The following is a 56181-nucleotide window of genomic DNA, read 5'->3' on the forward strand; positions in this document are numbered from 1 at the left end:
AACAGATTGGAATGGGGTCTTATTTGTGTTGCCCATAATTTACGGAAATGGACAACAACAGCTCAATCAAAAGCGAAAAACCCCGATCATAAATAGAAAACCTATTGGTTTTCTACTTATGATCGGGATTTTTATCCATATAAAGGTAAAATATAAGAAGTTGTCTCCAAAAGTTCGTTTTTAACGACCTTTTGGGACAACCTCTTTTTTTTGAAAAAAAATTAGTGACATAAAACTAATACCATTAGTATAATAAAACTAATGGTATTAGTTTTCGTGAAAAGGGAGATGGGAATATGAGGATGATGCATGAAAAAACGGTATATCAATTGTCATTTTTGCCAAGAGTGTTTCCTGTAAATTGTTACTTTGTGGAGGAAGAAGATGGTTTAACTTTAATTGATGCTGCTTTGCCATATAGCGCAAAAGGTATTTTACAGGCGGCTGAGAAAATAGGAAAACCAATTACGAATATTGTATTAACACATGCGCATGATGATCACATCGGTGCATTAGACGCATTAAAGGAAGTACTTCCTCATGTTCCAGTCTATATTTCTAAGCGAGACGCAAAGCTATTAGAAGGCGATACGACGTTACAAAAGGATGAACCAAATATGCCAATAAAAGGCGGTGTACCTAAAAAGATAAAAACGGTACCTGATGTTTTATTAGAAGATGGCGACCGAGTTGGATCGCTTCTTGCGATTATGACACCGGGACATACGCCAGGCTCTATGTCGTTTCTTGATGTACGAAATAAAGCTCTTATTGTTGGGGATGCATTTCAAACAAGAGGAGGCATGGCTGTTTCGGGACAAATGAAATTTTGGTTTCCGTTTCCGGCGATGGCAACGTGGAGTAAAGAAGTGGCATTACAAAGTGCAGAGAAGCTAAGAGAATATGAGCCGTCCTTGCTTGCGGCAGGGCATGGGAAAATGATAAAGGATCCAGGGGCTGTTATAGAGCTTGCTATTAAGGAAGCTAAGCAAACTATAGAAAGTAGGAAAGAGGGGTAATTTATGTCACCGAGAATCGGACTTACATTACAGAAAATTGTAGAAACAGCAGCAGAAATTGCAGATGCAAATGGAATACAAGAAGTAACACTAGCTTCATTAGCGCAAAGGTTAGGGATACGTTCTCCCTCACTATATAATCATGTGAAAGGTTTACAAGATGTACGGAAAAATCTTGGTATTTATGGAATACAACAGTTGCATAACAAACTGGAAGAGGCGGCCTCGGGTAAAAATATGGATGAAGTAATTCATGCTTTAGGAGCAGCTTATGTAGCGTTTGTCCGCAAACATCCTGGACTGTATGAAGCAACCTTTTTACGAGATGAAGAAGTAAGAAAAGCAGGTGACGGAATTGTAAAGATTTGTCTTCAGGTTTTACAACAGTACGGCTTAGAAGGAGAGAATGCACTTCATGCGACACGCGGATTCAGAAGTATTTGTCATGGATTTGCATCGATTGAACAGCAGGGTGGATTTGGTTTGCCGTTAGATTTAGATACAAGTTTACATGTATTATTGGAAACGTTTATTAAAGGATTACATGTAATGGGAGAGTGAATAAGAAGAAAGAAAATATCTAATCATGCTTTTTGTATAGTAGGCTATGTTTTGCTGGAGGGACAATGACAAAAGGATGTGAAGTGAAATGTTTGCAGGACATTTTGGCTTAGCGGCAGTAGTAAAAGCCAAATCACCTAAACTACCACTTTGGGCTCTTATGGTAAGCACACAATTGTTGGATGTCATTTTTTTGCCGCTGTATATTTTAGGAGTAGAGACAATTGAACCTATTCATAGGAATAGTTATGGTGAAGCAATCATTCATGCGGATTACACACACTCTTTAATAGGAGCACTGTTTATTGCTTTTGTTGCAGGAATAGTAAGTATGAGATTTTGGGGCAAGCGGAGTGGCTTTGTTATTGGAGCTGTAGTTTTTAGTCATTGGATTTTAGATTTACTTGTGCACCGTGCTGATTTGCCGTTACTTCCGGGGAATTACGGAGGTTTACCTATGCTTGGTTTTGGATTGTGGCGATTTCCAGCTATTAGTATTACATTGGAATGTATTCTTATTGCGGTAGGTGGTATATTATATTTCCGATATATTGTTTCAAGTGCGGGCGCACAAAAGAAATTTATAGCACAAGTAACTGGCGGATTGGTAGTTGGATTATTAATTCTTTCGTTACTTATTAGTATAGTGTCTTGAATATGAATACCCGGGAACCTTAGAAGCGATTCTAAGGTTTTTTAGTGCATATAATTCTAAAAGAACGGAAGAAAGGTAGTAGATTTGATGCAAGGTGGGATTGAAAATGAGAAAAAAACCCTAATAATTTAGAGGTTTTTCTCCACAGCCTGTTTTTGTGTCTGAACCTCTTTTTATGTGTCAACACAACACTGATAAAAAAGAGGAAAAGGAGAGATTTCTTATGATGGGTGCTTTAAAAAATCATCGTGATGAGCGTGTATCTGTTTCTGTAGAAGAGTTAGTTCCACAAGATCATTTCCTTCGTGCGATTGAAGCGACAATTAGTTTTGATTTCATTGAGGAGAAGTTACGTCCTTATTACTGTGAAAACAATGGACGTCCGTCAATTCATCCTATCGTTTTATTTAAGATGATGTTTATTGAATATTTTTATGGTATTCGTTCTGAGCGTCAATTAGAAAAAGAGATTAAAACAAATATTGCCTACCGTTGTTTTTTAGGGTTTTCTCTATCGGATACGATTCCGGATCACTCTACAATCAGTTGGAATCGTCGTACCCGTTTGGTAGTATTTTTGAGTAAACACCACTCAAAAATTTTCATCTTGTCTGTTTTGTGCTCTCTTTGCAAAACTTTTTTCGGCTCGTATGCTTTTCTCGCCAAGCCGATAAACAAAAAGCAAAGCAATGTTTCTCGACTTGGACTAGCAAGTATACGAACCGCCTAGATCATTCGCCCTAAAATAGTTCTTACTCGAAAATTGATACGGAATACGTGGGGTTTCGCCCCCACACGACGAGCCAGCACTCTAGCCAAAAAACAAAGGGAAGACCAAAAGATAAGATCAAAACCAAACTAATAAAAAAATAGCTGCCCATATGGACAGCTCATTTACATAATTCTCGTTCTCGGAAGTAAATATATTTGGTTTATCCGTGATTCGTAGTAATTTCATCAAAAAAATATTTTAATTCAGAAAATTTTTCTGAATCTCCCATTGTTGAAAAAACTTCTTCCCCTTTTTCGTGACAAATAACAATTGAAGGAATCTTCTTAAATAAACCAACAGTTTGCTTCTGTTCTTTAAATTCTATGATTTCTTCATGTTTAATTTCAAAAAGAATTTTATTCATTTTCATTGTTTCTGTATAAAAAATTATTCTCTTATTTGTTGATAACAATAATCCAAATACATCAGGAGAATTAGAAATTATACCGCTTAACATTGAAAGAGAAGTCAAATTGCTATATTTATAATAAGCTTTAATTTGATTTCTCACTTTTTCATTCTCTTCTAATAAAATTTGTTTTAACATATTAAGTCTCTCCTTATAAAAAATAAAATATTGATGATATTTTATTTATATATATATGTATTGTAATAAATGAAAACGTAACAACTTATTGTTTTGCATAATTTTGATTAATAACAAGATTCTTAATGTGTTTTTTAAAGAAACAATGACTTTCATAGTAGTCTACACTTACTAATCATTCTCACCTGAATATACCTTTAAATCTTCCATTGCTATGGCTATAGCGTGTTTTTCTGTATCAATTAACGATATTCATTGTTTAATAGGAGCCCAATACTCATATTCATAATCCCAAAACCAAGCAAAAACTTCTGTAGTGAAAAAAATATTATTTCGTTTAATCACTTGAACCTTGTATCTTTTGTTTTTGGAAACAATCTCTTTAATAATTTCTTTCTCCTTAAATGATATTATTTTAAAGGCTTGAAAAATGTGTATACGGCTACGGAAAGGCAAACGAAAATAAATGCAATAGGATCTTGATAGGGACTAGGCTCAGAGCCCTTCTGGATTTCTGTAAGGAAGTCATGTGTTTTCATGTTCATTGCTCCTTTAATTAATAAGTTTTATATGATGCGAGGGTTATGGTGGATAGAAACTGTTTTTTGAAATTTTATATAATAATTATTGCATAGCAATCCCATTCTTAAAACTATAGAATACAAAGTTTTCATAATATGTAAAATTGCATATTATCCTTTTTGAAATTTTTGTTATATTATCTTTATATTTACATTAAAGGATTTTTCATTAGGGAAATGAAACAAATGGAGGAATAGTATGAGTAAAACAGTGTTAGAAGCGTATAGTGCGGAAAGAAATATAGAGAATATAACATATAAAAACCTATTTGTAATGATAGCGATCATTATAGGGACTTCACTCTTAGGGGGATTATTTCTTGCCTTAGCTGTTGGGATTTATGGGGAAGAGGTATTAACTAATAAATTGGAAGGATATTATTTACTCTTATTTGATGCATCTGTTGTTGCTATCGTTTTATTAGCTTATAAACCAGTTCTTTATTTTATTAAATCTATTTGGGATGTATCCGTTTTGAAGAATGGGAAGACATATTTATATCTATTAATTGGTTTTATTATCATTGCGTTATCACAATATTTAATGTTACATGTGTTTAGTTTTGAAAGTGCAGCAGAACAGAAGGAACAATTAGGGAGCTTCAGAATTCAAAATAGCATACAAAGTATTATATATGTGTTAAGTGTTGCTATCATTACACCGGTTAAAGAAGAAATTCTATTTCGAGGTATTTTATATCGATTTTTAGAAAAGAAATATAATTTTTTAGTTGGTATTATTATTTCTTCCTTCATTTTTGGAATTCTTCATGGGGGTCTTCTCATGACGGCAACGATTATGGGAATGGTATTAGCAATGTTATACAAAAAGACGCAATCTATTATACCTAGTATTATTTTACACATTGTATGGAACTTACTTGTGAGTATAAGTATGATTGTATCTCTATAAAAATGAATATATAACCAGTATAAAAGATGAATGGCTTAGCTATTCATCTTTTATTTTGTATGCACGTGAAAAAGTTAATTTATGTATACAATTAAAAAATAGCTAAATACTAACAGTGAACGAATAAAGAAAGGTAGGAGTATTCTATGCAAAATTTAACAGAGCTTGAAGTAGAAAACTTACGTCATTTAATTGGTGGACATGCAACAATTATTAACAAGCTGGAACAGTATGCACAGGCTTGTACAGATCCAGAATTGAAACAAATGCTGCAAAAGGATGCACAAGATGCACGAAATACGAAACAGCAATTAATGACTTTTTTAGGATAGGAGGAAGAGAGAGATGAATGAAAAAGATATGGTAAATGATTATTTAGCAGGATTAAATGCAAGTTTAACAAGTTATGCAAATTATATTTCTCAGTCTGATAATGAACAATTACATCAAACGTTAATCCAAATTCGTAATCAAGATGAGATGCGTCAACGCAATATGTATGAATACGCAAAGCAAAAGAGTTATTACAAACCGGCAGCACCTGCAAATCCAATGATTGTCCAGCAATTAAAAAGTCAATTAAGTGCAGAATAATAGGATGAAAAAACGAGTGAATATGGATTCGCTCGTTTTCTTTTTGTATATGTCAATAAATACATAATAAATATTTTTCCAGTTGTAACAAATATGACTAAAATGGAATATAACAATTCACAAAAAGGACAAAAACTTTGCTCAATATTTCACAAAGTATCCATGGTTTCTATCGTGGGAAACTCTATAATTAGGAGTGTAAAGAACAAAAGAAATAGATTATATGATCAATTAGGAGAGATTGCTATGAAACGAAATACAAGAAAAATTGCAATTATCGGTACTGGATTAGTTGGATCAAGTTGTGCATATTCCATTGTCAATCAAGGCATTTGCGAAGAGCTATTATTAATTGATATAAATCATGAACGTGCAGTTGGGGAAGCAATGGATTTATCACACTGCATTAACTTTACAAATACAAGAACAAAAGTATATGCAGGAAGCTATGAAGATTGCAAAGATATGGACATCGTTATTATTACAGCAGGACCAGCACCAAAACCAGGGCAAAGTCGCTTAGATACTTTAGGAGCAAGCGCAAAGATTATGGAGAGTGTTGTTGGCGGCGTAATGGAAAGTGGATTTGATGGTATTTTCTTACTTGCATCGAACCCAGTTGATATTATTACATATCAAGTGTGGAAATTATCTGGATTACCTAGAAATCGTGTAATCGGTACTGGTACATCACTAGATTCTTCTCGCTTAAGAACAATTTTATCTGAAATGTTACATGTAGATCCTCGCAGTATTCATGGGTATTCATTAGGAGAACATGGTGATTCTCAAATGGTTGCTTGGTCACACGTAGCTGTTGGTGGAAAGCCAATTTTACAAATTTTAGAGGAACAAAAAGAACGATTTGGTGAAATAGATTTAGATGAAATTGTTGAGAAGACTGCAAAAGCTGGATGGGAAATTTATAAGCGTAAAGGAACTACTTATTACGGAATTGGAAATTCTCTAGCATATATTGCGAGTTCAATCTTTAACGATGATCACCGTGTAATTGCTGTATCGGCAATTTTAGATGGTGAGTACGGTGAATATGATATTTGTACAGGAGTACCAGCTATTATTACTAGAGACGGTATAAGAGAAATTGTAGAGCTAAATTTAACAGAGGATGAAGAATCTCGATTTGCAAAATCAAACGATATTTTACGTGATTATATGAAAACAATTGGTTACTAACTTATAGGAGAAGGTGAAACAAATGAAGGAATATATAATGTCTCGTGTATTTAAAGCATCTGCTGGAATCGCACAAGGTATTTTCGTATCCCTCGGAATTGGTTTACTGATCGAAAATATAGGAAGAATTGTTGATATTCCGTTGCTTATTACAATCGGAGTTGTTGCAAAATCACTTATGGCACCAGCCATTGGTGCTGGAATTGCTTTTATGCTCGGTGCAAACGGTCTTGTAATCTTCTCGGCTATGGTAGCTGGAGCAATTGGTGCCGGATCCATTTCAATTACTGAAGCAGGTCTAATTATTAAAACAGGTGAGCCAATCGGTGCATTATTAACAGCGACTTTAGCTGTATATATTGGTAAACGTTTAAGTGGAAAAACTGCGTTAGATATGATGCTCGTTCCATTTGCGGCAATATTAGGTTCTGGTTTAGTCGGTATTTGGTTATCTCATAATATTACTCCCGTTTTAAATACAGTTGGAGCATTCATTAAAGATAGCTCAGCTGGTAGCCCGTTCATCGCTTCTATCGTCATTGCAGTCGTTTGGGGACTATTACTTATCTCTCCAGCTTCATCAGCTGCGTTAGCGATCGCACTTAGTTTAGACGGTGTTGCAGGTGGTGCTGCTCTTGCAGGCTGCGTTGCTCAGTTTATCGGATTCTCTGTCATCTCAGCGAAAGAAAACAATTTAGGTGGCATATTAGCTCAAGCGCTTTGTACTCCGAAAGTACAGTTGCCAAATATCACTAAAAATCCAATGATTCTCGTCCCAACAGTCGTCGCCAGTGCTATAGTTGGTCCTGTATCAGCATTAATTTTCCAACTGGAAGCAGGAAAAGAAATTGCAGGTCTTGGATTAAGTTCTCTTATCGCACCAATTAATTTAATTTCCAGCGAAGGATGGGAAGTTGTCCCAGCGATGGTAATCACTTATATCATCATTCCAGTAGCTGTTTCTTATATACTTTACATTGCTCTTAAAAAAGCAGGTCGTATTCACTCTGGTGATATGACTGTACCGCAATCTTAAATTGAAAATCTCCTTTTATATAGAGAAAAGCAGACTGGAAGCCACAGTCTGCTTTTTACATTTTTTGATTTTGTTTTACTGGAACACGTACGGTTTCTTTTGCTAATAAAAGCTGAACGCCGAAGTAAAGTATGCTTGCAAGCGTCATTCCAGAAATGGCGTCTACAAATGCGTGTTGCTTCGTAAATAGTGTTGATAAAATAATAAGCGTACCAAAGAAGGTAAGAATGTAATATTCGAAAGCATGTTGTTCTCTACGTTTAAAGGCAGCTAGCATAATGACAAAAGTAGTAAGAACGTGAATGCTAGGGAAACAGTTTACTGGTTGATCGATACTATAAATATAGCGGACTAGTTCGGAAAATACATCTGATCCAACGACTGTTGGACGTGGTACAGTTGTCTGCCAAAAATAATAAATAGAAAAACAAGCAAGTTTTCCAAGAATGATACTACTTAAAGTGACATAATATTGCTTTCGATCTGCAAAGCAGTAATAAATAAGTGCGCCGTATAAGTAAGGAAACCAAAGTAAATAAGGAATAATAAATGCTTTCACAAATGGAATCCAATCATCTACTACAGTTGTGACATCTACTGCGTGTACAGCCGATTTATTTAATACATCGTAAAGGGGACTTACGAGTACGAGTAGAAGTATATAACTTAACGGAAGAAAAGATGAAAGTTTAAATTTCTTCATGATAATCTCCTATGTTTAGTAATGTAAGTAAATTCAATTGATTATAATATAGAAACGTAATTTGGGCTATCGATTTTACTTACATTTTCTTGGATGAACCTTACGTTTTTGTCACTTGACTGAAAAGAAGGGGAGGGTGCTAAATGAAGCGTTTATCGTATTTCTTAGTTTTCATATTGATATGCCTAGTCGGTGCTGGGTGTGCAAAGGATAAAGAAGGAGAGAAATTAGAATATAACGGAAGAGCACTCGTAATTGGAGTTGTGGGAGAAAAACCGAAAGATACGTTTAGGAATATAAAGTTTGAAAATGTGAAGTTAGAAGAGATGAAGGAGAAAGCAGCAAAAGTTGATGGTTTTCTTGTCATGAAAGAATACTTTCAAGAAGCATCAAAGGAGCAGTATACGGACTTATTTTTATCATTAAAGAAGCCGGTGTTTTTTATCGGTCTAAAAGATCGGCCATACTTGATTTTTACTGAAAAAGATTTAGATTATGACAACGCCCCAAGGGACGAAGCTATGATGTATACACAAGGATTTGTAAATATGGGGAATCCTGAGGGACAATATTGGGGTATGGGATTATATAATGATACTGTTTCGGATCAAAATATTCATAATATGTATATCATAGTATTTCAAACAATTGCAGATTATTTAAGTCGATGATGAAGGAGCCTGTCAAAGGGTCCTTTTTTATTTTTAATCAAACGTTTGTTTAAGATGTATGTTCGATAGGAAGAAACTGATGCAGCTCAAGGGTTAACAAAGAAAGATGTGCGATTAATCAAACGTTTGTTTAAGAGGTATGTTCGGTAGGAAGAAACCGATGCAGCTCAAAGATTAACAAAGAAAAGTAGGAAATTAATCAAACGTTTGTTTAAGAGGTATGTTCGGTAAGAAAGGATCAATGCAGTTCAAAGGTTAACAAAGAAAAATAGGGAATTAATCAAACGTTTGTTTAAGATATATGTTCGATGCAGAATGAGAGAAGACTCTAAAAAAATTATATATTTATTTTTTCTTAACAAATGGCGGAAAAATAAGAAAAATTTGCAGGATTATTAAAAATTATCACGAAATAAGTAAAAGTTTAGCGAATAATCGTTTGAAATAATAAAACGTTTTCTATATGATAAAGGTAAAGGTTAGTAAAAAAGTAGGTGAATTTATGACAGTAACATTTTATTCATATCCAAAGTGTGGCACATGTCAAAAAGCAAAGAAATGGTTTGAGGCAAACGATGTAGCATATGAGATGATTCATATTGTTGAAAATCCACCATCAAAAGAAGATTTACGTAATTTACATGAAAAAAGTGAATTACCATTAAAAAAATTCTTTAATACAAGTGGAATGCGTTACCGTGAACTTGGTCTGAAAGATAAGTTAAAAGATGCAAGTGAAGACGAAATGTACGAACTTTTAGCATCTGATGGCATGTTGATTAAACGTCCAATTGTAACAGATGGAACGAAGGTAACACTTGGTTTTAACGAAGAGCAGTTTGAAAGTGTGTGGAAAAAGTACCAATAAGGTATTTTTACATAATTAATACATTCACTGGAGGTACAGTCATGAGCATTCCAAATAATTTACGTTACTCTGAAGAACACGAATGGGTAAAAACTGAAGGTAATGAAGTTGTTATCGGTATTACTCACTTTGCACAAGGTGAGCTAGGCGATATCGTATTCGTTGAACTTCCTGAAGTAGGTGCAACAATCGAAGCTGACGAGCCATTCGGAAGCGTAGAATCTGTTAAAACAGTTTCTGAGTTATACGCACCTGTAAGCGGTAAAGTTGTAGCAGTAAACGAAGAATTAAGTGACCAACCAGAACTTGTTAACGAATCTCCATACGAGGGTGCATGGATGGTTAAAGTTGAACTTTCTGATGCAAGCCAAGTTGAAAAGTTATTAACTGCTGAAAAATATGCAGAAATGACAAACCAAGACTAATTATAGTCGACTAAAGGACAGCCTTTGTGCTGTCCTTTTTTATTTTGGGTTAAATAATGAATGTAGAATCATATACTAATTATCGTGTGGGAGAACATTTTTTGAAAAAACTTTTTCGGTTAAGCTTTATGCAGTTTTAGCTGCTTACGCTTGTTGTTGTCTAGCCCTTCATGTCTAAGAACCTTCAGCACGAGAAGACAAAAAACGTCTTCTGTGCGAAAGAACCTTAGCCAACAGGGCTAAACAGTCGGTTCCGCTTTTTATTATGATCCAGCTCCAGCGGCTAGATTGTTCGGTGGCTTCGCTTCTTCCTACAAGGCAAAAAGCGCCTTTACGTCAGAAGCTCCATCCTCCTCACAATCTGAACGAGCCGCTTCTGCTTTTCTTTTGCAAAAATAAACAGGAAACAACATGAAAATAACGAATATACTATATACTAAGTTAAAGGTTGTATAGTATATGGTGATCGGGTGATGACATATGATTTATGTAGAAAAAGTCATTATTGTAGAAGGTACATCAGATAGAAGAAAGATTGAATCTATTATTCGTGAACCGGTGGAAATTGTTTGTACAAATGGTACAATTGGTTTGTCGAAAATGGATGAGCTCATTGATCAGTTTTTTGATAAGGATGTGTATGTACTAGTGGATGCTGATGATGCTGGAGAAAAGTTAAGGAAACAATTCCGAAAAGAATTTCCGCAAGCAGAGCACATTTATATTGATCGCTCGTACAGAGAAGTGGCAACTGCGCCATCTTCACACTTAGCAAATGTATTATGGGGAGCTGACATTGATGTTTATACAGAATATTTACGGTAAGGAATGATAGAAGTGATTGACTGGACAGGAGCCGAAGCTACAGCCCTAATAGAGAACGAAGAAAAAACAGTGTTATATGTATATACTCCAATGTGCGGAACATGCCAATTAGCAAAAAAGATGTTAACAGTCGTTGAGATGACAATTGAAGACTTGAAAATTGGAATGTTGGATTTAAATTATGCTCCGCATTTAGCAAAAGAGTATGGAATCGAAAGTGTACCGTGTTTACTTGTTTTTGAAAATGGGACACTAATGAAGAAGATATATGCATTTCATTCGGTTGAATATTTATATACGGAATTAAAGTAGGCGGCAAAGTTTTTGCCGCCTCGACATATTTCTTGGGAAATATGTCGAGATGCAGGGTGATTACAGTATTTGTCGAGCGAAAGTAACAGGATTGCTCTTTAGTGAGAGGGAATGATATGTGTAATAGAAAGTGATATGAAGGATGTGATTTAGGGTGAAATTATATTCTTTGCTGCAATCATTTGTAAATTACGCTAATGGTCAATATCATTTAGAGCCGCTTTTAAGACAAGGAGAAAAAACTGTTAATTTCCGCTTTGGAGATGAAAGTTGTTCGTTACAAATTTCAAGAGATTATATAGAGCTATTGAAAGAGGAAAGAGGAACGGAGCAAATCGTTTGTCTAGATGAAGAAGATGTAAAACAATTGGTGAACGGCAATGTACGATTGCAAATGTTAATGAACGATGGACGTGTACAATATTCGGGAACGTATCGAACGATGCTATTAGTTGAATCGATGTTTCATATATGTAAACCGATGTCAGTAGGTGCTTAAAATTCTGAAGTTTCATTTTTTGCGAAAATTTCTGTTGACATGGTGTGTGGATATTGATACAATTCAATTCATAAAATATAGACAATTTCATAAATTACAAATCAGACGAAAATGTAATCTGATTTCTCTTATCAAGAGAGGTGGAGGGACTGTGCCCTGTGAAGCCCGGCAACCGTCAACTTATGTTGAAATGGTGCCAATTCCTGCAAAGCAAATGCTTTGAGAGATGAGAGAGAGGGATAATGTTGTTATATACGCATATAAACCTTTCTGCTTCTCTAAAGCGGAAAGGTTTTTTTGTTGTTTGAATGTGGAGGACATTCAAATAATAAAAGTAGTGATAACGGTGGACTACACGCATTAAACATAAAAAATTGCGGAGTCGATCCAAATAAAAAAGGGGTGATACACCATGATTCTATTAGAGAATGTAAAGAAAATATATAAAGCAAAAAGCGGTGATGTCACTGCTGTAGATAATGCCAATTTAAAAATAGATAAAGGTGAAATATTTGGTGTTATCGGATATAGTGGCGCTGGAAAAAGTTCTTTAATTAGATTATTCAATCAGTTGGAGAAACCAACTTCTGGCCAAATTACAATTGCAAATCGTGTCATTTCAGCAATTACAGGAAGTGAACTTCGTAAGGCAAGGCAAGAAATCGGAATGATTTTTCAACACTTCAACTTACTTTGGTCACGAACTGTACGTGAAAATATCGAGTTCCCACTTGAAATTGCAGGTGTTGATAAGACGGCGAGAAGAAAACGCGTTGATGAGTTAATTCATCTTGTTGGATTAGAAGGAAGAGGAGACGCGTACCCTTCACAGCTAAGCGGAGGACAAAAGCAACGCGTTGGGATCGCAAGAGCGTTAGCTAATAACCCACAAGTACTTTTATGTGATGAAGCAACATCAGCTCTTGATCCAGAAACGACAGATCAAATTTTAGATTTATTATTAGATATTAATAAGCGTCTTGGTTTAACAATTGTACTCATTACACACGAGATGCACGTGATTCGAAAGATTTGTAATCGTGTTGCGGTAATGGAGAAAGGGAAGATTGTAGAAATAGGTCCAGTACTTGATGTATTCCGTAACCCACAGAAAGACATTACGAAACGATTTGTACAGCAGTTAACGGATTCTGAAGATACAAATGAAACGATTGAAAGTTTAATTGAAAAATATCCAGATGGAAAAGTAATTCGTTTGCAGTTTATCGGTGAAGCGGTAGAAAGGCCAGTACTTCAAAGATTAATGCAGCGCAGTGATATAGAAGTTAGCATTTTGCAAGGAAATATCGCACAAACGAATAACGGTTCTTACGGTAGTCTAGTTGTTCATTTAAATGGTGAGGAAACAGCGATTCAGCAAGCAATAGAGGGAATACATCAAGATCAAGTAGAGCTGGAGGTGATTGCACATGGATAAGTTACTCGCAAACGTTGATTGGAATCAAATGTTAGAAGCAACTGGTGAAACGTTATATATGACGGCAATCGCAGCTCTTGCCACATTTGTTTTAGGACTCATTTTAGGATTGTTACTCTTTATGACAGCGAAAGATAATTTATGGGAAAACAAAGCTGTTAACACGGCGATTGGAGCGTTCGTAAACATTTTCCGCTCGATACCGTTCATTATTTTAATCATTTTATTAATCCCATTCACAAAGATTCTGCTTGGAACAATTCTTGGAGCGAGTGCTGCACTTCCAGCTTTAATTATTGGAGCGGCACCATTTTACGCGAGAATGGTTGAAATCGCACTTCGTGAAATTGATAAAGGTGTAATTGAAGCTTCAAAAGCGATGGGAGCAAAAACAAGCACAATTATTTTGAAAGTGTTAATTCCAGAATCGTTACCAGCATTAGTATCTGGTATTACGGTTACGACAATTGCTTTAGTAGGCTATACAGCAATGGCAGGTGTTGTTGGTGCTGGTGGCCTTGGAACACTTGCTTATTTAGAAGGATTCCAACGAGGAAATAACGATGTAACAATCGTTGCGACAATTTGTGTATTACTAGTTGTATTTTTCATTCAGTGGATTGGTGATCGTGTAACGACTCGAATAGATAAACGATAATAAAAAACGAGAGGATGTTTCAAATGAAAAAATTATTACTTGCAGCACTTATTTCAACTTCAATTTTTGGTTTAGCTGCTTGTGGCGGGAAAGATAAAGATGAAAAGAAACTTGTTGTTGGAGCTTCTAACGTACCGCACGCTGAAATTTTAGAAAAGGCAAAACCGTTACTTGAGAAAAAAGGAATTGATTTAGAAATAAAAAAATTCCAAGATTACGTGTTGCCGAATAAATCGTTAGCGGATAAGGATTTAGATGCAAACTACTTCCAGCACATCCCTTATTTAGAAAAAGAAATGAAAGATAAAAAGTATGACTTTGAAGTAGCAGGGAAAATTCATTTAGAGCCAATTGGTGTATACTCTCAAAAATATAAAAGCTTAAAAGAACTTCCAGACGGAGCGACAATTATTATGAGTAATTCTGTTGCTGACCATGGACGTGGTTTAGCAATTTTACAAAAAGAAGGCATTTTAAAAATTAAAGACGGAATAGATCCAGTTAAAGCAACACCAAAAGATATCGCGGATAATCCGAAAAATCTAAAATTCAAAACGGATATCGAGCCTGGTCTATTGCCACAGGTGTATAACAATAAAGAAGGCGACGCTGTTTTAATTAACTCAAACTATGCAATTGATGCGAAATTAAATCCAGAAAAAGATGCAATTGCAATTGAAGGAAATGATTCACCGTACGCAAACATAGTAGCAGTTCGTAAAGGCGATAAAGATAAGAAAGAGATTAAAGCTCTTGTAGAAGTATTACACTCTAAAGAAATTGAAGACTTTATTAATAAAGAATATAAAGGAGCAGTTGTTCCTGTAAAAGAATAATTGCTGAAAAGGGCTGGTGTATGCCGGTCCTTTTTTAACTACATAACTATAGGGGAGAAAGGGACATCATATGAAAAAAATTCTACTATCAGTTGTTACAGCGCTGTCTGTATTTACATTAGCTGCTTGCGGGGGAAAAGAGGAAAATAAGCTTGTTGTTGGAGCTTCTAACGTGCCGCACGCTGTTATTTTAGAAAAGGCACAACCAATATTAGAGAAAAAGGGTATTAAATTAGAAATTAAAAAATTCCAAGATTATGTGCTGCCGAATAAAGCGTTAGCGGATAAAGAAATTGATGCGAACTACTTTCAGCACATTCCTTACTTAGATAAAGAAATTCAAGAAAAGGGATATAAAATTGTAAACGCAGGAAAAATACATTTAGAGCCAATGGGTATTTATTCTAAGAAATATAAAAGCTTAAAAGACTTGCCAGATGGCGGGACAGTTATTATGAGTAATAACGTAGCGGAGCGTGGGCGTATGCTAGCACTGTTACAAAAAGGTGGCGCTATTAAATTAAAAGACGGAGTAGATGTTGTTAAAGCAACAGTAAAAGATGTTGTAGAAAACCCGAAAAACTTAAAGTTTAAAACAGATGTTGAGCCTGGACTTTCACCGAAGCTGTATGAAAATAATGAGGGAGATGCTTTATTTATTAATTCTAACTATGCAATTGATGCAAAATTAAATCCAACAAAGGATGCAATTGCGATTGAAGGATCAGACTCTCCGTATGCAAATATTATTGCAGTTCGTAAAGGTGAAGAGAAGAAAAAAGAAATTAAAGAGCTAGTAGAAGTACTGCATTCAAAAGAAATTCAAGATTTTATTAATAAAGAATATAAAGGTGCTGTACTTCCAGTAAGTGAATAAATATAAGGAAAGGGCTGGAAAATCACCAGTCCTTTTTTCTTTATATAAATAAGAAGAAAGGTGTATCATATAAGGATGCAAGGGAAATACTTGTATACATTTGTGAAAAAATTGTTACTTTTTTTCGTCGTTTGCGATATCATTTTATTTGATATAAAATTAGAATGAGAATAAAATGAGAATATGAACGTTTTAGGAATTTTTAAAATGTATATAGAGGATTAATGGAGGTATTGAGATGGCTGGTTCTACATTAACGGTTAAAGACTTACACGTATCAATTGATGGCAAAGAAATTTTAAAAGGTGTAAACCTTGAAGTAAAAGGTGGAGAAATCCACGCAATTATGGGACCTAACGGAACAGGTAAATCAACTTTATCTTCTGCAATTATGGGTCACCCAAAGTATGAAGTAACAGAAGGTAGCATCATCATCGACGGTGAAGATGTATTAGAAATGGAAGTAGACGAGCGTGCACAAGCAGGTCTATTCCTAGCAATGCAATATCCAAGTGAAATTAGCGGAGTAACAAACGCTGACTTCTTACGTTCTGCAATTAACGCACGTCGTGAAGAAGGCGATGAAATTTCTCTTATGAAATTTATCCGTACATTAGATAAAAACATGGAATTCCTAGAAATGGATCCAGAAATGGCACAACGTTACTTAAACGAAGGTTTCTCTGGTGGAGAGAAAAAACGTAACGAAATTCTTCAATTAATGATGATTGAGCCAAAAATCGCAATCTTAGACGAAATCGACTCAGGTCTTGATATCGATGCATTAAAAGTTGTATCTAAAGGTATTAACGAAATGCGCGGCGAAGAGTTCGGTTGCCTAATGATTACGCATTACCAACGTTTATTAAACTACATCACTCCAGACTTCGTTCACGTTATGATGAACGGTCGTATCGTTAAATCTGGTGGCCCTGAGCTTGCACAGCGTCTAGAAGCTGAAGGTTACGACTGGATTAAAAAAGAATTAGGTATTGAAGACGAAACAACAGAGCAAGAAGCGTAAGAGAGGAGCATAAACATGACAATCGGTACATTACCTTTCGATCAAGAAACAATCCGTCAACGCGCAAGCGAAGTAAACGAAGCAGCTTGGTTGACTGAGTTCCGCTTACAAGCTCTTGCACAAGCAACTGAACTTCCAATGCCAACGCCTGATAAAACGAAAATTGAAAAATGGGACTTTATCGGAAAAGGCGACGCTGCTAAGCAAGAGCCTGTAAGTTCTTTAACAGAGCTTCCAGAAGCAGTGAAAAACTTAATCGATGAAAATAACAGCGTATTAGTGCAACGTACTGGTACAACTGCATTCGTTTCTTTAGCAGACGAAGCAAAAGAAAAAGGTGTTATTTTTACAGACATCGTAACAGCTGCAACAGAGCATGCTGAACTAGTACAAAAGTACTTAATGAAAGATGGCGTGAAAGTAGACGAGCATCGTCTAACTGCACTTCATGCTGCATTAATCAACGGCGGTGCATTTGTATATGTTCCGAAAAACGTTGTTCTTGAAACTCCACTTCAAGCTGTATTCTTAGTAGACGGCGAAGAAGCTAACGTATATAACCACGTACTATTCGTAGCTGATGCGAACAGTACTGCAACTTATGTAGAAAACTACGTTGCAAATGAAAATGCTAAAGGTATTGCAAATATCGTAGCAGAAGTAATCGTGGAACAAGGCGCACAAGTGAAATTCGGTGCGGTTGATCTATTAGCAAAAGACGTAACAACTTACGTTAACCGCCGCGGCACAGTAGGACGCGACGGCCGCATTGATTGGGCTCTAGGCCTTATGAATGACGGAAACACAATTTCAGAGAACGTTACGAACTTAATGGGCGACGGTTCATATGCTGATACAAAAACAGTAACAATTGGTCGTGGTAACCAAACACAAAACTTTACAACTAAAGTTGTTCACTTCGGTAAACATTCTGAAGGGTGGATTTTAAAACACGGTGTACAAAAAGATAGTGCAACATCTATCTTTAACGGAATTGGTAAGATTGAACACGGTGCATCTAAATCAAATGCACAACAATCTTCTCGCGTTCTTATGTTAGATGAAAAAGCTCGCGGTGATGCAAACCCAATTCTTTTAATCGACGAAGATGATGTAATGGCAGGTCACGCAGCTTCAGTAGGTCGCGTAGATCCAATCCAACTATACTACTTAATGAGCCGTGGTATTCCAAAACGCGAAGCAGAACGTTTAGTCATCCATGGATTCTTAGCACCTGTAGTTAATGAGCTTCCAATTGAAGGAGTAAAGGCACAGCTTGTTGAGGTAATTGAAAGGAAAGTTCGCTAATGAATATTCATGAAATACGCAAACAGTTTCCAATTCTTGATCAAAAAGTGAACGGCAAACAACTTGTTTATTTCGATAGTGCAGCAACTTCTCAAAAACCAATTCAAGTCATTGAAACGTTAGAACGTTACTATAAAGAATATAACTCTAACGTGCATCGCGGTGTTCATACGCTCGGTACGAAAGCTACCGACGCGTATGAAGGTGCACGTGAGAAAGTTCGCAAGTTTATTAATGCGAAATCAATGGAAGAGATTATTTTCACGCGCGGAACGACAACTGCATTAAATACAGTAGCGGCTAGCTATGGTCTTGAAAATGTAAAAGAAGGCGATGAAATCGTTATTTCTTACATGGAGCACCATAGTAACATCATTCCGTGGCAGCAAGTTGCGAAGAAAACTGGTGCAACTTTAAAATACCTTCCGCTTCAACCAGACGGTACAATTTCTTTAGAAGATGTTCGTCAAACAGTTACACCGAATACAAAAATCGTTTCTATTATGCAAGTATCAAACGTACTTGGAACGATTAACCCTGTAAAAGAAATCGGAGCAATTGCACACGAAAATGGCGCAATTATGGTCGTTGACGGTGCACAAAGTACACCTCACATGAAAGTAGATGTACAAGATTTAAACTGTGATTTCTACGCATTATCTGCTCATAAGATGTGCGGACCTACAGGTATCGGCGTATTATATGGTAAAAAAGAATTGCTAAACAATATGGAGCCAATTGAATTTGGCGGTGAAATGATTGATTTCGTAGATTTACAAGAATCTACTTGGAAAGAGCTTCCGTGGAAGTTCGAAGCAGGTACGCCGATTATCGGTAATGCAATCGGACTTGGGGCGGCAATTGATTTCTTAGAAGAAATCGGTCTTCATAATATTGAAAAGCATGAGCATGAATTAGCGCAATACGCTTTAGAAAGACTATCAGAAGTAGATGGCGTTACAATTTATGGTCCGAAGCATCGCGCTGGTCTTGTTACATTTAATATTGAAGACGTACATCCTCACGATGTAGCGACAGTATTAGATGTAGAAGGTATCGCGGTTCGCGCAGGACACCACTGTGCACAACCGCTTATGAAGTGGCTGAAAGCTTCTTCAACAGCACGTGCGAGCTTCTATTTATATAATACAAAAGAAGAAATTGATACATTTGTTGAATCGCTAATCAAGACAAAGGAGTATTTCACAAATGTCATTTAATAATTTAGATACGTTATATCGTCAAGTTATTATGGATCATTACAAAAATCCTCGTAACCATGGCGTGTTAGAAGATAGTGTTACAGTTAACTTGAACAATCCAACTTGCGGCGATCGTATTCAACTTACGATGAAAGTAGAAGAAGGTATTGTGCAAGAAGCGAAGTTTGAAGGAGAAGGATGTTCTATCTCAATGTCTTCAGCTTCAATGATGACACAAGCAGTAAAAGGTAAGAAAATTGAAGAGGCACTTCAGCTTTCTAAAATTTTCTCTGACATGATGCTAGGAAAAGAGTACGATGACAGCATCGATTTAGGAGATATTGAAGCATTACAAGGCGTATGCAAGTTCCCTGCACGTATTAAATGTGCAACATTAGCGTGGAAAGCGTTAGAAAAGGGCTTAAACGAAGATAAGTAATGTTAAAGGTTCCTAAAAACGAGGTTATCTAAGGAGGGACACACCAACATGGCGAAGCAACTGCCAGATATCGGCGATTATAAATATGGTTTCAAAGACAAAGACGTTTCGATTTTCCGTGCTGGACGCGGTTTAACAAAAGAGATCGTTGAAGAGATTTCACGTATGAAAGAAGAACCACAGTGGATGTTAGACTTCCGTTTAAAATCACTGGATAAGTTCTATGAAATGCCAATGCCACAATGGGGCGGCGACTTAAACGACTTAGATTTCGATGAAATTACGTACTACGTAAAACCATCTGAGAAATCTGAGAAGTCTTGGGATGAAGTACCTGATGAAATTAAAGCAACATTTGATAAATTAGGTATTCCAGAAGCTGAGCAAAAATATTTAGCTGGCGTATCTGCACAGTACGAATCTGAAGTTGTATACCACAACATGAAAGAAGACCTAGAAGCTCTAGGAATCGTCTTCAAAGATACAGATAGCGCATTAAAAGAGAACGAAGATATTTTCCGTGAGCATTTCGGAAAAGTAATCCCACCAACAGACAACAAATTCTCTGCATTAAACTCTGCAGTTTGGTCTGGTGGATCATTCATCTACGTTCCAAAAGGTGTGAAAGTTGATACACCACTTCAAGCGTATTTCCGTATTAACTCTGAAAATATGGGACAATTCGAGCGTACGCTTATCATCGTAGACGAAGGCGCACACGTACACTACGTAGAAGGTTGTACAGCACCTGTTTACACTACTAACTCACTTCACAGTGCGGTAGTAGAAATCATCATTAAGAAAGATGCATATTGCCGTTATACAACAATCCAAAACTGGGCGAACAACGTATATAACCTAGTTACAAAACGTGCGGTTTGTGAAGAAAACGCAACGATGGAATGGATTGACGGTAACATCGGATCTAAATTAACGATGAAATACCCAGCAGTTATCTTAAAAGGCGAAGGCGCTCGTGGTTTAACATTATCTATCGCGATTGCTGGTAAAGGCCAACACCAAGATGCTGGTGCGAAAATGATTCACTTAGCACCAAACACGTCTTCAACAATCGTTTCTAAATCGATTGCGAAGCATGGTGGTAAAGTAACTTACCGTGGTATCGTACACTTCGGACCAAAAGCGAAAAACTCTCGCTCTAACATCGAGTGTGACACGTTAATCATGGATAACCAATCTACATCTGATACAATTCCTTACAACGAAATCAAAAACGATTACGTTTCACTTGAGCATGAAGCGAAAGTATCGAAAGTATCAGAAGAACAATTATTCTACCTAATGAGCCGCGGTATTTCTGAGCAAGAAGCTACAGAAATGATCGTAATGGGCTTCATTGAGCCATTCACTCGCGAACTTCCAATGGAATACGCAGTTGAAATGAACCGCCTAATCAAGTTTGAGATGGAAGGTTCTATTGGTTAAATAGAAATGCGGAGCCGACTGTTCAGACCCGTTGGCTAAGGTTCTTTCGCACAGAAGATGCTTTTTATCTTCTGGTGCGGAAGGTTCTTAGACATGAGGGGCTAGGAGGCGAAGCTGGACAATATTTAAAGTGGAAGCGGCTCGTCCAGAATGTGAGGGGGATGGAGCTTCTGACGTAGAGACGCTTTTTGCCTCATAGGAAGAAGTGAAGCCACCGAACATTCTAGCCGCTGGAACTGGATAATATTTAAAGTGGAAGCGCCCTGCTGTGCAGGGCGCTTTTTTATGTTGTGTAAGTTTGGCTTGGTTCAGGTCAGTTTAGGATACCCGGGTAGGTGTTCGGTTAAATGTATCAGCGATTATTTTAATATATAGAAAATTCAGCGAATAAAAGGGGTTAGTTGGTAGATCAACTACCCGTAAAACCCCCACTGATTATTAGTTGAAATTTATTTACTTTATGTAAAAAAAACTTCGTTTATTATTAATCTTATTACCTTACAAAAGTGTAAGTATTTTAACATTGACGCTACCTATTAGGTGTAACTATAATTGTTACATGTGGTTGGTGTATATTATAACTGTGGTAACTTACTGTAAGTGTGTTTTTTCAATTCTTTTCGGAATAATGTTTAAATAGGTATACTAGTATTTTTTTCTGATGTAGTGATACCAACTCACTATACCTCCCTTTAAACTAAGGAATATTTTACCGCAACAAATTTCGGTGTATAAAAATAAATAATATATTTACCAACCGCAAAAAAATTTAGAGGTGTAAAATTTGATGAAAAATAAACTTATTGCAGCAGGAATTGTTACAGGAGCCTTACTATCATATCCATCTAATATTTTTGCTGATTCTATTTCTAAAGTGATTAAAATATCTCAAAATAATATAGAACCTAGTAAACAAGTTGAGAACGCCGTAGTTGGAGTAGTAACAGATGCAGATGAATACTTTGCGATAGTTGAATATAAAGATTCTAAAGGAAATATGCAAGAAGTAGAGATAGGTTTTCCAAACGGATCAAATTCATCCTACAAAGTAGGAGACAAAGTGAATGTTGCTAATAAAGATCAATGGAAACAACAAAAATTTGGTATGCACAATGTAACTGTTGCATCTGCGGATTTTGTTTCTAAAGTAACAGATACAGCAAAAAATAAGCCTCAAAATAATGTAGAACCTAGTAAACAAGTTGAGAACGCTGTAGTTGGGGTAGTAATAGATGCAGATGAATACTTTGCGACAGTTGAATATAAAGATTCTAAAGGAAATATGCAAGAAGTAGAGATAGGTTTTCCAAACGGATCAAATTCATCCTACAAAGTAGGAGACAAAGTGAATGTTGCCAATAAAGATCAATGGAAACAACAAAAAGTTGGTATGCACAATGTAACCATTGCATCTGCGGATTTTGTTTCTAAAGTAACAGGTACAGCAAAAAATAAGCCTCAAAATAATGTAGAACCTAGTAAACAAGTTGAGAACGCCGTAGTTGGAGTAGTAATAGATGCAGATGAATACTTTGCGACAGTTGAATATAAAGATTCTAAAGGAAACATGCAAACAGTAGAGATAGATTTTTCAAATGAATCGAATTCATCCTACAGAGTAGGAGACAAAGTGAATGTTGCCAATAAAGATCAATGGAAACAACAAAAAGTTGGTATGCACAATGTAACCATTGCATCTGCGGATTTTGTTTCTAAAGTAACAGGCACAGCAAAAAATAAGCCTCAAAATAATGTAGAACCTAGTAAACAAGTTGAGAACGCCGTAGTTGGAGTAGTAATAGATGCAGATGAATACTTTGCGACAGTTGAATATAAAGACTCTAAAGGAAACATGCAAACAGTAGAGATAGGTTTTCCAAACGGATCAAATTCATCCTACAAAGTAGGAGACAAAGTGAATGTTGTTAATAAAGATCAATGGAAACAACAAAAAGTTGGTATGCACAATGTAACCATTGCATCTGCGGATTTTGTTTCTAAAGTAACAGATACAGCAAAAAATAAGCCTCAAAATAATATAGAACCTAGTAAACAAGTTGAGAACGCTGTAGTTGGGGTAGTAACAGATGCAGATGAATACTTTGCGGCAGTTGAATATAAAGATTCTAAAGGAAATATGCAAGAAGTAGAGATAGGTTTTCCAAACGGATCAAATTCATCCTACAAAGTAGGAGACAAAGTGAATGTTGTTAATAAAGATCAATGGAAACAACAAAAAGTTGGTATGCACAATGTAACCATTGCATCTGCGGATTTTGTTTTTAAAGTGAGATAGAAGATGTTGGGCAGGTAGCAAAGCATGGTTAGTAAGTATGTGAGAAAAAAGCTTTTTGGATGCAGTTACTGGGATTAAGGCATGCCCATCAAGCTAAGAGTGCCAAACGGAAGTGTACCTTGTGCTGCAAGTGTTGATTTAAAATAAAGTTTAACTGTTTTGATAAAATTTTATATGCTCCCCATTAGGTAGACAGATAAAAAATAAAAATCTGTTTATTTAAGGGGAGTATTTTCTATGGCTAGAATTAAATATTCTAAAGCTGAAAAATTTGCCACTCATACCCCGAATTATTTTCGTGCCCCATTATTAATTAAGTGTAGCGGGAGACATATATTGATATAACTCTTCGGCAAATAAGGACAATTCTTGTTTTTGATGCATATTCATAAAGAGTAAATCACCCTTTATCATTAATATAAGAGAATAACGCGTCTTTAATTTTAAGAATAGTCTTAACACTTAAGACGGTGGATGTGTGGGAACACCTCCTTATATAGATACGAATATGAAAATTTTCATGTTAAAAGAGGGATTTTTTGCTTTTTCTCACAATGCGAGTACAATGTAAAATAGCAAGAAAAGACGAAAAGTATTTACAGGATTATTGCGTACGCATAGCGTAAATGGCAGTAAGGAACTGAGAGGAGGTTTTTTCTCTGAATATAAATAAAGAAACAATCATCCACCTTTATCATACAAACGATATACATAGTCATTTTGAAAATTGGTCGCAAATTTCTCGGTTTGTACAAGGAGAGAAAAAGCGAAGACAGGAAGCGGGAGAGACTGTTTTAACAGTAGATATTGGCGATCATGTGGATCGTTTTCATAGTATTTCGGAAGCAACGAATGGACTTGGCAATACGAAGCTTTTAAATGAGGCGTTATATGATTATGTAACGATCGGAAATAATGAAGGAATTACGTTAGCGAAGGAGCATTTGAATCGTCTATATGATGATGCTGGATTTGAGGTGCTTGTCGCGAATTTATTTGAAAAAGAAGGTGTACGTCCAGAGTGGGCAAAGCCTTATAAATTACATACAACGACAGATGGGATTACGATTGCTTTTATCGGGTTAACGGTTGCATATCCAGAGTTTTATCAAATGTTAGATTGGCATATTGAAGATCCAATTAAACATTTAGATTCTATTTTAGAAGAAGTGCGAGATGAGGCTCATATTACAGTTGTCCTTTCTCACCTTGGAAAAAGTATGGATGAGTATATGGCAGAGCATTATGATATAGATGTCATTTTAGGGGCACATACGCACCATTTATTTGAGCGTGGTGTTCTTATGAATAATACTTTACTTTGTTGTTGTGAAAAGTGGGGACGTTATGTTGGGCACGTTCAGCTTACTGTGGATAAAGAGACGAAGAAGCTGTTGAAAAAAGACGGTAGAGCGATTAAGACAGAACGTTTAGGAGCTTATAGTAAGCCGTTATCCACAATTGAAATGCTGCAGGAAGAAAGTAAACATATTATGGAAGAGCCTGTCGTTCATTTAAAGGAATCATTACCGGTTGATTGGTTTCATGAGACGTCATTTTCTCACATGTTAGCAAATGCGCTGAAAACGTGGTGCGGTGCGGAGATTGGCATGGTGAACGCTGGTGTACTTCTTGAAGGATTAGAAGAAGGTGTTGTAACGCGCGGAGATATTCACAGAATTTGTCCACATCCAATTAATCCATGTTTATTAAAAGTGCCCGGGAAAACGTTACGAGAAGTGATTTTGAAAGCACGTCGCCCGAATATGGAGAACCTTGAGGTGAAAGGATTTGGATTTCGTGGAAAAGTAATGGGGAAAATGATTTACGCTGGTGTAGAAGTCATTCCAGACACGATTCCTGGGAATAAAATTTTACTCGAGGATGTATTAATTAACGGGGAATCGCTGGAATTAGATCGTATATATACGGTAGGAACGATTGATATGTTCACATTTGGCTACTTATACCCAGAGCTATCCACACTTTCTGACAAACAATATTATATGCCAGAACTACTGAGAGATGTGTTAACAGACATGTTAATAACTCATACATCTTCCGTCAAACTATAGGCTAGTTAACTTGTAACACTCATTTTTCTCTTGTCATACAGATAAGGAAGAGAGGAGTGTGAACTATGGTTAATGTGGAGCCCATTATACTCGATAATTATACGTTTATTGCGGTTAGCGTCAAACTTCCAAAGACAAATTTGCTAGCTGTAATGAGCGATAAAGGATATATTATGTGCGGTGCATTAGATATAGGTCTTTTAAATGAGAAGTTAGGGGATCGAGGAATTATTGCTGGCCGCGCGGTTGGTGTAAGAACGATCGAACAACTTCTTGAAGCACCGCTAGAATCAGTAACGATTGAAGCCGAAGCTTTAGGTATTACGACTGGCACAATCGGAAAAGAAGCATTATTAAAAATGAGATAAGCATATATCGTCCCTCCTTCTTGCATAGAAATGATATAAGAAGGAGGGTTTTTTATGAGTATATTTCGTTCGAAAAATTCGCGGTTTCGAAGGGGACCTATTTCCTTTCGGCACATACTGCTTATGTCGTTTATTCTTTTTATCATATTACTCGTGCAAGGATTATGGATTGTGAATAGCAGCATTCAGCCGACATTAATGAAATATGGAGAAGTAGAGACAAATAAAATGGCGACAGCGGTTATGACGAAGGCGGTAAAAGATAGAATTAATGAAGGATTCGATGTCGATTCATTAATGAAAGTACAAAATGATAAAAACGGGAAAGTATCTACAATTAATTTAAATACAAAACAAGTAAATGAAATCGTAACGTCAACGACCACATACATAGAAAAATATTTACAGCAAGTAGAACAGGGGAATTTGAAGGGGCTCGGTATTTCTGAAAAAAATGGGGCAACGATGGCAATTCCTTTTGGTCGTGTAACAGATAATGCGCTTCTTGGAAATATAGGACCCGACATTCCGATTGATTTCACAACGATTGGTCATGTAAATACAGATATTAAACAAAAAATTGAACCACATGGGATCAATACGACAGCAATTCAAATTATTATGGAGATGGAAGTCACGTTGCAAGTAATTATTCCATTTCATACGAAAGAAATAACAGTAAAGCAAGACGTTCCAATTGCAACGCGTATCGTTCAAGGAGAAGTGCCTACTTATTATGGAAGCGGAAGTGTTGTTGTACCTGATAAAAAGAAAACGGATAGTTAGATGAATACAAAAAATAACCGTAGCACATTGCTACGGTTATCGTTTTGTATTTGCGCGTTCTTTTCGCTCCCAAAGACTTAAATGCATGTATGGATCGAAAGCCCATTCTGTATAACCATTGTCTTTATACATGCCGAAATGTAGGTGGGGCGGGAATTTTCCAGCTGTGCCGGGAGGGCCGTAACCAGTGCTACCAACAAATCCGATTACTTTTCCAGGCTCGACAATTTGTCCAAGTTGTATTTCTTTTGAGAACCCGCCTAAGTGAGCGTAATAATGGTAATTATTATGAAGGTCGCGAATGCCGATGCGCCATCCGCCAAGACGGTTCCAGCCTTTTGTTTCAATAATGCCATAGCAAGTGGATCTTACTGGTACGCCATAGCCTGCAAAAATATCGGTTCCTTCATGAATTCTTCTTCCCCCAAAACTTCTTCCAGCACCGAAAGTACTACGGTAGCTATGGTCACTGCGAATAGGGAGGGGAAAAGCATTTCCTTCTAAATTAATACGTCCATAATGTTTATAAATTTGGGCGTATTCGGTAATTAATTCAACTGTTTTCGCACGTCTATAATATTCCCAAAGCATAATGTGAATGCGGTCTTCTGACGTTCCTTGTTTCTTTAAAATCGTTGCTGCTGTATGCAGAAGATCACGGTCGTTATTTGCATTTGCAAATCCATCTTTGTTACCATCTAAACCCATTCCGCCAAATAGAGAAATTGTATGGGGAAGAGTATCGTTACTATTAACAGGTCCAGCCCATATTTCTGGTTTGAAATAAAGAGAAATGATGGCATCTGGCTTTTTCGGAATATCTTTTCTTACGCTCCGTATATTTCTTTCATATTGATCCATTGCAGCTAAGTAATACCACGGAATGCCTGAAGATTGCTCAGTTTCTTTATATAGTGCCATGCGCTTTTCGTATATGCTTTGCTGATTATCTTCACCGTAAGCGATGTTTTGGTGGAGAAGAAAGCAAATCGAAAGCAAAATAGAAATTTTTCGAAGCATGAAATAGACTCCTTTCACAACATCACTCTTTTTAGTGTGGGATATACGGAGTATTTCATTATAGGGAACGATTGGAAAAAATCTTAGAATCTTCATTTGAGCAAATCGCTTTCATACGTTAGAATAGATATGTTACATTGAAAGAAGCGAACACGGTAAACTATTTCATATTGTGCGGAGTTGATAACCATGACAAAACAAACAGAATATAAGCGCAAGCCCGAATGGTTGAAAATTAAGTTAAACACGAATGAAAACTATACAGGCTTAAAGAAAATGATGCGTTCTAAGAATCTTCATACAGTTTGTGAAGAAGCGAAATGTCCGAATATTCATGAATGCTGGGCTGTAAGAAAAACAGCAACATTTATGATTTTAGGTGCAGTATGTACACGTGCTTGTCGTTTCTGTGCGGTTAAAACAGGCTTACCAACTGAGCTTGATTTACAAGAGCCAGAACGCGTAGCAGATTCTGTAGTACAAATGGGCTTAAAGCACGTTGTTATAACAGCGGTTGCACGTGATGATTTAAAAGACGGGGGAGCGGGTGTTTTTGCTGAAACAGTACGCGCTGTTCGTCGCAAAAATCCATTTACGTCAATCGAAGTATTACCATCTGATATGGGTGGAGTAGAAGAAAACTTAAAAATGTTAATGGATGCAAAACCAGATATTTTAAACCATAACATTGAAACAGTACGTCGATTATCTAACCGAGTTCGCGCTAGAGCAAAATATGACCGTTCATTAGAGTTTTTACGTCGAGCGAAAGAAATGCAGCCTGATATTCCAACTAAATCGAGCATTATGGTGGGCTTAGGTGAAACAAGAGAAGATTTAATTGAAGCAATGGATGACTTACGTGCAAACAATGTGGATATTTTAACTCTTGGACAATACCTACAACCATCTAAGAAGCATTTACCAGTTCTTAAATATTACCCACCAGCAGAATTTGCAGAGCTTAAAGAAATTGCACTTAGCAAAGGATTTAGCCACTGTGAAGCTGGTCCACTTGTGCGTTCTTCTTACCATGCGGACGAGCAAGTTCGTTCTGCGAAAGAAAAAACAGCAGAAGCTAAATAATGAAAAAAAGAGAGCTAACGATTAGCTCTCTTTTTGTTTGTACTCCAAAACAGTATTTGAACATGTTAATAAAATCTTTTTTAATTCCTCTGTGGATAATTCAATTGTAAATTCAGGTACACCAGGTGTAATTAAAATTTTACCGTAAGTATAAATCGCACTATCCACAATAATTGTTACATCTTGTGAATAACCGAAAGGAGCTACACATCCTGGCGTGCAACCAGTTTTGTCGCGCAGTTCATCGTGAGAACAGAGAGATAAGCGTTCTCCAGTTATTTCTTTCATCTCTCCCCGGTTGAGCCTTGTGCCCTCTAACGTAAAGAATACGTAATAATATCCAGACTTTGATTTTAAAAATAAGCTTTTACTTGGAGTACCTTGTAAACCAAGCCTTTCACGTACGATTCGATCTGTTTCATAATCGAGTACTGGTTCGTGTTCAAACTTTTCGTAAGAAGCATTTGTTTTATGTAGTAAAGCGAGTACATCTTCGTACATATGGAGTGATACCCCTTTCTATTGTTAGTACAGTTTCTTCTCGTGGCGTCAACTGAATATGTTGGAAAGAGATATTACTTGGACGGTGATTCCCATAATCGTTTTAGGATACATTGTTCATCGATTGTAATTTCGTAAATATCAGGATTCGTTAAAGCTCGCCATTCATTAAAGCCAATCGTCTGATCAAAGTGCCTTAAAATGAGCGTAAGTAAGTTTCCATGTGTAACAAGTAGTGTTGTAGTATGGTTTAATTTTAAAACGTCTTGGATAAGCGATATAGCACGGTCCGTTGCTTGTTTTGTTGACTCTCCGCCTGAAAAGGCAATATCTATATTTGTAAAAGTAGACTCTAGTTTCTGCATCCAATCATCCATTGGAACGTCGCTTAATATGCGTTCAGCTAATCTTTCATCTTCTTGGATAGACAAGTTAGCTTGGAGCGCATAGGGCCGTATAGAATCGATAGCTCGCACAAATGGGCTTGAAATAATATGATCTATTTGTGGTTGGTCTTCTAAGAGGAATGTAGCAAGGGTGTTTGCTTGATTCTTTCCGTCAATTGTTAATTCAGCATCACGTTTTTGTCCAGCGGCTGAACAATGTCGTATTACAATTATTTTCTTCATAATTCATCCCCATCTTTCAAGTTGACGCTATATACTTCGACAAATGTAGAAAAAATTCCTTTTTATTGGAAACAGCATATGGATTTAAATATGTGGAAAAGTAATGTGGATAATAAAAAATTGAGGTGTCACTATGAAAAAAATGATGTGCATTGTATTCATTATTTGTTTTCTTACGCAATTATCCACAACATATGCAGAATCCAATCAAAAGTTAGATTATCCAAGCAATCGAAATAAGCCATTTATGAGTGAAGATGTGTTTTACGAACAATTAGACAAGAAAATTTATAAAGAATATGAAAATGCAGCATACAGCGTTCGAAAAAAAGTCTTATTTAAAGAAGTGCCCGATGAAGAATCTTCTTTTAGGCAAAAAACAGCCGTGGGTTGTCGGAGTGAAGTGGTGCTTCAAGATTCTTTTGTTCACCCTGATCGCCAAGTTTATTTTTTCGCGTCCTTTTCTCAAAATGAAGTAGAAGAGTTACACAAGTACATCGTTATAGATGCAGAAACAAAGAAGGAGCTGCAAGGAGGAAAAAGCTATCATCATTGCGACAATCCATAAAAAATAATCCACCAATCGGTGGGTTATTTTTTACTCCGGCACACTCATTAATTTCGCTTTCATTTTGCGAATAAGAACGACAGCACCGATTGTGAAGAGAAGGGTAATTCCCTCTGCAACAAAGATGTTAATTGTTTTTGTTTGGTAAAGCGCCGCGAAGAAATCTACGAATGCGTGGAATAGTATAGCGTACACAAGGAATATATATTTCTTCTGTTTTACTGCGTATAAGACAAGTATTGTAAAGGCGATTTGCAGCACGAGTGCCATAATTCTTTCGAAGCTACCAAGGAAGTATAAGTAGGCAGGTTGCTGAATTAACATGTCCTGTAGGCGGCTTAGCTCTGGCATTTTTTCAACCATTTGAGCGAAGCTACCGCTGTTAATTGAATTCGCAAATATAAGTGCTTGGAATGCAGAGAATCCGCCAACTAAAATGGATTCTATCCCGCCGTGACCAATTCCATAAGCAAAACCATCTTTATATTCTTTATATTTTTTTAGCAGGAAAAAAAAGGCAACGAAGCGTCCTAATTCTTCAAAAATACCAGCAGTTAGTCCACCATACAGTGCGAAGACAAATGGATTTTCTAAAATTGGAGCGATTGCTGGATTACCGCGCATAAATAGGTGGAATGGTGTTTCGAGAATTTGGGTAAATCCGATAAAGATAAGAACACCAACGCCGACCACTTTCCAATTAATATTATATTTTTTACGGAAATAAACGAGTACAATAATTGGGACCAGAATCGAGACAATGAGTTGAAAGATGATGCTGGCAATTACAGTATTTGAAACCATATTTTCACCGCTTTCTAATATATGTACATATCTATTATGCATGAAATATGGGAGAGATGAAACTTTTTAAGATAAAATGAATTTACTTATTGACTCTAACGTTGCGTCATACTTTATCGTATGTACTAAGGGGGAGATACACATGACAATGAAGGTAAAAGAGGTAGCTAATTTAGTTGGAATTAGTGTGCGCACACTGCATCATTACGATGAAATTGGGTTGTTAACCCCAGACGAGACGACAGAGTCTGGATATCGTCTGTATTCCAATGAAAATTTAGAGACATTGCAGCAAATTTTATTTTTTAAAGAACTAGGCTTCCCTTTGAAGAAAATTAAAGAAATTATCATGAGTCCATCATTTAATCGCGAAGGGGCACTACAGCTTCATAAGAAAATGCTTCTTGAAAAGCGTGCTAGGTTAGATAAAGTGATTGCGACGATTGATAAAACAATTCAGCATACAAAAGGAGAGATTGAAATGACGAATAAAGAGAAATTTGAAGGATTCGATTTCAGCCATAATCCGTACGAAGAAGAAGCGCGTGAAAGATGGGGAGACGAAGCTGTAGATAAAGCGAATGAATATGCGAAAGGTATGTCAAAAGATAATCAAGAAGAGTTTAATACGATTTACAGAAATTTAGCGGCGCTTAGACACGGAGCACCAGATTCTAAAGAGGCACAGGAAGCTATCAAAGTATGGTACGATTACTTGCAAAACTTCGGTGAATATTCATTAGATGCTTTTAAAGGACTCGGCCAAATGTACGTTGCTGATGAGCGCTTTATGAAAAATATCGATAAGTTTGGCGAAGGGTTAGCGCAGTTTATGTGTGATGCGATGGAGGTTTATGCGGATCGTAAGAAATAGTAAAAAAGTAAAACAGTAAAACAGGTGGAGGTTTTCTCCACCTGTTTTACTTTTTAATCATATCATTCAAAGTTTGATTCTCTGTATTGTTCAAATGAGGATTTTTGCTCATTTCACGCTTTAACATATCGAGGCTTTGTGTATATTCTGTATCATTTAATGCGCCAGATTGAAGCCCTTGAATTTGAGAAATCAATTTTTGGTTTGTTGATACATATGCTTTATAATAGCGAGGGACGATGGACAAAGCAGTTTTATATACTTGATCCGCTACGAGTTTCGGATCCGTTGTGTTTGCACGGTATACAACAAATACTTCATCATCAGTAACGAGCGTAGCAGCGTTTGTAACGTCAGGAAGTTTGACTGTCATGCTTGTAATCATTTCAGCGACTTTCTCACGGTTAATGGCTCCTACTTGTTTGTTAGATACTTCATGTTTTTGTTTAGATGAATAGCCGACCCTTGTAAGTCGTGTATTTGTATTTTCCGTATGATACATATCGTTTTTATTGGAAACAAGAACACGACTTCCTTCTTCACGTTCCATTTCGGCTTTATTCGTTGATTGGCAGCCTGCAAATAAGGAAAGCGTGAGGAGAGAGAGTATAATTTGTTTTTTCACGATGTATCACCTCCTTCTCCATAGCATGCACTAATTTGCAAATTTTTGTATTTGAAATTGTTGGTTGGTATGCTTTGTGATACGATAAAAAGAAGAATGCTTAGAGAGGAAGTTAATGATGGAGCAAAAGCAAGAGATTCATGCTACGGTGAGCATTAGTAATGTTCAGTACGAAGTAATTAAAAACTTTCGTGACGGTTTTAGTGAAGAAGCATTTAAAGAGCGCTATGCAGAAATTTTAAATAAATATGATTACATCGTTGGGGACTGGGGTTATGAGCAACTTAGATTGCGCGGATTCTTTGATGATAGTAACCAGCGTGCGACATATGATACGAAAATTAGTACATTGTCAGAGTATTTATACGAGTACTGTAACTTCGGTTGTGCACACTTCGTATTACGAAAAGTGAAGAAATAAAAAAATCCTCTTACGATTGTAAGAGGACTTTTTCATAGCAATTATACCAATTGTGAGGAGGCTGTTTACTGGAAAAGTAAACAGCACCTCGGCAAATATAATGATTCTTTTCATACAAACGCAATGAAACAGGATTACCAGTGAAAGCATCTAATCGTATGCCGGTATAGTTTTTCTGTTTCGCTTCATTTTCCCAAAAGGATAAAAGTACTTTGCTATATCCTTTTCCTTGCGCGAGCGGATGGATGACGAAAGAGTGGACGATAAGAAAGCGCCCGTCTGTTTCTGACCAATCAATGCGCTCATATTCTGGAGACTGCGACTCGTTTAATACGACAGCACCAACGAGTGAATCACCCTCAAACAGGCAATAGAGTTCACCTTGTTCTAAGTGATAGGAAATATGTTCTTGCGCCGGATAAGAATCATCCCATTGGTAAATTTGATTTTGTAAGAGCGCTTTTTTACATTCTGTATACATTTCATCTAATTCGTCTAGTAAATCCATCGTACCTTTTCTCACTTTTAACATGAGATCCCCCCTCACAAACAAATCGAAATATAATCGCCTTCAGAAAGTATTGTATTTGGTTTTATTTGTTGTCCATTCAATTGAATATCCCCATTTTTAATTTTATCCACAATGAGTGTACGGCTCCAGTCGGAAATATATGTGGATAAGGCTTTATCGATGCGGTGGGAACCAAAAACGATGTCTAATACGATCGTGATTTCGGTTATACCACTTTCTTTATGTCGTGTAATGGAAATAGTAGTACTTGCTTCTGTTTGGTCTTGCTGTGTCGTATCAACTGTTTCAACGTGATCAGTAAATGATTTATAAATGCGAATTTTTTGATTCCACGTATGATCTTTCGGACATTTATAAATGGCAAAGCGGTATATATTTTTTCCATTGGCGTTATGCCTACGAATATTCGTGTCAGTAAATAGGGTAGTGCGTCTGCAATTTTTGCAATACTTTTCGATTGTGTTTTGCTGGTTTTCATATAAACTCCAAGAAAGTTGTACTTTCTGCATTTTCCTTCACCTCTTATAGTAGTGGTAAAGGAACGTAATACAGCTATTTGGATGTCTTGTAGTATGAAGGCATGAGAAATAGACAAAAATAAAAGGAGATTCCCTTAGGAAGCTCCGTAAACATCATACTACAGATGCGTTACGCTCCTTTGTAATGGGAATGGGCAGACTACTCCCTTGAAAAAGCACGGTGCTTTTTTGAGAGTAATGCTATCCAATTGCTGGTCCATTACAAAGTAGTTGTTGGCATACGCAGATAACGTCCTTTCTATCCAAATAGATTTATTCTTCATTATAACATATTAGTTTGAAAATTAAAAATTATTAAAGTAAAAAAACACCAGCTAAAATAGCTGGTGCATACGATAATTATATAAGTTCAAATAAAAATGAGCGTAATTCTTCTGCAATTTCTTCAGTCATAGAAAATGCGTGCTCTAAGTAGCCTGGTTCGTTTAAATCGTCAGCGCCGATGATTGCGAATTTATTGCGCTGCATATCAAGGACAATTGTTTTACCGTAATGACGATCGGAGTATAATAGCGCTAAATCATGACGCTCATTTTCTCCCATAAAGCTAACGAAACGAGTTTTTGTAGCGACAGTGTCGTCGTACAGAAAGAAACGTTCTTCCATACACATGGCTCCTTTTATTAAATATCTAAGTTTAAGTGTGGCTTATGATCTAAATGGTGATGCGTTTTAATGAATCGTACCGTTCTTGTTTTGTAACGCATTACGATAGAGTATGTTTCAGCTAAATCTCCGCCTAGGAATTTCACGCCGTCTAATAACTCACCAGCAGATACACCAGTTGCTGAGAAGATTGCATCATCACCAGATACTAAATCGTCTAACATAAGAAGTTGACGAGGGTCTTCTAATCCCATTTCACGACAACGTGCTTCTTCTTCTTCGTTCATTGGAACTAAGCGAGCTTGCATTTCACCTTCAAGGCATTTTAATGCTGCTGCAGAAATAACGCCTTCTGGAGCTCCGCCAATACCTACGAATAAATCAATACCAGTTCCAGGTAGTGCTGTTGCGATTGACGCACCAACATCACCATCACCAAATAATTTTACACGTGCACCTTTTGCACGAACACGGTCAATAATATCTTGATGACGTTCACGTTCTTGAACGATAACTGTTAGATCGCGAATCTTTTTATTGTTAGCTTCCGCTACAATTTCAATTGTTTTTTCAATTGGATCATCTAAGCTAATTTTACCAGCTGCTTTTGGACCAACCGCGATTTTTTCCATGTACATATCAGGAGCATGAAGAAGGTTTCCTTTATCTGCGATTGCGATAACTGCCATTGCATTTGCAAGACCTTTTGCAACGATGTTTGTACCTTCTAATGGGTCAACGGCGATATCTACTTCTGGACCGTTACCTGTTCCTAGTTCTTCACCAATATACAACATTGGTGCTTCATCAAGTTCTCCTTCACCGATTACAACTGTACCTGCCATGTTTACTGAATCAAACATATCACGCATTGCTGTAGTTGCTGCATCATCTGCTTCATTCTTCTTTCCGCGGCCCATCCACTGTGCGGATGCTAATGCTGCTGCTTCTGTTACACGGACAATTTCTAGTGCGAGTTCACGTTCCAAGGTTCCATTCCTCCAATTTCAAAAATCATACAAATATAACTATAACAAATAACGGAGAAAAGGTGAATTCGAAAAATTGTCGATTTTTTCAGAAGAAAGCGTTACAATTAAAATGTAAATGCTTTAATTTCCAGGTAGGTGACATTCATGTATTTTGTAGACAGAAAGAAAATAGAACAAATGCTAGTATGTTTAGAACGAGCAACAAGTACATTTCAAGAGAAAAAGATATATGAAACCGAGTTTGAATTTTACGCATTAGAACGTATAGCTCATCTAATGATTGATTGTGTATTAGATGTAGGGAATGCGATGATCGATGGATTTATTATGCGCGATCCAGGAAGCTATGAAGATATTATTGATATTTTAATGGACGAGCGAGTGATAAGTGAAGAAGATGGAAAAGGGATGAAAGAAATTATCCTTCTTCGAAAAATGCTTACGCAAGATTATATTCAAATGAATCATCATGAATTATATAAGACGATTCAAAAACATATTGCAGTGGTAGAAAAATACCCAGCAAATATTCGTAGTTACTTAGAGAAGGAATTAGGACCTGTATCTGCATTTGTACCAGAATAATTATGCTTATAAGATCCCCAGGACTACCTTTTGGGGATCTTATATTGTATGTGAGAAAGAAAAGGGAGAAGGATGAAGCATGGGGGAAGCACGTACGACGAAAGATGAAATTGTACAATTGTTGAAAGTAAAGGGAGAGCACACGGTAGCGGAACTAGCTGATATTTTAGAGATTACAGAAATGGCGATCCGAAGACATTTAAGTAATCTTGAGAAAGATGGTTTCATTTATTCCAAGATGGTAAGGCAACATGTCGGAAGACCAACTTATTTGTATGGATTAAGCGAAAAGGGAGAAGATACATTCCCGAAAGAGTATAAGCAATTTGCGATTGATATGCTAGAAGATTTAGCTCGAATGGGCGACGAAAAAATACTTCGCCACGTTTTAAAAGAGAGAACGAAGCGAATGGAAGAACAGTTGCAAAAGCGAGTGAGTAATCAAAAGAATTTAGCATATAAAGTGCAAGAAATAGCAGCTATGCAAGAGAAAAATGGTTATATGGTTCAAATTAAGAGAGATGGGGAGAACTCTTTCGTAATTGAAAAACAAAACTGTCCGTTAAAGGAAATCGCTGAGAGATTCCCGCAAGTGTGTGAAGATGAAAAAGAGATGTATAAGCGTTTATTTGCGAACGCAGATGTGAAAACGCTAGCAAACATGTGCGAGGGCGATTGTAGTTGTTCTTACCAAATAAAAGAGAAAAAATGAACGTTATGGGGCGCTTTAAGGTAAAGCGTTTTTTTCTTTGGAAAAAGCGGGTAATATAAGAGTGGTATGATAAGGTGAGAACGTTAGCATAGAAGGAGAGACATAATCGATGTATAAAGGCTACTTAATTGACTTAGACGGTACAATGTATCGGGGAGAAGAACAAATTGAAGAAGCGAGCGACTTCGTAAAAGCATTAGGAGAGCGCGGCATTCCATATTTATTCGTTACGAATAATTCAACACGTAAACCAGAACAGGTGGCAGAAAAACTTGTTCGTTTCGATATTCCAGCGAAAGCAGAGCAAGTATTCACAACGAGTATGGCAACAGCGAACTTCATTTATGAACGTAAACAAGACGCAACTGTATATATGATTGGTGAAGAAGGCTTACATGATGCGCTTGTGGAAAAAGGATTTGAACTTGTGGATGAAAATCCTGATTTCGTTGTTGTCGGTTTAGATCGTGATATCACATATGAAAAATTAGCAAAAGCTTGTCTTGCTGTGCGTAACGGCGCAACGTTTATTTCTACAAATGGAGATATTGCCATTCCAACTGAGCGTGGGTTATTACCAGGTAACGGTTCATTAACATCAGTTGTAGCAGTATCAACAGGTGTGGATCCAATCTTTATCGGAAAACCAGAATCAATCATTATGGAACAAGCTTTAAAAGTGCTTGGTATAGGAAAAGATGAAGCATTAATGGTTGGGGATAACTACGATACAGACATTCTAGCGGGAGTAAATGCTGGTATGCATACTCTTCTTGTCCACACTGGAGTCACAACTGTGGAGAAGTTAACAGAATATGAAGTACAACCAACGCAAGTTGTGCATAACTTGACGGAGTGGATTGAGAAGATGTAATGAAAAATAGGTAACCGGAAGAGGTTACCTATTTTTTTATGCATAATTGCATATGTACTATAAGTATATAAAATGTAAAATTTAAATGTAATGATGTAAGGGGGAGAGAATAAGAATGTATTGGATGTCATGTATTATGTTTGTTTTTACATTATGTGTTTTGTTCTTTGTTCTATGGAAGATATATAAAATAAATGAAATGAAAAAAAGCGCAGGAAAACTCATTGCAATGTATCCTCGGGTGAAAAGACGTTGGATTGCGTTACTTGGACCAGCGTATTTCATTGGACAATGTATGTATATATATGCTCGGTACGTGAGTGGCGATATTGATACAGTTGAACAGTTTCTCATTCAGCTAGGTATTCATGCTGTAGCAAGTTGTTTTATGACTTTAATAGCCATCCATCTTATTAAAAGTGTACAAATATATGAAAAAGGTGTAGTAGACGGATTAAACTTTTATTCATATAAAGAATTAAAAGGCTATAAAACATCAACATGGGCAAATCCAAAAGAAAATATATTTTTATATCGCGGGCGAGAAAAAATGAATGACAATGTGAATTTACTTATTAGACAGGAAGATATGAATGAATTAGAAAGCATTCTTCAAAGATATATTCCGAAATTAATGATGAAATAAAAAAACTCCGGTTGTTATGAGTGAATTGTACCCCGAATCGTGGACACTAAAAAAGTCCATGATTCGGGGGTTTTGTGTATTTTTATCAAAAAATCTCGTTATAATGGAATCAACGATAGAAATGAGGTACGGAGAATGATTAAAATTATTTTTAACGAAATTCAAATGAAACAGCTAGAGAAAAATAAAAATGTATTAAAGGTGTCGGAACGTTTGATTAGCTACTGTCCAGATTTAAAAGTAAGGGCAGTAAAAGAAAACCAACAAGGAAATTAGACGCTCTCTTCCATATATCTTCATTATAATTAAAACTTTATAAGCTCAAAGTATTTATTTGTTTTTAAATAGTCTTTCATTTAAAATGTTTGTAACTTTTATTGCGCCTTCTTTATCTAAATGATCTAAGTCTAGGCAATCATTTTCATTAAAAATATTCGAATCAAATAAATCAATGATTTCGAATTCGAAATTTTCTTTTAAGTATTTCATTTTATCATAAAATATTTCTTTATATTTTGGGCTAAGATTTTCTTTATAATAGCTCGTAGTAGGGAACACAACAATTATTGGCTTAACCCCATTTTCATTTAAGAATTTAAATGTCTGAGCAAAAATTTGCACATTCTCTTTAAGCGTTTCTTCATACTTCAATACTTTGTTATGAGAAATAGCTCTGTCAGTGCCTAAAGCTATTTTTTGCTGTTCAGATAAATCACCTAAACTAGTATTCCCAATTAAACTACCACTTTTTCTACTCTTATCACTATTAAAATAAGATAGACCCACTTTACTATAATAGATATCCATCATTTCTTTTTCTAAACCATTTACATCAAAAATGGTTTTTATTTCGTCAGACACAAAATTTTCAAATGAATTTTGTTTATCATCATTATTTTGCTCATAAGGAATTTGATAATAATGTGTATCTTTGAATAAAGGATAGTATACATCTGTAATTCTATATGCTTCGCTACCTCTAGATAAATCAAAATGAAAACTGTAGTAAGCAGTGCCTATTATACAATTTTTAACAGATTTATTTTCATTAATTACATCTTCTATAATCTTTAATGAGTAATATATATCTTGAGAAGCCAAAGATAAATTTATTGATTTCTCTTTTAGTAAATCAACTTCTACACCAAATAGGGAATAAGATAAACCTACTATTAATGTATTGATATCTTTATCTTCTTTACAAACTTTAAGCGTATTATTTAAGAAATTATAGTCATAATTTCTGTAATACTGATTAATTGCAGCTGTATATAACTCAGTTATAATATCTTCATAAATAATAACTTTATCAAACCCTCTGTTTTGAATTTCATTATAGAATTCATCGTAATACTTCTTATCAATAATTAAAAGGGTGATTTCGTTTCTCACAGTTCCCATTACGCTATCATTAATATTAGTACCTAACTTTTCAAAATTTAAATATTCTTTATTTAATATTCGTTTACTTAGATTAAGGTGATCTGAACTAAATAAATACACCGTGGTTTTTACTTTATTAATTAAATAGGTATGTAGATTCTTAAATTGAATTTGAATATCTTGATATAGTTCTCTCATTTTAATATTTGAGAATTCATAATTATTGCAATGATTAATAAAACCATCTATAGATATTGCCAAATTATTAAATTCTTCACTATTTAGGTGTATTTTATTTTTAACTATAAAATCAGTCATTATATTGATAATCTGAAAAATGTCTCCTTCATTCTCAACTTTATTCATTAGATTTTCAAATAATTCAAATGTATTTATAAAATTAATATTTCTTTTTAAATTTATTAACTTCTCCTCTGTACTAACCAACATAACTATTACTCCTTTTTGCTTTGTACATCATCTGTTGCAAAGCACCTCATATTTAATATCAATATAAATAGATATTAATTTATTATACTGCTAGTCGGTACATATTTTCTAGATTATCTTCCTAACTTAGATACAAACTCAAAACTTTTTTAAATTATAATTTTTATTTATAATAATTCAAAATGTATTTTGCTAAAATAAATAAAATATTTCTTTTTAAAGTTTATAAAACATTGAGTTTAAATTTATTTGAATAGGCAATTCCTTTATAGGATAGCGCCACACACCTATCAACTTAAGGCATGCTTTTATACAAAATGTGGTCCTTCCATATACTTTTTCATAGATTTATTTTGGCTACACAAACAGACATAGATGATGTTCAAGAGTATTTAAAAGTGATAGTAATTAAATTAGAGAAAAACGACGAAGACTGGAAAATAAGCAAATCATAATAAAAAAGTACAGGTCTTTAATGGTTACTTTTGTTGCGAGAGTCAAATAATAGATATGTATGTATAAAAAGACGCTCGAAAATCGCCTTTTTATACCCCGCTCATACAAAGTACAAAGAAGACAAATAAAATGATGACAATACCAATGCCGAAGTTAAATACGAGAGTACTATCCATAAATGTAACCTCCCTATTTGAAAGTAAAAAGTACTCTAGCCAAGAGTGCTTTTTTATTTTGAGTCTACTTCAAAACTTTGAGAAAAGGATTCATGCATGTAAAGAGTTACATTATTTTATGTGTTTATATTTTGAAATGAGTAAGTCCTTGTGAGATATAAAAAAAGACACTCTTTTGAGTGTCTTTCATGATGACAAAATGTACCAATTGCTTGAGTTTGATAAGGCGCTAATATCCGTTTTAACGCCTTTTCTTTGATCAAGAAGTGTAGCAACAGCGATTTAAGTAAATTGTACCATTTGTTTCATAGGTGTGTGTATGTAATTATGCATATTTCGATTATGAGGTAGGTAATGAACTGTGAATAATTTGAAGTGATTTACTTACGATTTCTTCTGCGGCATATATGCCGATTGCATCTGTTTTTACAATGTGGGGCTGTAAGTGATTATATGTTGCCCCTAATTCACCGTGAAGTGGTGCAAAGGCATAGTTAGCTTTTTCAAGCATGCATAAATCAAGTAAAGAATCCCCAGCTGTAATAATAGTATCTATTTGTAGCACTTCTTTTATATATTGCACAGCATCCCATTTGTTAATAGGCTTCGGTACAAAATATAATTTTCTACCTTGAAGTGAATGAGCCCAGCCTTGTTTGTCTAACCAAGAAATGAAGGATGTTAATTCGTCATAAGGAATGTTCTCTCGTTTAATGATGCAATAGTGGAATAAATCATCAGCTGTTTTTTGTGATATAACCCAATTTTTATGAGCGATTTGTTCAAATTCCTTTAGTATATCGTTTCTCTCTATACATTCTACTGAAAGTCTTTTTTTTATTTCTTTGTTCCAAGTAACATCTTGCTTGCCATTATGAAGGATATTACCGCCGTTACTTGTAATGGCATATTCAGGAATGATTTCATTTTGGAATAAAGCAATACGTTCAAATTGTTCAATCGTTCTTGTTGTAACTGGGATAAAATATGAGTGCAGTTGCAATTTTTTTAGTAGTGAAATGGTTTTATGTGTTATGAAAGAAATTTCTTTTCCGTCTAAAGTTTCAATGAGCTGAATTAATTCATCTTCTATATGAGCACGAGATGATTTTCGGGAATAAATAAGCGTTTGATCAAGATCACTGGCGAAAATCATAGCGTTTCCTCTCTAAGAGGTTTAATGAGCCCGCAACATGAATAAGCCATATTTTCATATATTTCAATAGGGACATTCTTTTCTTTAGCAAGAAGTAAAATATGCTTTAAATCGGGATTGTTTTGCTTGCGTATTAAAATTTTCCACGGTATTCTCCGAAGTAATACGCGAGTTGTTTCACCGACTCCTGGTTTAATTAAGTTAATATCGTCAATTTCAAAGTGAGTTTGGATAGAATGTATATCTTTTAATCCTTGCCAAGAGGGATCGGTGTATGTTGAAGCAATATAATGTAATTGATGATCTATATGAGAATGAACAGAAGGGAATAAATCTGTTACCTCATTGATGAAGAAGTTTGATAAATCTTCTTGTTCTAGCTCTTTATAATATTTAACACCATGAAAATCATTTGGGCCAATATAGGTGTCATTTAGTACAGTGCGGCTAATTAGTCCAGAGACGGTTGCATTTAAGCAAGCACTAGGGATAAGAAAATCTTCACGTGTACCGTAAATTGAAGTACAGTAACCAGGATCAGCAAGTACAGCCATACAATGAGAAAGGTGTGTACTATTTCTCTCGTTAAATGTATGTACTGCATGTTCCAATTCCCTTTTTATTGCACCCTTTCCAGTCCACCCATCAATGAATTGAATTGTTTCTTTAGGATGATGTTCCAAAATATAATGGAGTGCATTTTCATCGATACCACGTCCGCGAATAATAGAAATACAATAGTGAGGTACATCAAGGTTATATTGATAGCGTATGTAGCGTTTTATAAGAATACCAATAGGTGTACCAGCCCGCGCTAATGAGACGAGGACAAGATTCGTTCCTTTAGTCTGTATAATTTGTTTGGCGACAACTCCAACAGCAATGGCTAGTTTGTGTTTGTATTGTTGCAGGGAAGAAAAGAATAAATCCATATATGCCTTAGATGGTTTATATTCAATTGGTAACATTTCAGAATAATGTGTACCAGCTTGAATAGCTTGTTCTCTAGTTTCTGTGGAACTTTCTTTCATTAAATCACTAATATCTTTTAATAGAAAAATAGCATCATTTGGATCGTAACTACTAATATGGGAATTTACTTTTACCATAATTATCAACCTTCCTTTTCTATGCTATTTGAAAATGAGACGATATGAATAAAGGGAATAACTGTTTGTAACTGCTGTAGAAGAGGAGATAGGGCTTCTTCTCCTAAATCACGTTCCATAAAAACAAATACTTCATCGTAATCATGAGGTGAAATATTATAAAAGTAATTTGTAATAGTAGAATCTTCGGGACTTGGATATGAGAAATGATTATGAATGGCGTAGTTCACATCATTTGAAACAGGGTGGATAGGGCTTCGTGTTGTAGATTGATATAAAATATTTTCACCCATTTCAGCAGCAATTTTCATTGGAATATACATAAATTCACCCGTTCCGAGGCAGAGCGTTCGTTTTCCAATTCTTTTTCTTTGTAACATTTTTCCTGCTTCTTGAGTAAAAGAATGAATGTGCTTTTGTTCATATGCTGAAATGCCAAATCGCCCAGTATATTTTATATAATTTGATGTATAGGGTAATGTTGGGCAGGTAAGGGTATGCTTTTTGAAATCAGGTTTTGTTTCTTCAATGTGAATATCTGTTTTTGCAATATTTAATGGTTGGCCAGTTGTATGAATACTGCCTTCTAATAAAGAAATAACATGAATCTTAATTTGAAGTTCTTCTTCTAATTGTTTAAATTGTCTTCTATTAGTATTAGAACGCCAGTCTAATAAAGAAGCAATAGTATACTCTTCTCGTGGAAATTGCTGTTGAATGGACCTAATAATATTTAGTGCGGTTTTCCCAGTTGTCATCTCATCATCTACGAGAACAATTGGATTGTTGTTTTGAAAAAAGCTCTTATCGACATAACAAAGGTGTGATGTTGCATGGGAGTGTTCTTCTTCAAATGTAATAACAGATTTAAGTTCGGGTATCGATTCCCTAGTTGTATGAACATACTTTGCATTTTGGAAACATTGAAACATAGAGTGACCGAGTGCAGTTGCTGTTTCAGCAAAGCCGATAAATAAAACTTCTTCCTGTAAAGGATATTGATAATGAAGTATTTTTTCTGGAATGTCATCAAATTCTGAAGAAATAAGACTTGAAACTTCTTTCTGAAATGGATGAAAAGTATTATGCAATATTTCCATATATCTTGCAGCAAGAGCATGTCCGCTTGCTAAAGCAACTACTGGTTTGACAGGAAGATGCTTTCCAAGAATTGTGCTCACAAATAAAAAACTCCGTTTCTTATTTATCCTCGCTGCCATTTGAAAAAGATTGTCTAGCGCTAAGTTATATGGATTATCACGTATTTCAATATGAACTTTTATATTATTTAAAACGTTATACGTGTTGTTTTGCATTCGTAATAAGGAGATCGGTGAATTGTTTGTTTTCATGTAGCACCCCGTAAATATTAGATTTTAAAATGGTTTTGCGAGCCCAGTTATAATGAGGCTTTACTTCATTCATTTTGTTAGCAAAACTGCTTTTTAGCACTCCGTTATACGTATCTGCATTTTGTAAAATTGACCTTGCGTCTAAATAATCTTCCATTGTAACAATGTGCATTGCTTGTACAACTTTAATATGAGATGGGTGAATGACTGTCTTTCCGATTAATCCATTTGCATGGTCAAGTGATACCTCTTGAATGAGCCCTTCTTCGTAATCATTAGAAAAATATTCCCATACACATCCTGAAATAACATATTCATTTGTTGCTCTGGAGAAAATATTAAGAATGTCGGAAATACAATCACGAACAACAGTAATATGATAGATAGGTGTGTATTTATTGCGCCGAATACCAAATATACTTGAAAAATCAGTGGCGCCAATACGTACATTTAAGATGTGATCAGGATAGGAATCTAGTAAATCTTTTATTTGTAATAATGATTCTACACGTGTTTCTTTATACATAATTTCTGGTGATTCTAAAATCGGCATTCCATAAAGGGATAATGAATGTAGCTCGTTTATATAGGCAAGCTGATTGATATAAGTCTTTCCATTAACGGGTGTGAATTTGGGAAAGACAAAACCACATAAGCAATGAACCGCACTACCTAATTCAGTAACAATTGTTTTCATTTGACTTGGCTGTCGAACTCTAATAAAAAGAAGTGGGATGTCTGCTTGATTTAGTATGTTGGCACTGACTAAGTTGGCGATTTGCTGTATTTGAACGACGATGTTTTGCTCTGCAAGTTTTACTTCCTCATCGCTGATAGCGTCCTCTAGACAAAGAATAATTGAGGTAGCTTCCACATGTTTTTTTCTCATTATATCTTCCGCGATAGTTTCCTTCGTGCCAGGAGTATATAGTGTAGCGCCTAGTGCGTAAGCTAGTTGTTCTTTCCCTATATTTTTTGAAAAACTAAGAGGTTCTTTATAGAAAAAATTTTGCCGTTCTTCTGAGGAGAGATAAGAAAAGTAATTCAAATTGTCACCACCTTATTTGTAATGATTCTGTTTAATCGTAACATAATAAGAAAAATCTTCCATAAAAATGAAGCGAGAAATTTAAAAAATATATTGAGAAAGATGAATTATAAGATGAATATCGAATATTGTTAATAGAAATATAATAGGGGGAAAGAGAAAGTGGATATACATAAGTTAACAGAAGAAGAAGCAAATGAGATAAATACGTGGACGTACGAAGAACCTTATAATTTGTATAGTTTTTCAGGCGAGGAAGAAGTAATAGAAGAATTATTAGATGGGACGTATTATGGCTGTTGTGACGATAATGGGGAGTTTATCGGCTATTTTTGTTTTGGGGAAAATGCACAAGTGCCAGGGGGAAGAGATGCTCATTTATATGGTGGAGAAGATGTAATTGATATCGGACTTGGCATGAAGCCAGATTTAACAGGGAAGGGCATGGGAGAAATATTTTTTCAAGCTGGGATAACGTTTGCTACTAAGGAATTTAATTCGAAATTGTTTCGATTAAGCGTAGCGACATTTAATATAAGAGCGATTACGTTATATAAAAATATCGGATTTAAGCAAGGGACTATTTTTTTGAGTCGCGGAAGAAAATTTATGCTTATGGAATACGAAAGACCGTCAGCATGAAACTGACGGTCTAGAAAACATTATTATTCTGAGTGCTCAGCTCGGTGCGCTAAGCGACTTGAAGCAGCGGCAGCAATTCCACCAACGATATCATCAAGGAATGTATGCACCTTTCCAGACGATTTATCATTTAAGTATTCTAAAATACCAGGTTTTAATTTATCGATATATCCAAAGTTCGTGAAACCGATAGAGCCGTACACGTTAACGATAGAAAGTGCGATTACTTCATCAATTCCGTATAAGCCTTCATCACGTTTTACGATATCTTGTAACGGCTCACTTAACATTCCTTTTTCAGCAAGAACATCGAGTTCGATACCTGTAATCAGTGCGTTTTGTACTTCACGTTTTGATAATACACGCTCAACGTTATAACGGCATTCTGACATCTCTAAATTTGGATGATATTTTTTTTGAAGAAAATGAACAAGCTCGGCAATATCGTCAATTGTTACACCGCGTTCTTGTAATAGTTGTAATGCTCTTTCTTGTAGTTGATTTGATTCTTTCATGTTTATCACCTTTTTTTCTTTTTAGTATTTGTATACGTTTCGTTGCTTTATCATGTGCATAGGAATGAAAGGCGAGCACAAGCTCATATATATAAAGAAAAACCATAGGTGGCGACTGCGATGATTCATCATATTTATGAGCATTATCACATGCATGTTAAAGAATTAATCCCCCTTGGCCCCTATAAAAGCTTTTGGATTCGCAACAAAATTTATGTACTTGTTCCAATTGGAGAAATGGAGGAAGAAGTACTTGTAGAGATGAAAAAGCTCAGTGACTATATGAACCAGCAAGGGGATATAACTGTAGCGACTTTCGTTCCGACTATACACGGCTACTATGTAAGTGAGATAGAAGAACAAAATTACTGCTTATTAAAAGGTATGCGTGCGTTAGAACGACATGCTATATCATTAGGAAGTGAGCTTTCTATATTCCATAAACGAGGTGCATTCTTTCCAGAAGAAGTTGAGCAATTAAGCCGCATTGGTGAATGGAAAGCGTTATGGGAAAAAAGGCTCGATCAGTTAGAAAAGTTTTGGCAATCACAAGTGATGAACCACCCTACAGACGTATTCGATCAATTGTTTATCGAATCCTTCCCGTATTACTTAGGTGTTGCAGAAAATGCAATTCAATATGTTGTTGATACAGAAATGGATGATACGCCGCAACTAACGGATGCAGCAACAATTTGCCAAGAACGATTCACACCTTTATTATGGCATCAAACGAAGCGTCTCAAACTTCCTTTTGATTGGGTGTATGATCACCCGACTCGAGATATAGCAGAATGGATTCGCTATATGATGATAGAAAAAAAGAAAGACTGGGAGCAAACGATCGTTCAATTTGTTACAGATTATGAACGAAATTATTCGCTATCCTCATTTGGTTGGCGCCTATTATTTGCAAGGCTTTTGTTCCCGCTTCACTATTTTGAAACAGTCGAACGATATTACCAAACTGGAAACGAAGAACAAAAAAGTATATATAGAGATCGCTTAGAAGACATTTTACACGATGTGAACCGCTCTGAGCAATTTATGAAGCATTTTTATGGCTCACTTCGTTTACCAGTAGATAAGCTTGGGATTAGAAAATTAGATTGGTTATCGTAATAGTATAAAAAAGAGACCGATGGAGGTCCATAGCCATCAACTTAAGAAAATGAATAAAATAACGAAATTAGGGTACCCTTTCATGCAGTACTGCATGAAAGGGTGTTTTAATTTATGTCTACAAATGACAACGCATTAGTTGAAGAATTTCGAAAAAATTTTTCAATCCCTCACCTACAAGAACTTGCCTATCAAACGAATATGATTCAACGAAAACGAAAATTTCAGGCACAAGACCTTGTATCACTCTGTGTATTTTTGGGTCAAACAATCAGTTCTGAGTCTTTAGTTAGTCTCTGCACAAAATTAAATGAAGCTACAGGAACTTGTATCTCGGCCGAAGCGCTTAATAAACGTTGGAATGCGCGAACTGTGGCATTCCTTAAAAAGTTATTTCTGTATGTCTTCCGGCAAAACGTTTGTTCCGCCACATCATTATCCAGTCGCTTTACACGAATCCGTATTTTAGATTCGACATCCTTTCAATTCCTTTCTTCCCATGCCGAAATGTATAAAGGCTTTGGGGTGGCGGTTCTGAAGCCGGTGTGAAAATTCAATTGGAGTATGAGCTACTTTCGGGAGAGTTTCTAGGCATGACGATAGACCACGCTAGGAGTAACGACGCAAAGTATGGGCAAGAACGCATGAAGATCTTACAGAATGGAGACCTTGTACTTCGTGATCTTGGATATCATGATATTGGTGATTTAGAGAATATCTTACTCAACGATTGTAAAAAAAAGTGTCTCCGATGCTTTTAGCATCGGAGGCACTTTTTTAAAGTTGATGGCTATGGACCAATTTTGTTCTCTTTTTAGGAAGCGATTCTGAACGAACCGCTTCCGCTTTTAGATTAATATCTAGCTCCAGCGGCTAAAATGTTCGGTGGCTTCGCTTCTTCCGCCGAGGCAAAAAGCGCCTCTTCGTCAGGAGCTCCAATGACCTCCTGTTCTGAACGAGCCGCTTCTGCTTTTAGATTAAAATACTTGTTCTACTTCAATAACGCCTGGTACTTCTTCAAGTAATGCGCGTTCGATACCAGCTTTTAGTGTGATTGTAGAACTTGGGCAGCTTCCGCATGCACCCATAAGGCGTAGTTTTACGATACCTTCTTCAATGTCTACTAATTCAACGTCTCCGCCATCGCGAAGTAAGAATGGACGTAATTTATCTAATACTTCTAATACTTGTTCTTGCATATGTGGGTTTTCCATTTTTATCGACTCCTTTCATCAGTTTTATTATAATCAAGATAGAGGGGAAAATCTATTTTTTCTCTTCTTGTTTTATTGTCGAAATATTGTATCGTGTTTTTTCAGTATAGGGGTATGGAATAAGTTTGTAAAATGATGTGCTTATGTACTAAGACATCTGAATATGCTGTTGAAACAAGAAGCGGGGGAGAAGAAATGGTTAATGTTCAAGTGTATGGGACGAAAGTAATTTGTGCGAGCTGCGTTGGAATGCCATCTTCAACAGAAACGTTCGAGTGGTTACAAGCGGCGATTGGTCGTAAATATGAAGGACAAGAAAATAAATTTAATTTCGAGTATATTGATTTTCAAGAAGAACAAGAAGATGAAGATAAAAAAGCATTCGCAGAGCGTGTAGTAGAGGAAGATCTATTTTATCCAGTCGTTCTTGTAAATGGAGAAATTGTTGGAGAAGGAAACCCTCGTTTGAAGGATGTTTACGAAGAAATCGAGAAATATTTATAAAGCAAGAAGTCTTTGCGAATTCGCAAAGGCTCTTTTTTATTGGAGGGATAGATGTGAAAAATGGAGTAAAGCATGCGTTACCAACAGAAGTACAACAGTTAATGGAGCGGTACACTGTAGAATTAAAAGAAATTTTTTTAGACGAAACAATAGTCGGGGTATATATTTACGGATCCATCGCACTCGGTGCATTTCATACAGAAACGAGCGATGTTGATTTTATTACGGTAATAAGTGATTCCGTGAATGAAGCTGAAAAACAGCAACTTGTAGAACTTCATAAGAAACTTAGTGGTAGTACGTTAGGGAAAAGAATGGATGGTATGTATATTCCGCTTGCTGATCTAGGGAAATACAATGATGAAATGAATGAGTACGTGTATTGTGCAGATGGTAAGGCGGATATTGGTCATTGGGATATTAATGCGGTGACATGGTGGACATTGAAAAATCAAGGTATTACAGTTACCGGGAAAGAAGCTGAAGATCTTTCGTTTCAAATAAGGTGGGATGATGTAGTCAATACGATGAAATACAACGTAGAACAGTACTGGAGTGGAAAAGCGAAGCAGCCCTATTTATTTTTTATAGAAGAGTGGGTAGAATCAGCTGTCGTTACGATGGGGCGTATTTTATATACGTTAGAGAATAAAACAATCGTCTCAAAAGATAGAGGATTACAATACTTGTTAGAACGTTCAGCGAAAGAATGGGAGCTTTTATTAAAAGAAGTAGTAAGAATAAGGGAGAATCCAAAAGAAAAGCGAATGCTCTCAAGATGGAGAAGGGCAGATATGACGAAGAAGTATTTGCTGCACTTAATTGAGATGTGTAGAGAGAAATGGTAGGGAAGAAAATGGACAATACAGTTGGGTGTATTGTCTTTTTTTATGTTTTATTTGGTATATAATGGTTAAAAAGATTTGATTATACTGGAGGGGATATAGTGGACACGGAATTAGTTACATATAAAGAAAAGAATGTACAAATGAGTATGCTAGAAGTAATCGGTATGATCGTAATTATTTTTGGGGTAATGTATGGAATTGGTTATTTGAACTTTTTATATGACTTCTCATTATATCCGTGGTATGTAAATCATCTCATTTCACCCTTCACGTTTTGTATGATTATTGTAATGTATGCACCGGCAAGAAATTACTGTGTGCATTTACTAAAATCAATACAATTCAATAACTCAAAACATTATGTAACAATAATAATGACGATGATCGTACTGCTTATATATCTTGCGGTATTAAATTTAGTTTTATCACATGGGCTTCGTGTAGGTGAATCTAATATAGTAATAGAGCCTACTTCAAGTGAAATCATTCTATACGTAGTTGTGCTAACAATTTTTGCGCCTATTTGGGAGGAAATTGTATTTCGAGGTATGTTTTTTATGAAATTATCTCAGCGCTTCTCTACACTTAGTAGTGCTGTTATAAGTGCTTTCATATTTACTTTAGGGCATCCCCTTACAGTAGGGAGTATTTTATATATTTTTGGTATAGGGATATGTTTAGCCTACACCTATAAGAAAACAAACAATTTACTCGTTCCAATTGGAATTCATGTATTAAACAATTCATTTTATTTATTAGTAAATTTTCAACTGTAAAAAGACGTCCTTTTGAAAAGGGCGTCTTTTGTATTTTGTAGTAAGTAGAAAGAGTTTTACACCCATTGCGTAGAGGCAAGGTAATACAAAATATAAATAGTTTCATGTGAAACATTTTTATTATCAAATGTACAAAATGATTAACTTAGTGTATTAAACGTATCATTCATAAGTATTCTAATATATTTAGATGATGATTATTTTGAATGGCAAGAAGTATATTTAAATAATAAAAAAATAAGCGAAGAAGAAGAGTATCAAATTTATGTTGAAGAAAATATGTGGTTTTTCTAGAGAGAAACTCGTTCATTTTGAAAAGAAGAACCTTGTGAGGGTTCTTCTTTTTTATTGGAAACACCATACGAATTGAAAATTTGTAAAATAAAATAAAAAATGAGAATTTGAGGTAGGCTTGTCAATAACGTGAGACTATGGCAGTATAAAGAAATGCTATACAAATTTTATTTATCGAGATGTAAACATCAGTTTTGATTTTTACGTATAAATAATGAACGGAGGAAATGATTTTATGGCTACTTTACCAAATTGCCCAAAATGTAATTCAGAATATACGTATGAGGATGGCGTTCTGTTCGTATGTCCAGAATGTGCTCATGAGTGGGGCCAAGAAGCAGAAGCTGAAAATAATGATGGTGCAAAAGTTGTAAAAGATGCGAACGGAAACGTTCTTCAAGACGGCGATGCTGTTACTGTCATTAAAGATTTAAAAGTAAAAGGAACTTCTTCAGTTGTGAAGATCGGTACGAAAGTAAAGAGTATCCGTCTAGTTGATGGCGATCACGATATTGATTGCAAAATCGACGGTTTCGGAGCTATGAAGTTAAAATCACAATTCGTTAAGAAGGCGTAAGTAAAAAGAGGAGGCGAGTAGCCTCCTCTTTTTTATTGTCATTTTTTTTTGGTAAGTCGATATTCCTTGTCGAATCGTTGATATAATTTCACACAACGAGAAAGTTGCATCATTTGCTGAGAGAGAGTTACGATTCACCGCCCGCCATAGTCAACCTCTTTCAACTGACACCGCTTATTAAAGAATGTTTTATATCCAAGCTGTAAAAAGATAATGACAGCAAAGGCAGTAATTCCAGAAATACTGAGTATGATGGCGATTTGATATTGAATGGCCGTAAACGGTGATACACCAGATAAGATTTGACCAGTCATCATGCCTGGTAGGCTTATAATTCCCATTCCGACCATAGAATTGATTGTTGGCAAAATAGCAGAGTCAAAAGCGTCTCGTATGAGCAGAGCAGCGGCTTTTTTCTAAGTCTAGTTATATCGTATCAAAAAAGAGAAGATAACGGTTACAAAGAGCAACGTTTTTTCTTCGTCTTGCATTTTATTAATAAATTAAGTAAACGATCTAATTCTTGACTAAAAGAAATCACTTTATTATGAGTGAATCCGTACTTTTCAACGAGATAGATCAATTCTTTCTTCTTCGCTTCTATTCGATCGTTTAGTTGCGTTACGTTCATAAGTGAAATGGAATACCTCCTGTAAAAGTATTTATAACATAAAAAATAAGACCGAATGACTTCGGTCTTAAAGGAAATAATAAAACAACTTATAAATAGCATACACTGTTCATCAATAGTTTTTAATATAAAAATGAAAAATAAATCATTATCCATATTGAGAAAGATGTGTCTGATAATTATATTTTAACTGATAAAAGAGGCTGTCTACTTAGTAGACAGCCTGTAAAGTATTAACCGTTATGATATTTGTACATCCAGAGGATACCGGATTTTAATAATCTCGGTACACGCCCCATTAATGGTTGGTTTGCTAGTAAACCGAAGCCGTGCTTCTTCCCAAGAGAACCGAGAACACCTTTTAATTTAATTACAGGTAGTTCGTCAGGAAGTGGTTCATTATTCCAACGTTTTAATAATATTTGGACAATTTGTTCTCCTTGTCCTTCAGCAAGTTGTGCAGATGGTGCGTGTGGAAGTGCTGCGCAATCTCCTACAACATAAACGTGCTCGTTATTTGGAATATTGTGATATTTTGTTAAAACAACCCGTCCGCTACCATCTTGTTCAACTGGAAGGTTTCGAACAACTTCATTTGCTTGAATACCAGCTGTCCAGACGATTGCATCACATTCAAGTGGTTCATCGTGGTTGTACACAATATTTGGCTCTACTTTTGTAATGTTAGAGTTTCGTATGATAGTAACTTTATGTTTGACGAACCATTCTTCTACATATCTACTTAATTTCTCTGGATATGGGAATAGAATTCTATCTTTTCGATCAAATAAGTAAATTTTTAAATCAGAACGGCTTTCGCGAAGTTCACTTGCAACTTCAACGCCACTTAATCCAGCACCAACGACAGCTACTGTTGCATTTGGTTCTAGACTATTTAATTGTTCATATGTCTTACGTGTTTGTTCAATCGATTGTAGGCTATGTGTATATTCCTTAGCCCCAGGAACGTTATGGTATTTATCTTCACAGCCAAGTCCAATAATTAAATCATCATATTGAATCGCTTCGCCGCCATCGAGATGAACAGCTTTTTCTTCGAGATCAATATTTGTTACTGTGCCGTATTGAATATTGAGGCGTGGGTGTTCAGGAAACGGTATACGAATATGCGTTTCTGAAATAGTACCCGCAACTAATGCATAATATTCAGTTTTGAAGCAATGATATGGTACTTTGTCGATTAATGTCACTTGTACATCATCTGGAAGTTGGTTGCTTGGAAGTAGCCGCTGCAGAATTCTCATTCCACCGTAGCCGCCACCTAGTATTACGAGGTGTTTCATGATGGATTACCCCTTTTCTGTTGAAATATCCCCTAATCATAAAATTTTATATTAAAAAAATATTTTGACTTTACTCAATCAAATTATATCGAATTTGTGAACAAATAACAATGCATGAATGAATACTCTGTTGTACAATAAGAAGAAAAGTAAAGTAAACTTTTTTGCTTTTTAAGTTACTATTTTATTGCAAGTAGCATGTTATATAAAATAAAACCATCTACTTTGAAGTGAAATAGTGAAGTAACTAAATAGTTTAGAATGTATAACGAAAACAACAAGAAACAGCTTAGTTTTCTTCTTATAGATAGTCAGAAGGTAATTTGTTTTGTAGTACAGGGGGGAGAATTTTGATTAAACCATTAATTGAATTTTGTGTAGGTAACCTTGCGAGTGGTTCACAAGCAGCTTTAGAAAAATTAGAAAAAGATCCGAATTTAGATGTAATGGAGTATGGTTGTTTAGGATATTGTGGTATTTGTTTTGAAGGACCGTTTGCGCTTGTAAATGGTGAAGTCGTACAAGGTGCAACAGTAGAAGAGCTTGTTAATAATGTATATGAGTATTTGGATGAAAATCCAATGTTTTAAGGTGTTGCAATCGGCAGCACCTTTTTCTTTTTCTATTAGATAAAATCTTCTTTCGCAGGGGAGGATAATATTGTATATAAATAAAAAAGGCCCTTTTAGAAGGGCTTTTTTCTTACACCATTTGTGCAAGAATGGCTCATCGCCAAATGTTGTCAAATATGAGAAACGGGGGACATTCATATTGTGTTCTAAAAGCGTGCATTTTATACTTAAAATAACAAATTATTTTTGGAGTGAATACAAATGAGCCAATTTTCTTTTACAAAAATGCATGGTCTTGGCAATAGTTATATATATGTAAATATGTTTGAAGAACAAATTCCTGAAGAAGATTTAGCTCTTGTGGCGGAAAAGGTTTCAAATATTAATACTGGTATTGGAGCAGATGGAATGATTTTAATTTGTCCATCTGACGTAGCGCCGGTGAAAATGCGCATGTTTAATAATGATGGATCAGAAGGGAAAAGTTGTGGTAACGGTTTACGCTGCGTGGCGAAATATGCGTATGAACATAAACTAGTAGAAGAAACAGTTTTCACAATTGAAACGTTAGCTGGCATTGTAACGGCGGAAGTAACGGTAGAAGAAGGGAAAGTTACGTTAGCGAAAATCGATATGGGAGCACCGCGTTTAACACGTGCGGAAATACCGATGCTTGGTGAAGGTGAAACGCCATTTATTCGTGAAAACTTCTTATACAATAATCATCGTTATGCATTTACAGCTGTTTCAATGGGGAATCCGCATGCAGTTATTTTTGTGGATGATGTAGAACAAGCACCTCTTACAACACTTGGGCCAGTTCTTGAGACACATGAAATGTTCCCAGAACGAGTAAATGTTGAATTCATTGAGATTTTGAATGAGGAAGAGATGAACTTCCGCGTTTGGGAACGTGGATCTGGTGTAACGCAAGCTTGCGGGACAGGAGCATGTGCTGCAGTTGTAGCCTCTATTTTAAATGGGAAAATGGAACGTGGTAAGGAAATTACAGTTCATTTAGCTGGTGGTGATTTAATGATTGCATGGACAGAAGAAGGCAATGTGTTAATGAAAGGACCAGCGGAAGTAATTTGCTGCGGAGTGTAT

Annotated in this window: 66 protein-coding genes, 4 pseudogenes and 1 riboswitch (1 of these 71 only partly in view); of the genes and pseudogenes, 48 read left to right on the forward strand and 22 right to left on the reverse strand. The window is 35.7% G+C overall.

Going from position 1 to position 56181, the window contains the following annotated elements:
* Nucleotides 1-296 precede the first annotated feature (296 nt).
* From CO726_RS22695 to CO726_RS22710, 4 genes and pseudogenes are all read left to right on the forward strand, one after another.
* Nucleotides 297-1019, forward strand: coding sequence for an MBL fold metallo-hydrolase (locus tag CO726_RS22695; RefSeq protein WP_099685771.1), 723 nt, complete (start codon nt 297-299; stop codon nt 1017-1019).
* Between the two features lie 3 nt (nt 1020-1022).
* Nucleotides 1023-1580: a TetR/AcrR family transcriptional regulator gene (locus CO726_RS22700; RefSeq protein WP_099685772.1), complete on the forward strand. Its 558-nt coding sequence runs from the start codon at nt 1023-1025 to the stop codon at nt 1578-1580.
* An 88-nt stretch (nt 1581-1668) separates the two neighbouring features.
* Entirely contained in the window at nt 1669-2235 is a 567-nt protein-coding gene (locus CO726_RS22705; protein ID WP_099685773.1) for a permease, read from the forward strand.
* A 223-nt stretch (nt 2236-2458) separates the two neighbouring features.
* Nucleotides 2459-2839 (forward strand): annotated as a pseudogene (locus CO726_RS22710) (transposase); the annotation flags it as partial.
* A gap of 328 nt (nt 2840-3167) precedes the next feature.
* On the opposite strand, the gene CO726_RS22720 reads toward CO726_RS22710, so the two are convergent.
* Nucleotides 3168-3554 (reverse strand): PH domain-containing protein, encoded by a 387-nt coding sequence (locus CO726_RS22720; RefSeq protein WP_099685774.1) that lies wholly within the window; start codon nt 3552-3554, stop codon nt 3168-3170.
* A 171-nt stretch (nt 3555-3725) separates the two neighbouring features.
* Nucleotides 3726-3965 (reverse strand): annotated as a pseudogene (locus tag CO726_RS32565) (hypothetical protein).
* 369 nt (nt 3966-4334) lie between these two features.
* Here CO726_RS32565 and CO726_RS22730 point away from each other — a divergent pair.
* The 5 genes from CO726_RS22730 to CO726_RS22750 all read left to right on the forward strand — a co-directional run bounded on the left by CO726_RS22730 (nt 4335) and on the right by CO726_RS22750 (nt 7875).
* A complete protein-coding gene (locus tag CO726_RS22730) occupies nt 4335-5048 on the forward strand; it encodes a CPBP family intramembrane glutamic endopeptidase (RefSeq protein ID WP_099685775.1) in 714 nt (237 codons plus the stop codon).
* A gap of 146 nt (nt 5049-5194) precedes the next feature.
* On the forward strand, nt 5195-5380 hold the full coding sequence (locus CO726_RS22735) for a hypothetical protein (RefSeq protein WP_044738025.1): 186 nt from the start codon (nt 5195-5197) through the stop codon (nt 5378-5380).
* A gap of 13 nt (nt 5381-5393) precedes the next feature.
* On the forward strand, nt 5394-5642 hold the full coding sequence (locus tag CO726_RS22740) for a spore coat protein (RefSeq protein WP_001002992.1): 249 nt from the start codon (nt 5394-5396) through the stop codon (nt 5640-5642).
* A 246-nt stretch (nt 5643-5888) separates the two neighbouring features.
* Nucleotides 5889-6839 carry an L-lactate dehydrogenase gene (locus tag CO726_RS22745; protein ID WP_099685776.1) on the forward strand — a complete coding sequence of 317 codons (951 nt, stop codon included), beginning with the start codon at nt 5889-5891 and terminating at the stop codon, nt 6837-6839.
* Between the two features lie 22 nt (nt 6840-6861).
* Nucleotides 6862-7875: a PTS sugar transporter subunit IIC gene (locus CO726_RS22750; RefSeq protein WP_000666176.1), complete on the forward strand. Its 1014-nt coding sequence runs from the start codon at nt 6862-6864 to the stop codon at nt 7873-7875.
* A gap of 55 nt (nt 7876-7930) precedes the next feature.
* On the opposite strand, the gene CO726_RS22755 is transcribed toward CO726_RS22750, so the two are convergent.
* Nucleotides 7931-8578: a phosphatase PAP2 family protein gene (locus tag CO726_RS22755; protein WP_099685777.1), complete on the reverse strand. Its 648-nt coding sequence runs from the start codon at nt 8576-8578 to the stop codon at nt 7931-7933.
* A 143-nt stretch (nt 8579-8721) separates the two neighbouring features.
* On the opposite strand from CO726_RS22755, the gene CO726_RS22760 reads away from it, so the two are divergent.
* The 19 genes from CO726_RS22760 to yunB all read left to right on the forward strand — a co-directional run bounded on the left by CO726_RS22760 (nt 8722) and on the right by yunB (nt 26931).
* Nucleotides 8722-9249 (forward strand): hypothetical protein, encoded by a 528-nt coding sequence (locus CO726_RS22760; protein ID WP_099685778.1) that lies wholly within the window; start codon nt 8722-8724, stop codon nt 9247-9249.
* Between the two features lie 502 nt (nt 9250-9751).
* The gene (locus tag CO726_RS22765) at nt 9752-10117 is read left to right on the forward strand and encodes an arsenate reductase family protein (protein WP_000218967.1); all 366 of its coding nucleotides are present in this window, start codon (nt 9752-9754) and stop codon (nt 10115-10117) included.
* A 41-nt stretch (nt 10118-10158) separates the two neighbouring features.
* Entirely contained in the window at nt 10159-10542 is a 384-nt protein-coding gene (gcvH, locus tag CO726_RS22770; RefSeq protein ID WP_000026896.1) for a glycine cleavage system protein GcvH, read from the forward strand.
* Nucleotides 10543-11022: 480 nt separating this feature from the next.
* Complete coding sequence (locus tag CO726_RS22775; RefSeq protein ID WP_098759708.1) at nt 11023-11367, forward strand: toprim domain-containing protein; 345 nt, start codon at nt 11023-11025, stop codon at nt 11365-11367.
* 3 nt (nt 11368-11370) lie between these two features.
* Nucleotides 11371-11679: a thioredoxin family protein gene (locus CO726_RS22780; protein WP_002008881.1), complete on the forward strand. Its 309-nt coding sequence runs from the start codon at nt 11371-11373 to the stop codon at nt 11677-11679.
* Nucleotides 11680-11833: 154 nt separating this feature from the next.
* A complete protein-coding gene (locus CO726_RS22785) occupies nt 11834-12178 on the forward strand; it encodes a hypothetical protein (protein WP_098759709.1) in 345 nt (114 codons plus the stop codon).
* Between the two features lie 125 nt (nt 12179-12303).
* Nucleotides 12304-12411: riboswitch (SAM riboswitch) on the forward strand.
* A gap of 179 nt (nt 12412-12590) precedes the next feature.
* The gene (locus CO726_RS22790; RefSeq protein WP_098759710.1) at nt 12591-13616 is read left to right on the forward strand and encodes a methionine ABC transporter ATP-binding protein; all 1026 of its coding nucleotides are present in this window, start codon (nt 12591-12593) and stop codon (nt 13614-13616) included.
* Complete coding sequence (locus tag CO726_RS22795) at nt 13609-14274, forward strand: methionine ABC transporter permease (protein ID WP_136699824.1); 666 nt, start codon at nt 13609-13611, stop codon at nt 14272-14274. The genes CO726_RS22790 and CO726_RS22795 overlap by 8 nt, the downstream gene beginning before the upstream one ends.
* Before the next feature lie 23 nt (nt 14275-14297).
* The gene (gene metQ, locus CO726_RS22800; protein ID WP_099685780.1) at nt 14298-15110 is read left to right on the forward strand and encodes a methionine ABC transporter substrate-binding lipoprotein MetQ; all 813 of its coding nucleotides are present in this window, start codon (nt 14298-14300) and stop codon (nt 15108-15110) included.
* Between the two features lie 70 nt (nt 15111-15180).
* The gene (gene metQ / locus CO726_RS22805; RefSeq protein WP_099685781.1) at nt 15181-15987 is read left to right on the forward strand and encodes a methionine ABC transporter substrate-binding lipoprotein MetQ; all 807 of its coding nucleotides are present in this window, start codon (nt 15181-15183) and stop codon (nt 15985-15987) included.
* Nucleotides 15988-16225: 238 nt separating this feature from the next.
* Complete coding sequence (gene sufC / locus CO726_RS22810) at nt 16226-17011, forward strand: Fe-S cluster assembly ATPase SufC (protein ID WP_000929160.1); 786 nt, start codon at nt 16226-16228, stop codon at nt 17009-17011.
* 15 nt (nt 17012-17026) lie between these two features.
* Nucleotides 17027-18319 (forward strand): Fe-S cluster assembly protein SufD, encoded by a 1293-nt coding sequence (sufD, locus tag CO726_RS22815; RefSeq protein ID WP_000152181.1) that lies wholly within the window; start codon nt 17027-17029, stop codon nt 18317-18319.
* Complete coding sequence (gene sufS / locus CO726_RS22820) at nt 18319-19539, forward strand: cysteine desulfurase SufS (RefSeq protein ID WP_001020769.1); 1221 nt, start codon at nt 18319-18321, stop codon at nt 19537-19539. The genes sufD and sufS overlap by 1 nt, the downstream gene beginning before the upstream one ends.
* Entirely contained in the window at nt 19529-19960 is a 432-nt protein-coding gene (gene sufU / locus CO726_RS22825) for a Fe-S cluster assembly sulfur transfer protein SufU (RefSeq protein ID WP_000009523.1), read from the forward strand. The genes sufS and sufU overlap by 11 nt, the downstream gene beginning before the upstream one ends.
* A gap of 48 nt (nt 19961-20008) precedes the next feature.
* Entirely contained in the window at nt 20009-21406 is a 1398-nt protein-coding gene (gene sufB, locus CO726_RS22830) for a Fe-S cluster assembly protein SufB (RefSeq protein WP_001118827.1), read from the forward strand.
* A gap of 787 nt (nt 21407-22193) precedes the next feature.
* A complete protein-coding gene (locus CO726_RS22835) occupies nt 22194-23702 on the forward strand; it encodes a hypothetical protein (protein ID WP_099685782.1) in 1509 nt (502 codons plus the stop codon).
* Nucleotides 23703-24385: 683 nt separating this feature from the next.
* Nucleotides 24386-25777: a bifunctional metallophosphatase/5'-nucleotidase gene (locus tag CO726_RS22840; protein WP_099685783.1), complete on the forward strand. Its 1392-nt coding sequence runs from the start codon at nt 24386-24388 to the stop codon at nt 25775-25777.
* A gap of 65 nt (nt 25778-25842) precedes the next feature.
* The gene (locus tag CO726_RS22845; protein ID WP_099685784.1) at nt 25843-26145 is read left to right on the forward strand and encodes a YunC family protein; all 303 of its coding nucleotides are present in this window, start codon (nt 25843-25845) and stop codon (nt 26143-26145) included.
* 54 nt (nt 26146-26199) lie between these two features.
* Nucleotides 26200-26931 carry a sporulation protein YunB gene (gene yunB / locus CO726_RS22850; RefSeq protein WP_099685785.1) on the forward strand — a complete coding sequence of 244 codons (732 nt, stop codon included), beginning with the start codon at nt 26200-26202 and terminating at the stop codon, nt 26929-26931.
* Between the two features lie 36 nt (nt 26932-26967).
* Here yunB and CO726_RS22855 read toward each other — a convergent pair whose 3' ends face one another.
* Nucleotides 26968-27951, reverse strand: coding sequence for a M23 family metallopeptidase (locus CO726_RS22855; RefSeq protein ID WP_099685786.1), 984 nt, complete (start codon nt 27949-27951; stop codon nt 26968-26970).
* Between the two features lie 189 nt (nt 27952-28140).
* On the opposite strand from CO726_RS22855, the gene lipA reads away from it, so the two are divergent.
* On the forward strand, nt 28141-29037 hold the full coding sequence (lipA, locus tag CO726_RS22860; RefSeq protein ID WP_098759718.1) for a lipoyl synthase: 897 nt from the start codon (nt 28141-28143) through the stop codon (nt 29035-29037).
* Between the two features lie 21 nt (nt 29038-29058).
* On the opposite strand, the gene CO726_RS22865 is transcribed toward lipA, so the two are convergent.
* Nucleotides 29059-29538 (reverse strand): YbaK/EbsC family protein, encoded by a 480-nt coding sequence (locus CO726_RS22865; protein WP_099685787.1) that lies wholly within the window; start codon nt 29536-29538, stop codon nt 29059-29061.
* A gap of 74 nt (nt 29539-29612) precedes the next feature.
* Nucleotides 29613-30167 (reverse strand): histidine phosphatase family protein, encoded by a 555-nt coding sequence (locus CO726_RS22870; RefSeq protein ID WP_099685788.1) that lies wholly within the window; start codon nt 30165-30167, stop codon nt 29613-29615.
* Between the two features lie 142 nt (nt 30168-30309).
* On the opposite strand from CO726_RS22870, the gene CO726_RS22875 reads away from it, so the two are divergent.
* Nucleotides 30310-30735 carry a hypothetical protein gene (locus CO726_RS22875; RefSeq protein ID WP_136699831.1) on the forward strand — a complete coding sequence of 142 codons (426 nt, stop codon included), beginning with the start codon at nt 30310-30312 and terminating at the stop codon, nt 30733-30735.
* Nucleotides 30736-30765: 30 nt separating this feature from the next.
* Here CO726_RS22875 and CO726_RS22880 read toward each other — a convergent pair whose 3' ends face one another.
* Nucleotides 30766-31581, reverse strand: a complete 816-nt coding sequence (locus CO726_RS22880; protein ID WP_136699825.1) for a YhfC family intramembrane metalloprotease — start codon at nt 31579-31581, stop codon at nt 30766-30768.
* Between the two features lie 100 nt (nt 31582-31681).
* On the opposite strand from CO726_RS22880, the gene CO726_RS22885 reads away from it, so the two are divergent.
* Nucleotides 31682-32413: a MerR family transcriptional regulator gene (locus tag CO726_RS22885; protein WP_099685791.1), complete on the forward strand. Its 732-nt coding sequence runs from the start codon at nt 31682-31684 to the stop codon at nt 32411-32413.
* Nucleotides 32414-32459: 46 nt separating this feature from the next.
* Here the strand turns inward: CO726_RS22885 and CO726_RS22890 are convergent, their stop codons facing one another.
* The gene (locus CO726_RS22890; RefSeq protein ID WP_098759723.1) at nt 32460-33038 is read right to left on the reverse strand and encodes a YhcN/YlaJ family sporulation lipoprotein; all 579 of its coding nucleotides are present in this window, start codon (nt 33036-33038) and stop codon (nt 32460-32462) included.
* A 118-nt stretch (nt 33039-33156) separates the two neighbouring features.
* Between CO726_RS22890 and CO726_RS22895 the strand changes: the two genes are divergently transcribed.
* A complete protein-coding gene (locus CO726_RS22895; protein WP_136699826.1) occupies nt 33157-33459 on the forward strand; it encodes a YutD family protein in 303 nt (100 codons plus the stop codon).
* A gap of 10 nt (nt 33460-33469) precedes the next feature.
* On the opposite strand, the gene CO726_RS22900 is transcribed toward CO726_RS22895, so the two are convergent.
* From CO726_RS22900 to glpX, 4 genes are all read right to left on the reverse strand, one after another.
* Nucleotides 33470-33991 (reverse strand): GNAT family N-acetyltransferase, encoded by a 522-nt coding sequence (locus tag CO726_RS22900; RefSeq protein ID WP_099685792.1) that lies wholly within the window; start codon nt 33989-33991, stop codon nt 33470-33472.
* 11 nt (nt 33992-34002) lie between these two features.
* Nucleotides 34003-34500, reverse strand: a complete 498-nt coding sequence (locus CO726_RS22905) for a cytoplasmic protein (RefSeq protein ID WP_099685793.1) — start codon at nt 34498-34500, stop codon at nt 34003-34005.
* A 369-nt stretch (nt 34501-34869) separates the two neighbouring features.
* On the reverse strand, nt 34870-35136 hold the full coding sequence (locus tag CO726_RS22915) for a DUF3055 domain-containing protein (RefSeq protein WP_000392606.1): 267 nt from the start codon (nt 35134-35136) through the stop codon (nt 34870-34872).
* 17 nt (nt 35137-35153) lie between these two features.
* Entirely contained in the window at nt 35154-36125 is a 972-nt protein-coding gene (glpX, locus tag CO726_RS22920; RefSeq protein ID WP_000439090.1) for a class II fructose-bisphosphatase, read from the reverse strand.
* 147 nt (nt 36126-36272) lie between these two features.
* On the opposite strand from glpX, the gene CO726_RS22925 reads away from it, so the two are divergent.
* The 5 genes from CO726_RS22925 to CO726_RS31890 all read left to right on the forward strand — a co-directional run bounded on the left by CO726_RS22925 (nt 36273) and on the right by CO726_RS31890 (nt 39221).
* The gene (locus CO726_RS22925; protein ID WP_099685795.1) at nt 36273-36713 is read left to right on the forward strand and encodes a DUF86 domain-containing protein; all 441 of its coding nucleotides are present in this window, start codon (nt 36273-36275) and stop codon (nt 36711-36713) included.
* Between the two features lie 79 nt (nt 36714-36792).
* Nucleotides 36793-37425, forward strand: coding sequence for a helix-turn-helix transcriptional regulator (locus CO726_RS22930; RefSeq protein ID WP_099685796.1), 633 nt, complete (start codon nt 36793-36795; stop codon nt 37423-37425).
* A gap of 109 nt (nt 37426-37534) precedes the next feature.
* Nucleotides 37535-38299, forward strand: coding sequence for a TIGR01457 family HAD-type hydrolase (locus CO726_RS22935; protein ID WP_000276470.1), 765 nt, complete (start codon nt 37535-37537; stop codon nt 38297-38299).
* Nucleotides 38300-38414: 115 nt separating this feature from the next.
* A complete protein-coding gene (locus CO726_RS22940; RefSeq protein WP_099685797.1) occupies nt 38415-38945 on the forward strand; it encodes an iron ABC transporter substrate-binding protein in 531 nt (176 codons plus the stop codon).
* A 135-nt stretch (nt 38946-39080) separates the two neighbouring features.
* A complete protein-coding gene (locus tag CO726_RS31890) occupies nt 39081-39221 on the forward strand; it encodes a hypothetical protein (protein WP_169513064.1) in 141 nt (46 codons plus the stop codon).
* Nucleotides 39222-39275: 54 nt separating this feature from the next.
* On the opposite strand, the gene CO726_RS22945 is transcribed toward CO726_RS31890, so the two are convergent.
* The 5 genes from CO726_RS22945 to CO726_RS22965 all read right to left on the reverse strand — a co-directional run bounded on the left by CO726_RS22945 (nt 39276) and on the right by CO726_RS22965 (nt 46075).
* Nucleotides 39276-40778, reverse strand: a complete 1503-nt coding sequence (locus CO726_RS22945) for a hypothetical protein (RefSeq protein WP_099685798.1) — start codon at nt 40776-40778, stop codon at nt 39276-39278.
* A gap of 972 nt (nt 40779-41750) precedes the next feature.
* Nucleotides 41751-42566, reverse strand: coding sequence for an HAD family hydrolase (locus CO726_RS22950; RefSeq protein ID WP_099685799.1), 816 nt, complete (start codon nt 42564-42566; stop codon nt 41751-41753).
* A complete protein-coding gene (locus CO726_RS22955) occupies nt 42563-43675 on the reverse strand; it encodes a cysteine protease StiP family protein (RefSeq protein ID WP_099685800.1) in 1113 nt (370 codons plus the stop codon). Before CO726_RS22955 ends, CO726_RS22950 begins: the two co-directional genes overlap by 4 nt.
* Nucleotides 43676-43680: 5 nt before the next feature.
* Nucleotides 43681-45027, reverse strand: a complete 1347-nt coding sequence (locus CO726_RS22960; protein ID WP_099685801.1) for a phosphoribosyltransferase family protein — start codon at nt 45025-45027, stop codon at nt 43681-43683.
* Nucleotides 44972-46075, reverse strand: a complete 1104-nt coding sequence (locus CO726_RS22965; protein ID WP_099685802.1) for an HpcH/HpaI aldolase/citrate lyase family protein — start codon at nt 46073-46075, stop codon at nt 44972-44974. The genes CO726_RS22960 and CO726_RS22965 overlap by 56 nt, the downstream gene beginning before the upstream one ends.
* Nucleotides 46076-46237: 162 nt before the next feature.
* On the opposite strand from CO726_RS22965, the gene CO726_RS22970 reads away from it, so the two are divergent.
* Nucleotides 46238-46717: a GNAT family N-acetyltransferase gene (locus tag CO726_RS22970; protein WP_099685803.1), complete on the forward strand. Its 480-nt coding sequence runs from the start codon at nt 46238-46240 to the stop codon at nt 46715-46717.
* Between the two features lie 23 nt (nt 46718-46740).
* On the opposite strand, the gene CO726_RS22975 is transcribed toward CO726_RS22970, so the two are convergent.
* A complete protein-coding gene (locus tag CO726_RS22975; RefSeq protein ID WP_087959426.1) occupies nt 46741-47232 on the reverse strand; it encodes a phosphatidylglycerophosphatase A family protein in 492 nt (163 codons plus the stop codon).
* A 120-nt stretch (nt 47233-47352) separates the two neighbouring features.
* Between CO726_RS22975 and yutH the strand changes: the two genes are divergently transcribed.
* The 3 genes from yutH to CO726_RS32570 all read left to right on the forward strand — a co-directional run bounded on the left by yutH (nt 47353) and on the right by CO726_RS32570 (nt 49115).
* Complete coding sequence (gene yutH / locus CO726_RS22980) at nt 47353-48354, forward strand: spore coat putative kinase YutH (protein WP_099685804.1); 1002 nt, start codon at nt 47353-47355, stop codon at nt 48352-48354.
* A 114-nt stretch (nt 48355-48468) separates the two neighbouring features.
* Nucleotides 48469-48903, forward strand: a complete 435-nt coding sequence (locus CO726_RS22985; RefSeq protein WP_245916718.1) for a hypothetical protein — start codon at nt 48469-48471, stop codon at nt 48901-48903.
* The gene (locus CO726_RS32570; protein ID WP_245916720.1) at nt 48900-49115 is read left to right on the forward strand and encodes a transposase; all 216 of its coding nucleotides are present in this window, start codon (nt 48900-48902) and stop codon (nt 49113-49115) included. Before CO726_RS22985 ends, CO726_RS32570 begins: the two co-directional genes overlap by 4 nt.
* Nucleotides 49116-49331: 216 nt before the next feature.
* Here CO726_RS32570 and CO726_RS22990 read toward each other — a convergent pair whose 3' ends face one another.
* A complete protein-coding gene (locus tag CO726_RS22990; RefSeq protein ID WP_000431159.1) occupies nt 49332-49568 on the reverse strand; it encodes a NifU family protein in 237 nt (78 codons plus the stop codon).
* Nucleotides 49569-49763: 195 nt separating this feature from the next.
* Between CO726_RS22990 and CO726_RS22995 the strand changes: the two genes are divergently transcribed.
* The 5 genes and pseudogenes from CO726_RS22995 to phnA all read left to right on the forward strand — a co-directional run bounded on the left by CO726_RS22995 (nt 49764) and on the right by phnA (nt 52567).
* Nucleotides 49764-50072, forward strand: a complete 309-nt coding sequence (locus CO726_RS22995) for a YuzD family protein (RefSeq protein ID WP_000248590.1) — start codon at nt 49764-49766, stop codon at nt 50070-50072.
* 53 nt (nt 50073-50125) lie between these two features.
* Nucleotides 50126-50920 (forward strand): nucleotidyltransferase domain-containing protein, encoded by a 795-nt coding sequence (locus tag CO726_RS23000; protein WP_099685805.1) that lies wholly within the window; start codon nt 50126-50128, stop codon nt 50918-50920.
* A gap of 98 nt (nt 50921-51018) precedes the next feature.
* Nucleotides 51019-51696 carry a CPBP family intramembrane glutamic endopeptidase gene (locus CO726_RS23005; protein WP_099685806.1) on the forward strand — a complete coding sequence of 226 codons (678 nt, stop codon included), beginning with the start codon at nt 51019-51021 and terminating at the stop codon, nt 51694-51696.
* 183 nt (nt 51697-51879) lie between these two features.
* A pseudogene (locus tag CO726_RS33225) lies at nt 51880-51990 on the forward strand (DUF2628 domain-containing protein); the annotation flags it as partial.
* A gap of 235 nt (nt 51991-52225) precedes the next feature.
* A complete protein-coding gene (phnA, locus tag CO726_RS23015; RefSeq protein WP_000212737.1) occupies nt 52226-52567 on the forward strand; it encodes an alkylphosphonate utilization operon protein PhnA in 342 nt (113 codons plus the stop codon).
* A 134-nt stretch (nt 52568-52701) separates the two neighbouring features.
* On the opposite strand, the pseudogene CO726_RS23020 reads toward phnA, so the two are convergent.
* The 3 genes and pseudogenes from CO726_RS23020 to CO726_RS23030 all read right to left on the reverse strand — a co-directional run.
* Nucleotides 52702-52983: pseudogene (locus tag CO726_RS23020) on the reverse strand (ABC transporter permease); the annotation flags it as partial.
* Between the two features lie 41 nt (nt 52984-53024).
* The gene (locus CO726_RS31545; RefSeq protein WP_136699827.1) at nt 53025-53198 is read right to left on the reverse strand and encodes an aspartyl-phosphate phosphatase Spo0E family protein; all 174 of its coding nucleotides are present in this window, start codon (nt 53196-53198) and stop codon (nt 53025-53027) included.
* A 233-nt stretch (nt 53199-53431) separates the two neighbouring features.
* Nucleotides 53432-54502, reverse strand: coding sequence for an NAD(P)/FAD-dependent oxidoreductase (locus CO726_RS23030; protein WP_000682074.1), 1071 nt, complete (start codon nt 54500-54502; stop codon nt 53432-53434).
* Between the two features lie 350 nt (nt 54503-54852).
* Between CO726_RS23030 and CO726_RS23035 the strand changes: the two genes are divergently transcribed.
* Both CO726_RS23035 and dapF read left to right on the forward strand, forming a co-directional pair.
* Entirely contained in the window at nt 54853-55092 is a 240-nt protein-coding gene (locus CO726_RS23035; protein WP_000595026.1) for a YuzB family protein, read from the forward strand.
* Nucleotides 55093-55335: 243 nt separating this feature from the next.
* Nucleotides 55336-56181, forward strand: partial view of a diaminopimelate epimerase gene (gene dapF / locus CO726_RS23040; RefSeq protein WP_099685808.1) — the 5' portion only. It continues 21 nt past the right edge of the window; only the first 846 of its 867 coding nucleotides appear in the window; the start codon lies at nt 55336-55338; the stop codon falls past the right edge of the window.

Origin of the sequence: Bacillus fungorum (genome assembly GCF_002746455.1) — a bacterium.
GTDB classification, from domain to species: domain Bacteria; phylum Bacillota; class Bacilli; order Bacillales; family Bacillaceae_G; genus Bacillus_A; species Bacillus_A fungorum.

Bases quoted from the DNA above. Each gene is read 5' to 3' on its own strand.
- CO726_RS22750 (WP_000666176.1), top strand. From the start codon at position 6,862: ATGAAGGAATATATAATGTCTCGTGTATTTAAAGCATCTGCTGGAATC.
- CO726_RS22695 (WP_099685771.1), top strand. From the start codon at position 297: ATGAGGATGATGCATGAAAAAACGGTATATCAATTGTCATTTTTGCCA.
- CO726_RS22940 (WP_099685797.1), top strand. From the start codon at position 38,415: ATGTATTGGATGTCATGTATTATGTTTGTTTTTACATTATGTGTTTTG.
- sufU (WP_000009523.1), top strand. From the start codon at position 19,529: ATGTCATTTAATAATTTAGATACGTTATATCGTCAAGTTATTATGGAT.
- CO726_RS22835 (WP_099685782.1), top strand. From the start codon at position 22,194: ATGAAAAATAAACTTATTGCAGCAGGAATTGTTACAGGAGCCTTACTA.
- CO726_RS22895 (WP_136699826.1), top strand. From the start codon at position 33,157: ATGGAGCAAAAGCAAGAGATTCATGCTACGGTGAGCATTAGTAATGTT.
- yutH (WP_099685804.1), top strand. From the start codon at position 47,353: ATGATTCATCATATTTATGAGCATTATCACATGCATGTTAAAGAATTA.
- CO726_RS22995 (WP_000248590.1), top strand. From the start codon at position 49,764: ATGGTTAATGTTCAAGTGTATGGGACGAAAGTAATTTGTGCGAGCTGC.
- CO726_RS22705 (WP_099685773.1), top strand. From the start codon at position 1,669: ATGTTTGCAGGACATTTTGGCTTAGCGGCAGTAGTAAAAGCCAAATCA.
- CO726_RS22740 (WP_001002992.1), top strand. From the start codon at position 5,394: ATGAATGAAAAAGATATGGTAAATGATTATTTAGCAGGATTAAATGCA.
- phnA (WP_000212737.1), top strand. From the start codon at position 52,226: ATGGCTACTTTACCAAATTGCCCAAAATGTAATTCAGAATATACGTAT.
- CO726_RS22990 (WP_000431159.1), bottom strand. From the start codon at position 49,568: ATGGAAAACCCACATATGCAAGAACAAGTATTAGAAGTATTAGATAAA.
- CO726_RS22945 (WP_099685798.1), bottom strand. From the start codon at position 40,778: ATGTTGGTTAGTACAGAGGAGAAGTTAATAAATTTAAAAAGAAATATT.
- CO726_RS22700 (WP_099685772.1), top strand. From the start codon at position 1,023: ATGTCACCGAGAATCGGACTTACATTACAGAAAATTGTAGAAACAGCA.
- sufD (WP_000152181.1), top strand. From the start codon at position 17,027: ATGACAATCGGTACATTACCTTTCGATCAAGAAACAATCCGTCAACGC.
- CO726_RS22755 (WP_099685777.1), bottom strand. From the start codon at position 8,578: ATGAAGAAATTTAAACTTTCATCTTTTCTTCCGTTAAGTTATATACTT.
- CO726_RS22985 (WP_245916718.1), top strand. From the start codon at position 48,469: ATGTCTACAAATGACAACGCATTAGTTGAAGAATTTCGAAAAAATTTT.
- lipA (WP_098759718.1), top strand. From the start codon at position 28,141: ATGACAAAACAAACAGAATATAAGCGCAAGCCCGAATGGTTGAAAATT.
- CO726_RS31545 (WP_136699827.1), bottom strand. From the start codon at position 53,198: ATGAACGTAACGCAACTAAACGATCGAATAGAAGCGAAGAAGAAAGAA.
- CO726_RS22735 (WP_044738025.1), top strand. From the start codon at position 5,195: ATGCAAAATTTAACAGAGCTTGAAGTAGAAAACTTACGTCATTTAATT.
- sufS (WP_001020769.1), top strand. From the start codon at position 18,319: ATGAATATTCATGAAATACGCAAACAGTTTCCAATTCTTGATCAAAAA.
- sufC (WP_000929160.1), top strand. From the start codon at position 16,226: ATGGCTGGTTCTACATTAACGGTTAAAGACTTACACGTATCAATTGAT.
- CO726_RS22730 (WP_099685775.1), top strand. From the start codon at position 4,335: ATGAGTAAAACAGTGTTAGAAGCGTATAGTGCGGAAAGAAATATAGAG.
- CO726_RS22915 (WP_000392606.1), bottom strand. From the start codon at position 35,136: ATGGAAGAACGTTTCTTTCTGTACGACGACACTGTCGCTACAAAAACT.
- gcvH (WP_000026896.1), top strand. From the start codon at position 10,159: ATGAGCATTCCAAATAATTTACGTTACTCTGAAGAACACGAATGGGTA.
- CO726_RS22880 (WP_136699825.1), bottom strand. From the start codon at position 31,581: ATGCATAATAGATATGTACATATATTAGAAAGCGGTGAAAATATGGTT.
- CO726_RS22975 (WP_087959426.1), bottom strand. From the start codon at position 47,232: ATGAAAGAATCAAATCAACTACAAGAAAGAGCATTACAACTATTACAA.
- CO726_RS23030 (WP_000682074.1), bottom strand. From the start codon at position 54,502: ATGAAACACCTCGTAATACTAGGTGGCGGCTACGGTGGAATGAGAATT.
- CO726_RS22875 (WP_136699831.1), top strand. From the start codon at position 30,310: ATGATGTGCATTGTATTCATTATTTGTTTTCTTACGCAATTATCCACA.
- CO726_RS22900 (WP_099685792.1), bottom strand. From the start codon at position 33,991: ATGTTAAAAGTGAGAAAAGGTACGATGGATTTACTAGACGAATTAGAT.
- CO726_RS22930 (WP_099685796.1), top strand. From the start codon at position 36,793: ATGGGGGAAGCACGTACGACGAAAGATGAAATTGTACAATTGTTGAAA.
- CO726_RS22935 (WP_000276470.1), top strand. From the start codon at position 37,535: ATGTATAAAGGCTACTTAATTGACTTAGACGGTACAATGTATCGGGGA.
- metQ (WP_099685781.1), top strand. From the start codon at position 15,181: ATGAAAAAAATTCTACTATCAGTTGTTACAGCGCTGTCTGTATTTACA.
- CO726_RS22855 (WP_099685786.1), bottom strand. From the start codon at position 27,951: ATGCTTCGAAAAATTTCTATTTTGCTTTCGATTTGCTTTCTTCTCCAC.
- CO726_RS22925 (WP_099685795.1), top strand. From the start codon at position 36,273: ATGTATTTTGTAGACAGAAAGAAAATAGAACAAATGCTAGTATGTTTA.
- yunB (WP_099685785.1), top strand. From the start codon at position 26,200: ATGAGTATATTTCGTTCGAAAAATTCGCGGTTTCGAAGGGGACCTATT.
- CO726_RS22870 (WP_099685788.1), bottom strand. From the start codon at position 30,167: ATGAAGAAAATAATTGTAATACGACATTGTTCAGCCGCTGGACAAAAA.
- CO726_RS22765 (WP_000218967.1), top strand. From the start codon at position 9,752: ATGACAGTAACATTTTATTCATATCCAAAGTGTGGCACATGTCAAAAA.
- sufB (WP_001118827.1), top strand. From the start codon at position 20,009: ATGGCGAAGCAACTGCCAGATATCGGCGATTATAAATATGGTTTCAAA.
- CO726_RS22865 (WP_099685787.1), bottom strand. From the start codon at position 29,538: ATGTACGAAGATGTACTCGCTTTACTACATAAAACAAATGCTTCTTAC.
- CO726_RS22795 (WP_136699824.1), top strand. From the start codon at position 13,609: ATGGATAAGTTACTCGCAAACGTTGATTGGAATCAAATGTTAGAAGCA.
- metQ (WP_099685780.1), top strand. From the start codon at position 14,298: ATGAAAAAATTATTACTTGCAGCACTTATTTCAACTTCAATTTTTGGT.
- CO726_RS22845 (WP_099685784.1), top strand. From the start codon at position 25,843: ATGGTTAATGTGGAGCCCATTATACTCGATAATTATACGTTTATTGCG.
- CO726_RS22775 (WP_098759708.1), top strand. From the start codon at position 11,023: ATGATTTATGTAGAAAAAGTCATTATTGTAGAAGGTACATCAGATAGA.
- CO726_RS22885 (WP_099685791.1), top strand. From the start codon at position 31,682: ATGACAATGAAGGTAAAAGAGGTAGCTAATTTAGTTGGAATTAGTGTG.
- CO726_RS31890 (WP_169513064.1), top strand. From the start codon at position 39,081: ATGATTAAAATTATTTTTAACGAAATTCAAATGAAACAGCTAGAGAAA.
- CO726_RS22960 (WP_099685801.1), bottom strand. From the start codon at position 45,027: ATGAAAACAAACAATTCACCGATCTCCTTATTACGAATGCAAAACAAC.
- CO726_RS22745 (WP_099685776.1), top strand. From the start codon at position 5,889: ATGAAACGAAATACAAGAAAAATTGCAATTATCGGTACTGGATTAGTT.
- CO726_RS22905 (WP_099685793.1), bottom strand. From the start codon at position 34,500: ATGCAGAAAGTACAACTTTCTTGGAGTTTATATGAAAACCAGCAAAAC.
- CO726_RS22950 (WP_099685799.1), bottom strand. From the start codon at position 42,566: ATGATTTTCGCCAGTGATCTTGATCAAACGCTTATTTATTCCCGAAAA.
- CO726_RS22780 (WP_002008881.1), top strand. From the start codon at position 11,371: ATGATAGAAGTGATTGACTGGACAGGAGCCGAAGCTACAGCCCTAATA.
- CO726_RS22790 (WP_098759710.1), top strand. From the start codon at position 12,591: ATGATTCTATTAGAGAATGTAAAGAAAATATATAAAGCAAAAAGCGGT.
- CO726_RS22760 (WP_099685778.1), top strand. From the start codon at position 8,722: ATGAAGCGTTTATCGTATTTCTTAGTTTTCATATTGATATGCCTAGTC.
- CO726_RS22955 (WP_099685800.1), bottom strand. From the start codon at position 43,675: ATGGTAAAAGTAAATTCCCATATTAGTAGTTACGATCCAAATGATGCT.
- CO726_RS22720 (WP_099685774.1), bottom strand. From the start codon at position 3,554: ATGTTAAAACAAATTTTATTAGAAGAGAATGAAAAAGTGAGAAATCAA.